This is a genomic window from Serratia sp. A07, from assembly GCF_058725505.1.
This window is the reverse complement of record NZ_JBZXDO010000005.1, coordinates 166,386-223,173: the sequence shown is the minus strand read 5'-3', so window position 1 is coordinate 223,173 and position 56,788 is coordinate 166,386. Positions and strand designations below refer to the sequence as shown.

50 protein-coding genes and 1 riboswitch (1 of these 51 running past the window's edge) are annotated in these 56,788 nt (G+C 61.6%); of the genes, 22 read left to right on the top strand and 28 right to left on the bottom strand.

Annotated features, from left to right (window positions below):
- The first annotated feature begins 83 nt into the window (after positions 1-83).
- Positions 84-743 (top strand): DedA family protein, encoded by a 660-nt coding sequence (locus AC4PR2_RS08150; RefSeq protein ID WP_038879412.1) that lies wholly within the window; start codon positions 84-86, stop codon positions 741-743.
- A 10-nt stretch (positions 744-753) separates the two neighbouring features.
- Here AC4PR2_RS08150 and AC4PR2_RS08145 read toward each other — a convergent pair whose 3' ends face one another.
- Entirely contained in the window at positions 754-1,674 is a 921-nt protein-coding gene (locus AC4PR2_RS08145; RefSeq protein WP_084827526.1) for a LysR family transcriptional regulator, read from the bottom strand.
- A gap of 107 nt (positions 1,675-1,781) precedes the next feature.
- Between AC4PR2_RS08145 and AC4PR2_RS08140 the strand changes: the two genes are divergently transcribed.
- On the top strand, positions 1,782-2,810 hold the full coding sequence (locus AC4PR2_RS08140) for a zinc-dependent alcohol dehydrogenase family protein (RefSeq protein WP_492175005.1): 1,029 nt from the start codon (positions 1,782-1,784) through the stop codon (positions 2,808-2,810).
- A gap of 7 nt (positions 2,811-2,817) precedes the next feature.
- On the opposite strand, the gene AC4PR2_RS08135 is transcribed toward AC4PR2_RS08140, so the two are convergent.
- Positions 2,818-3,705 (bottom strand): AraC family transcriptional regulator, encoded by an 888-nt coding sequence (locus AC4PR2_RS08135; RefSeq protein WP_194243114.1) that lies wholly within the window; start codon positions 3,703-3,705, stop codon positions 2,818-2,820.
- A 226-nt stretch (positions 3,706-3,931) separates the two neighbouring features.
- On the opposite strand from AC4PR2_RS08135, the gene yqhD reads away from it, so the two are divergent.
- The 3 genes from yqhD (at position 3,932) to AC4PR2_RS08120 (ending at position 6,945) form a co-directional block, all read left to right on the top strand.
- On the top strand, positions 3,932-5,095 hold the full coding sequence (gene yqhD, locus AC4PR2_RS08130; RefSeq protein WP_193158410.1) for an alcohol dehydrogenase: 1,164 nt from the start codon (positions 3,932-3,934) through the stop codon (positions 5,093-5,095).
- A gap of 277 nt (positions 5,096-5,372) precedes the next feature.
- Positions 5,373-6,197 (top strand): 2,5-didehydrogluconate reductase DkgA, encoded by an 825-nt coding sequence (gene dkgA / locus AC4PR2_RS08125; protein WP_197803685.1) that lies wholly within the window; start codon positions 5,373-5,375, stop codon positions 6,195-6,197.
- 142 nt (positions 6,198-6,339) lie between these two features.
- Positions 6,340-6,945, top strand: a complete 606-nt coding sequence (locus AC4PR2_RS08120; protein ID WP_060441017.1) for a transglycosylase SLT domain-containing protein — start codon at positions 6,340-6,342, stop codon at positions 6,943-6,945.
- A 63-nt stretch (positions 6,946-7,008) separates the two neighbouring features.
- On the opposite strand, the gene AC4PR2_RS08115 is transcribed toward AC4PR2_RS08120, so the two are convergent.
- Both AC4PR2_RS08115 and AC4PR2_RS08110 read right to left on the bottom strand, forming a co-directional pair.
- Positions 7,009-9,177, bottom strand: a complete 2,169-nt coding sequence (locus AC4PR2_RS08115; protein WP_060424780.1) for a YgiQ family radical SAM protein — start codon at positions 9,175-9,177, stop codon at positions 7,009-7,011.
- 80 nt (positions 9,178-9,257) lie between these two features.
- Positions 9,258-9,992: a GntR family transcriptional regulator gene (locus AC4PR2_RS08110; protein ID WP_060424777.1), complete on the bottom strand. Its 735-nt coding sequence runs from the start codon at positions 9,990-9,992 to the stop codon at positions 9,258-9,260.
- 658 nt (positions 9,993-10,650) lie between these two features.
- Between AC4PR2_RS08110 and AC4PR2_RS08105 the strand changes: the two genes are divergently transcribed.
- A complete protein-coding gene (locus tag AC4PR2_RS08105; RefSeq protein WP_443014506.1) occupies positions 10,651-12,048 on the top strand; it encodes a purine-cytosine permease family protein in 1,398 nt (465 codons plus the stop codon).
- A complete protein-coding gene (locus tag AC4PR2_RS08100) occupies positions 12,045-12,977 on the top strand; it encodes a PfkB family carbohydrate kinase (protein WP_492175002.1) in 933 nt (310 codons plus the stop codon). Before AC4PR2_RS08105 ends, AC4PR2_RS08100 begins: the two co-directional genes overlap by 4 nt.
- Before the next feature lie 34 nt (positions 12,978-13,011).
- On the opposite strand, the gene AC4PR2_RS08095 is transcribed toward AC4PR2_RS08100, so the two are convergent.
- The gene (locus tag AC4PR2_RS08095; protein WP_060441062.1) at positions 13,012-14,262 is read right to left on the bottom strand and encodes a nucleoside permease; all 1,251 of its coding nucleotides are present in this window, start codon (positions 14,260-14,262) and stop codon (positions 13,012-13,014) included.
- An 81-nt stretch (positions 14,263-14,343) separates the two neighbouring features.
- Positions 14,344-15,165, bottom strand: coding sequence for a xanthosine phosphorylase (gene xapA / locus AC4PR2_RS08090; protein WP_070915369.1), 822 nt, complete (start codon positions 15,163-15,165; stop codon positions 14,344-14,346).
- 137 nt (positions 15,166-15,302) lie between these two features.
- On the opposite strand from xapA, the gene AC4PR2_RS08085 reads away from it, so the two are divergent.
- Positions 15,303-16,214: a LysR family transcriptional regulator gene (locus tag AC4PR2_RS08085; RefSeq protein WP_443014504.1), complete on the top strand. Its 912-nt coding sequence runs from the start codon at positions 15,303-15,305 to the stop codon at positions 16,212-16,214.
- A 17-nt stretch (positions 16,215-16,231) separates the two neighbouring features.
- Here the strand turns inward: AC4PR2_RS08085 and ftsP are convergent, their stop codons facing one another.
- From ftsP to parC, 3 genes are all read right to left on the bottom strand, one after another.
- Entirely contained in the window at positions 16,232-17,647 is a 1,416-nt protein-coding gene (ftsP, locus tag AC4PR2_RS08080) for a cell division protein FtsP (RefSeq protein WP_049198460.1), read from the bottom strand.
- 132 nt (positions 17,648-17,779) lie between these two features.
- Positions 17,780-18,514 carry a 1-acylglycerol-3-phosphate O-acyltransferase gene (locus AC4PR2_RS08075; RefSeq protein WP_004937266.1) on the bottom strand — a complete coding sequence of 245 codons (735 nt, stop codon included), beginning with the start codon at positions 18,512-18,514 and terminating at the stop codon, positions 17,780-17,782.
- A 246-nt stretch (positions 18,515-18,760) separates the two neighbouring features.
- The gene (parC, locus tag AC4PR2_RS08070; RefSeq protein WP_025304301.1) at positions 18,761-21,034 is read right to left on the bottom strand and encodes a DNA topoisomerase IV subunit A; all 2,274 of its coding nucleotides are present in this window, start codon (positions 21,032-21,034) and stop codon (positions 18,761-18,763) included.
- Between the two features lie 315 nt (positions 21,035-21,349).
- Between parC and AC4PR2_RS08065 the strand changes: the two genes are divergently transcribed.
- Positions 21,350-21,931, top strand: coding sequence for an NAD(P)H-dependent oxidoreductase (locus AC4PR2_RS08065; RefSeq protein WP_038879461.1), 582 nt, complete (start codon positions 21,350-21,352; stop codon positions 21,929-21,931).
- Between the two features lie 33 nt (positions 21,932-21,964).
- Entirely contained in the window at positions 21,965-22,273 is a 309-nt protein-coding gene (locus AC4PR2_RS08060) for a putative quinol monooxygenase (RefSeq protein ID WP_033638602.1), read from the top strand.
- 5 nt (positions 22,274-22,278) lie between these two features.
- On the opposite strand, the gene AC4PR2_RS08055 is transcribed toward AC4PR2_RS08060, so the two are convergent.
- The 6 genes from AC4PR2_RS08055 to nudF all read right to left on the bottom strand — a co-directional run bounded on the left by AC4PR2_RS08055 (position 22,279) and on the right by nudF (position 27,715).
- The gene (locus AC4PR2_RS08055; RefSeq protein ID WP_060424765.1) at positions 22,279-23,193 is read right to left on the bottom strand and encodes a LysR substrate-binding domain-containing protein; all 915 of its coding nucleotides are present in this window, start codon (positions 23,191-23,193) and stop codon (positions 22,279-22,281) included.
- An 83-nt stretch (positions 23,194-23,276) separates the two neighbouring features.
- Entirely contained in the window at positions 23,277-25,172 is a 1,896-nt protein-coding gene (parE, locus tag AC4PR2_RS08050; RefSeq protein WP_025304305.1) for a DNA topoisomerase IV subunit B, read from the bottom strand.
- 46 nt (positions 25,173-25,218) lie between these two features.
- Complete coding sequence (yqiA, locus tag AC4PR2_RS08045) at positions 25,219-25,803, bottom strand: esterase YqiA (protein ID WP_038879469.1); 585 nt, start codon at positions 25,801-25,803, stop codon at positions 25,219-25,221.
- On the bottom strand, positions 25,803-26,630 hold the full coding sequence (cpdA, locus tag AC4PR2_RS08040; protein ID WP_033636061.1) for a 3',5'-cyclic-AMP phosphodiesterase: 828 nt from the start codon (positions 26,628-26,630) through the stop codon (positions 25,803-25,805). The genes yqiA and cpdA overlap by 1 nt, the downstream gene beginning before the upstream one ends.
- 27 nt (positions 26,631-26,657) lie before the next feature.
- A complete protein-coding gene (locus AC4PR2_RS08035; RefSeq protein WP_004937244.1) occupies positions 26,658-27,083 on the bottom strand; it encodes a DUF1249 family protein in 426 nt (141 codons plus the stop codon).
- A complete protein-coding gene (gene nudF, locus AC4PR2_RS08030) occupies positions 27,083-27,715 on the bottom strand; it encodes an ADP-ribose diphosphatase (protein ID WP_492175001.1) in 633 nt (210 codons plus the stop codon). The genes AC4PR2_RS08035 and nudF overlap by 1 nt, the downstream gene beginning before the upstream one ends.
- 346 nt (positions 27,716-28,061) lie before the next feature.
- Here nudF and tolC point away from each other — a divergent pair, with 346 nt between their 5' ends.
- Positions 28,062-29,576 (top strand): outer membrane channel protein TolC, encoded by a 1,515-nt coding sequence (gene tolC / locus AC4PR2_RS08025; protein ID WP_070915375.1) that lies wholly within the window; start codon positions 28,062-28,064, stop codon positions 29,574-29,576.
- 149 nt (positions 29,577-29,725) lie between these two features.
- Complete coding sequence (dhaR, locus tag AC4PR2_RS08020; RefSeq protein WP_197808388.1) at positions 29,726-31,675, top strand: dihydroxyacetone kinase operon transcriptional regulator DhaR; 1,950 nt, start codon at positions 29,726-29,728, stop codon at positions 31,673-31,675.
- Here dhaR and dhaM read toward each other — a convergent pair.
- From dhaM to AC4PR2_RS07995, 5 genes are all read right to left on the bottom strand, one after another.
- A complete protein-coding gene (dhaM, locus tag AC4PR2_RS08015) occupies positions 31,672-33,102 on the bottom strand; it encodes a dihydroxyacetone kinase phosphoryl donor subunit DhaM (protein ID WP_346420591.1) in 1,431 nt (476 codons plus the stop codon). The two genes, dhaR and dhaM, sit on opposite strands and share 4 nt — an antisense overlap.
- A gap of 17 nt (positions 33,103-33,119) precedes the next feature.
- Positions 33,120-33,752 (bottom strand): dihydroxyacetone kinase subunit DhaL, encoded by a 633-nt coding sequence (gene dhaL / locus AC4PR2_RS08010; protein ID WP_038879477.1) that lies wholly within the window; start codon positions 33,750-33,752, stop codon positions 33,120-33,122.
- Positions 33,753-33,761: 9 nt separating this feature from the next.
- Complete coding sequence (gene dhaK, locus AC4PR2_RS08005) at positions 33,762-34,832, bottom strand: dihydroxyacetone kinase subunit DhaK (protein WP_060424756.1); 1,071 nt, start codon at positions 34,830-34,832, stop codon at positions 33,762-33,764.
- A gap of 51 nt (positions 34,833-34,883) precedes the next feature.
- Positions 34,884-35,984: a glycerol dehydrogenase gene (locus AC4PR2_RS08000; protein WP_060424753.1), complete on the bottom strand. Its 1,101-nt coding sequence runs from the start codon at positions 35,982-35,984 to the stop codon at positions 34,884-34,886.
- A 153-nt stretch (positions 35,985-36,137) separates the two neighbouring features.
- The gene (locus AC4PR2_RS07995; protein WP_255411660.1) at positions 36,138-36,269 is read right to left on the bottom strand and encodes a hypothetical protein; all 132 of its coding nucleotides are present in this window, start codon (positions 36,267-36,269) and stop codon (positions 36,138-36,140) included.
- 68 nt (positions 36,270-36,337) lie between these two features.
- On the opposite strand from AC4PR2_RS07995, the gene AC4PR2_RS07990 reads away from it, so the two are divergent.
- Complete coding sequence (locus AC4PR2_RS07990) at positions 36,338-37,006, top strand: DUF1190 family protein (protein ID WP_033644601.1); 669 nt, start codon at positions 36,338-36,340, stop codon at positions 37,004-37,006.
- Between the two features lie 3 nt (positions 37,007-37,009).
- Positions 37,010-38,170, top strand: coding sequence for a glutathionylspermidine synthase family protein (locus AC4PR2_RS07985; RefSeq protein WP_197803663.1), 1,161 nt, complete (start codon positions 37,010-37,012; stop codon positions 38,168-38,170).
- Positions 38,171-38,218: 48 nt separating this feature from the next.
- Here AC4PR2_RS07985 and ygiD read toward each other — a convergent pair whose 3' ends face one another.
- On the bottom strand, positions 38,219-39,001 hold the full coding sequence (ygiD, locus tag AC4PR2_RS07980) for a 4,5-DOPA-extradiol-dioxygenase (RefSeq protein ID WP_492175000.1): 783 nt from the start codon (positions 38,999-39,001) through the stop codon (positions 38,219-38,221).
- A gap of 322 nt (positions 39,002-39,323) precedes the next feature.
- On the opposite strand from ygiD, the gene AC4PR2_RS07975 reads away from it, so the two are divergent.
- Positions 39,324-40,856, top strand: coding sequence for an alkaline phosphatase (locus AC4PR2_RS07975; RefSeq protein ID WP_197803660.1), 1,533 nt, complete (start codon positions 39,324-39,326; stop codon positions 40,854-40,856).
- 52 nt (positions 40,857-40,908) lie between these two features.
- Here the strand turns inward: AC4PR2_RS07975 and ribB are convergent, their stop codons facing one another.
- Complete coding sequence (gene ribB, locus AC4PR2_RS07970) at positions 40,909-41,562, bottom strand: 3,4-dihydroxy-2-butanone-4-phosphate synthase (protein WP_033636071.1); 654 nt, start codon at positions 41,560-41,562, stop codon at positions 40,909-40,911.
- A 109-nt stretch (positions 41,563-41,671) separates the two neighbouring features.
- A riboswitch (FMN riboswitch) is annotated at positions 41,672-41,832 on the bottom strand.
- 145 nt (positions 41,833-41,977) lie between these two features.
- On the opposite strand from ribB, the gene ubiK reads away from it, so the two are divergent.
- Entirely contained in the window at positions 41,978-42,253 is a 276-nt protein-coding gene (gene ubiK, locus AC4PR2_RS07965) for a ubiquinone biosynthesis accessory factor UbiK (RefSeq protein WP_038879493.1), read from the top strand.
- A 51-nt stretch (positions 42,254-42,304) separates the two neighbouring features.
- Here ubiK and hldE read toward each other — a convergent pair whose 3' ends face one another.
- From hldE to AC4PR2_RS07950, 3 genes are all read right to left on the bottom strand, one after another.
- Positions 42,305-43,735 carry a bifunctional D-glycero-beta-D-manno-heptose-7-phosphate kinase/D-glycero-beta-D-manno-heptose 1-phosphate adenylyltransferase HldE gene (hldE, locus tag AC4PR2_RS07960; protein WP_019453075.1) on the bottom strand — a complete coding sequence of 477 codons (1,431 nt, stop codon included), beginning with the start codon at positions 43,733-43,735 and terminating at the stop codon, positions 42,305-42,307.
- A 77-nt stretch (positions 43,736-43,812) separates the two neighbouring features.
- Positions 43,813-46,650: a bifunctional [glutamate--ammonia ligase]-adenylyl-L-tyrosine phosphorylase/[glutamate--ammonia-ligase] adenylyltransferase gene (glnE, locus tag AC4PR2_RS07955; protein ID WP_197784767.1), complete on the bottom strand. Its 2,838-nt coding sequence runs from the start codon at positions 46,648-46,650 to the stop codon at positions 43,813-43,815.
- A 45-nt stretch (positions 46,651-46,695) separates the two neighbouring features.
- A complete protein-coding gene (locus AC4PR2_RS07950; RefSeq protein ID WP_197803657.1) occupies positions 46,696-48,003 on the bottom strand; it encodes a CYTH domain-containing protein in 1,308 nt (435 codons plus the stop codon).
- Positions 48,004-48,281: 278 nt separating this feature from the next.
- On the opposite strand from AC4PR2_RS07950, the gene AC4PR2_RS07945 reads away from it, so the two are divergent.
- Together AC4PR2_RS07945 and AC4PR2_RS07940 are read left to right on the top strand one after the other, a co-directional pair.
- A complete protein-coding gene (locus tag AC4PR2_RS07945; protein ID WP_019453078.1) occupies positions 48,282-48,902 on the top strand; it encodes a TIGR04211 family SH3 domain-containing protein in 621 nt (206 codons plus the stop codon).
- 122 nt (positions 48,903-49,024) lie between these two features.
- Positions 49,025-50,269: a multifunctional CCA addition/repair protein gene (locus AC4PR2_RS07940; RefSeq protein WP_197803655.1), complete on the top strand. Its 1,245-nt coding sequence runs from the start codon at positions 49,025-49,027 to the stop codon at positions 50,267-50,269.
- 39 nt (positions 50,270-50,308) lie between these two features.
- Here AC4PR2_RS07940 and bacA read toward each other — a convergent pair whose 3' ends face one another.
- Complete coding sequence (bacA, locus tag AC4PR2_RS07935; protein ID WP_025160107.1) at positions 50,309-51,133, bottom strand: undecaprenyl-diphosphate phosphatase; 825 nt, start codon at positions 51,131-51,133, stop codon at positions 50,309-50,311.
- Positions 51,134-51,265: 132 nt separating this feature from the next.
- Positions 51,266-51,625: a bifunctional dihydroneopterin aldolase/7,8-dihydroneopterin epimerase gene (gene folB, locus AC4PR2_RS07930; RefSeq protein ID WP_019453081.1), complete on the bottom strand. Its 360-nt coding sequence runs from the start codon at positions 51,623-51,625 to the stop codon at positions 51,266-51,268.
- Positions 51,626-51,732: 107 nt separating this feature from the next.
- On the opposite strand from folB, the gene plsY reads away from it, so the two are divergent.
- Positions 51,733-52,377, top strand: a complete 645-nt coding sequence (gene plsY / locus AC4PR2_RS07925) for a glycerol-3-phosphate 1-O-acyltransferase PlsY (RefSeq protein WP_049198480.1) — start codon at positions 51,733-51,735, stop codon at positions 52,375-52,377.
- Positions 52,378-52,407: 30 nt separating this feature from the next.
- Here plsY and tsaD read toward each other — a convergent pair whose 3' ends face one another.
- Positions 52,408-53,421 (bottom strand): tRNA (adenosine(37)-N6)-threonylcarbamoyltransferase complex transferase subunit TsaD, encoded by a 1,014-nt coding sequence (tsaD, locus tag AC4PR2_RS07920; RefSeq protein ID WP_049198481.1) that lies wholly within the window; start codon positions 53,419-53,421, stop codon positions 52,408-52,410.
- Positions 53,422-53,746: 325 nt separating this feature from the next.
- Here tsaD and rpsU point away from each other — a divergent pair, with 325 nt between their 5' ends.
- The 3 genes from rpsU to rpoD all read left to right on the top strand — a co-directional run.
- On the top strand, positions 53,747-53,962 hold the full coding sequence (rpsU, locus tag AC4PR2_RS07915; RefSeq protein ID WP_001144069.1) for a 30S ribosomal protein S21: 216 nt from the start codon (positions 53,747-53,749) through the stop codon (positions 53,960-53,962).
- Positions 53,963-54,098: 136 nt separating this feature from the next.
- Positions 54,099-55,847, top strand: coding sequence for a DNA primase (gene dnaG, locus AC4PR2_RS07910; protein WP_025304325.1), 1,749 nt, complete (start codon positions 54,099-54,101; stop codon positions 55,845-55,847).
- 157 nt (positions 55,848-56,004) lie between these two features.
- Positions 56,005-56,788: the start of an RNA polymerase sigma factor RpoD gene (gene rpoD / locus AC4PR2_RS07905; protein ID WP_004937194.1), read on the top strand. It continues 1,058 nt past the right edge of the window; only the first 784 of its 1,842 coding nucleotides appear in the window; it begins with the start codon at positions 56,005-56,007; its stop codon lies beyond the right edge, outside the window.

The window sequence follows — 56,788 nt, the reverse complement described above, 5'->3', positions numbered from 1 at the left end:
ATCCGGGTAACTGTCAGATACGGTAACCGCCGCACCCTGGAGAACGTGACCCCGGGCGCAACCGGCATGCAACAGGACATAAAATGGATGTATTACGAGAGATTATTCATGCGCTTTGGCAGCAGGACTTTATTGCCCTCGCCGATCCAAGCGTAATTTGGGTGGTTTACGCCGTACTTTTCACCACTCTGTTTTTGGAAAACGGACTGCTGCCCGCCTCCTTCCTCCCCGGCGACAGCCTGCTGCTGCTGTCGGGTGCGCTGATCGCCAAAGGCGTGATGGGCTTTGCCCCCACCCTGCTGATTTTGACCGCTGCCGCCGGCCTCGGCTGCTGGCTGAGCTATATCCAGGGCCGCTGGCTGGGCCACACCGGCCTGGTGAAGGGCTGGTTGCTGCAGCTGCCGGCGCAATATCACCAACGCGCGCATAACCTGTTCAACCGCCACGGGCTGACGGCGCTGCTGATCGGCCGCTTCCTCGGCTTCGTGCGCACGCTGCTGCCGACCATGGCCGGCATTTCCGGGCTCAACAGCTCACGCTTCCAGGTGTTCAACTGGCTGAGCGCGGCGATCTGGGTTTGTGCGCTGGTGGGCCTTGGCTACGCTTTCAGCCAAATTCCGCTGGTGAAGCGCTACGAAAGCCAGGTGATGACCGGCCTGATGCTGCTGCCGCTGCTGCTGCTGTTCGTCGGCCTGCTGGGCGCCATGCTGGTCATTTGGCGTAAAAAGCGCGCCTCCTCCTGAGCCCGGCGCGCTACAGCGCCTTCTCGACCAACGCCAGACTGGCGGGCAACTTGCTCACCAGCGTATCCACCGCCAGCCGCACCTTCAGCGGCAGGTGAGGCGTGTGCGGCCACACCGCATGCGCTTCAAAGGCGGCGCCCGGCCGGTCGCGCAGCAAGCGCACCAGCGCCCCGCTCAACAGCTGCTCACGCACCAGCCAGCACGGCAGCCAGGCAATGCCGAACCCCGCCGTCGCCGCATCCGCAATCGCCTGCAGATCATCCATTTGCAGCCGGTTAGTCGGCATCACTTCCTGCGGCTTGCCGTCGCTATCCAATACCAACCAGCTGCGCCGCGCACCGGCGCGCATATAGGTCACCGCCTCATGCTCCGCCAGCTGTTCGATGCTGTGCGGCTCGCCGCACCGCTGCAGATAGGCCGGCGAGGCGCACAGCGTCATGCGATGATCGCCGATGCGGCGCGCCACCAGCCCGCCGCTGTTGGCCAGCGTGCCGTTGCGGATCGCCATGTCGAAGCCGTCCTCAATCAGATCCACCACCCGATCGTTGAACGACAGCTCCAGCTCCAGGCCCGGGTGCTCGCGCGTCAGCTCGGTCAACAGCGGCGCAATGCACATGCGGCCAAACAGCACCGGCATCGATACCCGCAGCCGGCCGCTGACCTGTCGCTTGCCCGACTCCAGCAGCGTTTCCGCACCGCGGATCTCCTCCAGCGCTCGCAGGCAGCGCTCATAGAATAACGCGCCGTCGTCGGTCAGGCTCTGGCTGCGGGTAGTGCGATGAAACAGCCGCACGCCCAGCCGCTGTTCCAGCCGGGCGATGGTTTTCCCCACCGCCGAACGCGACAGGTGCAGCCGGCTGGCCGCCAACGCAAAACTGCCCGCCTCCACGGCGGTGACGAATACCGAAATGCCGCTCAATCGATCGCTCATGATTTGTCGCCCTGAAAGAAACAATCCTCGGAAATCTTATCGCCACTGGCGAACCTTCATCAACGATATTATCGACCAGTCGTTAATCGCTGACTTTGGAGAACATCATGACCGACACGATGCAACGCTGGACGATGGACGCCCTGGGGCGTGAACACCTGCGGTTGACCGCCGACGCGATCCCGCAGCCGGGGCCACACGAAATCAGAGTGAAAGTGAAAGCGGTCGCGCTCAACTACCGCGACAAACTGATGATTGAAAGCGGCATGGGGCTGACGCTGCCGCAGCCGTTCACCCCCGCCTCGGACATGGCCGGCGAGGTCGACGCTATCGGCCCCGGCGTCAGCCGTTTCCAACCCGGCGCCAGGGTCATCTCTACCTTCAGCCCCGGCTGGCTCGACGGCCGGCAAAAACCGTACGGCAATGCGCGCCAGGTGCCTTACCACACCCTCGGCGGTTTATATCAGGGCGTGCTGGCGGAATATGTGATTTTGCATGAGGACTGGCTGGTGGCGGCGCCGGCGTCGCTGGACGACGTGCAGGCCAGCACCCTGCCGTGCGCCGGGCTAACCGCCTGGTTCGCGCTGGTGGAGCAAGGCAAGCTGCATGCCGGCGAGACGGTGCTGGTGCAAGGCACCGGCGGGGTGGCGCTGTTCGCGCTGCAGATCGCCAAAGCGCACGGCGCCGAGGTATATGTGACTTCCGGCAGCGATGAAAAGCTGGCGCGTGCCCAGGCGCTGGGCGCCAGTCACGGCATCAACCGACTGAACGGCGATTGGGTGGAAGCAATTTATGCACTGACGCAGGATCGCGGCATCGACCATGTGATCGACACCGTCGGCGGCCCGAATCTGGGCAACTCGGTACGCGCCGTGGCGGTGGGCGGCCGCATCTCGGTGATCGGCGTGCTGGCGGGCGCCGAGATTTCCGCCCCCGCCGGCCTGCTGCTGCTGAAATCGGCGGAGATCCAGGGCATCGGCGTCGGCCACCGCCGCGCGCTGGAAGATCTGGTGCGCGCCGTGGACGCAGTCAACCTGCAGCCGGTGATCGACCAGGTCTACCGTTTCGATCAACTGCCGCAGGCGTTGGATCACCTCGATCGCGGGCCGTTCGGCAAGATCGTCCTGACCCCGTAAACGCGGTTCAGCCCTCCAGCAGCAGCGGGTTGGCGTCGCGCAGCCGGGCGATTTCATCGCTCGGCGTCATGCCGAACAGGCGCTTGAATTCACGGCTGAACTGCGACGCGCTCTCGTAGCCGACGCGGATCGCCGCCGTGCTGGCCTTCAGGCCGTCATGCACCATCAACAGGCGCGCCTTATGCAGCCGGTACGACTTCACGTATTGCAGCGGCGAGGTGTTGGTCACCGCCTTGAAGTTGTGGTGGAACGCCGAGACGCTCATGTTGACCTCGCTGGCCAACTGTTCGACGTTGAGGTTGTCGGCATATTGATTTTCTATGCGCCGCAGCGCCTTGGCGATCTGGCTGAAGTGGGTATGGCGGTTGACCAGCTCCTGCAGCGACGCGCCGCAGGTGCCGCGCAGCACGTAGTAGAGGATTTCGCGCACGATCTGCGGCCCCAGCACCCGGGCATCGAGCGGCTTGGCCATCACGTCCAGCAGGCGTTCGGTGGCGCACAGCAGCTCTTCCGTCAGCTCGGCCAGGTTCACCCCGTTGCTCTCCGCCCGCGGTTGCATCAGGTAGTCGTCGTCGCCGATGTCGATCAGCAAGTCCTGCAGCATTTGGGTATCGATATTGACCGCCAACCCAACCAGCGGCAGTTCCGGGCTGGCGAAGGTTTCGCACTCGAACGGCAGCGGCACCGTCATCAGCAGGTAGTTGCGCGGATCGTACTGGAACATCTTGTTGCCGCAATAGCCCACCTTATGCCCCTGAAAGACGATCACGATCCCCGGCTCGTACATCACCGGTTGGCGCGGGCTGTGGCGATCGACATACAGGATCTTTACCCGCGGCACCGGTGACGGCGTGTAGCCGTTGCCGGTGGCGATAGCCATCGCCTGGCGCGCCATGCGGCTGCGCTGCGCATCGATTTCAATCACGGAAACACCCTCTTACAGTCAGAACGATTCGGCATAAATAATAATTTAAAACTCGCCATTTCTACAACGACTTGTAGGAATAGGCAAGAACCAAACAGGAATGTGCATTGTGCGTTGCCGCCAGGTTCCTGACAATACGGGCCAGAAACCTTTGCGCCACGTTGGCGCCCGCCTGACAGAAAGAGAGAAATCATCCATGCAAAACTTCATTCTGCATACCCCAACCAAAATCCTGTTCGGCAAGGACCAAATTGCCGAAGTGGCCGGCCAGATCCCGGCGGACGCACGCATCCTGATCACCTACGGTGGCGGCAGCGTGAGGAAGAACGGCGTGCTGGATCAGGTGTACAGCGCGCTGGCCGGCCGCGACGTGCGGGAGTTCTCCGGCATCGAGCCGAACCCGACCTACGAAACGCTGATGAAAGCGGTCGAAGTGGTGAAGGCGGAAAACATCGATTTCCTGCTGGCGGTCGGCGGTGGTTCGGTGGTTGACGGCACCAAGTTCATCGCCGCCGCCGCGCGTTACACCGCCGACGGCGACGCCTGGCATATCCTGCAGACCGTCGGCAGCCACATCGCCGACGCGGTGCCGATGGGCTGCGTGCTGACGCTGCCGGCCACCGGTTCCGAATCCAACAGCGGCGCGGTGATCACCCGTAAAAGCAGCGGCGACAAGCAGCACTTCTTCTCGCCGCTGGTGCAGCCGCGCTTCGCCGTACTGGATCCGGTGGTGACCTACTCGCTGCCGCCGCGCCAGATCGCCAACGGCGTGGTCGACGCCTTCGTGCACACCCTGGAGCAGTATCTGACCTACCCGGTCGACGCCAAGGTGCAGGATCGCTTCGCCGAAGGCCTGCTGCTGACCCTGCTGGAAGACGGCCCGCGCGCGCTGGCCGAACCGGAAAACTATGGGGTGCGCGCCAACGTGATGTGGAGCGCCACCATGGCGCTGAACGGCCTGATCGGCGCCGGGGTGCCGCAGGACTGGGCGACCCACATGCTGGGCCACGAGCTGACCGCCATGCACGATCTCGACCACGCGCAAACGCTGGCCATCGTACTGCCGGCGCTGCTGCACGAGAAGAAAGCGCAGAAGCGCGAAAAACTGCTGCAGTACGCTGACCGCGTCTGGGGCCTGCGCGAAGGCAGCGAAGACAGCCGTATCGACGGCGCCATCGCCGCCACTCGCGCCTTCTTCGAGCAGATGGGCGTACCGACCCGCATGGCGGATTATCAGCTCGACGGCAGCAGCATTCCGGCGCTGCTCGACAAGCTGCATCAGCACGGCATGACCGCCCTGGGCGAGCATCAGGACATCACCCTGGACGTCAGCCGCCGCATTTACGAAGCGGCGCGTTAATCGCAAAACGGCGATTTTTTGCTAGGCTTTAGTCTCCGCCAGCCATTTTTCGCCGCATCTGGCGCCCGGCCGATCACCGGGTGCCGTCGGGCGCCGCCGATCGTTTCGCACCACCCGTCTTACCGCTCATTCGCAGGGAGAGCGGGGAGAAAGTCGCCCTCCCGCCACCGCTGAAATTAGGCTGGCAAACCCGGCAACCGCCCATTTTGCCAACTAGAATTTATCTATAGCCGTTTCGGTGCCGCAGGCGCCGCAATCCGTACACAAGGAGATGCGCATGACAACGCAACAACCCATCATCAAACTCCACGATGGTAATCTGATGCCGCAGTTGGGTCTCGGCGTTTGGCAGGCGAGTATTGAAGAGACCACCCGCGCGGTGAGCAAAGCGCTGGAGATCGGTTACCGCTCCATCGACACCGCCGCGATCTACAAGAACGAGGAAGGCGTCGGCGCCGCACTGCAGTCCAGCTCGCTGCCGCGCAGCGAGCTGTTCATCACCACCAAGCTGTGGAACGACGATCAGGGCGATCCACTGGCGGCGCTGGAAACCAGTTTGGAAAAACTCAGGCTGGACTATGTGGATCTGTACCTGATCCACTGGCCGCGCCCGCAGCAAGATCAATACGTCTCCGCCTGGCGCGAACTGATCAAGCTGCGCGATCAAAGCCTGGTCAAAAGCATCGGCGTATGCAACTTCCATACGCCGCACCTGCAGCGCCTGCTGGATGAAACCAACGTGGCGCCGGTCGTCAACCAGATAGAGCTGCACCCGCTGCTGCAACAGCGCCAGCTGCGCGCCTGGAACGCCACGCACCATATCGCCACCGAATCCTGGAGCCCGCTGGCGCAGGGCGGTGAAGGGGTGTTCGACCAGCCGCTGATCAAGGCGCTGGCCGAGAAATACGAGAAAACCCCGGCGCAGATCGTGGTGCGCTGGCACCTGGACAGCGGCCTTATCGTGATCCCGAAATCGGTCACGCCGTCGCGCATCCGCGAAAACTTCGAGGTGTTTGATTTCAAACTCGATAAGGACGAACTGGGCGAGATCGCCAAGCTGGACGTCGGCAACCGCCTCGGGCCGGATCCGGATACCCTGTAACCCCTCCCCAAGCCCTCTCCCGTCGGAGGGGGCTTTTCCTTCCCGCGCATTGCTCCCTTGCGCCGCCTGACGTTATGATGACGACGCCGGAGGCCTCGCCCGCCGGTTAACGCCGTTAAAAAACAGACAAGCACGGAGCACCATGAAATTCTCTTTCTCACACGGGTTACGGCTGGGCATGCTTTGCGTCATGCTGGTGCTGGCGGGTTGCGCCGGCAAGAAACAGCGCGTCAGCTACGATCGCCACGCTTTCGATAGCGCCATTAAAGACGCCGCCAGCGAATACGGCGTGGACGCCAAGCTGATCACCGCCATGATCCAGGTGGAGTCCGGCTTCAACCCCGCGGCGGTGAGCAAATCCAACGCTATCGGCCTGATGCAGCTGAAAGCCGATACCGCCGGCTGCGATGCCTACCGCTACAAAGGCAAACGCGGTTGCCCGGACGCTGACGACCTGCGGGATCCCGACACCAATATCGATCTCGGCGCCGCCTACCTGGCCACCTTGCAAAAACAGCAGCTTAAAGGGATCACGAACCCTGTTACGCTGCGCTACGCCACCATCATCGCCTACGTCAACGGCACCGGCGCGCTGCTGCGCACCTTCTCCAGCAACCGTCAGCAGGCCATCGCGATGATCAACAACCTGTCGCCGGAAGCCTTTAACTGGCACGTGCGCAAATACCATCCCGCTCCGCAGGCGCCGCGCCATTTGATGAAAGTGGAAGCCGCCTACGATAGTTTGTGATGAGCAAAAGTAAAAAGGAGAACCTGAGGGTTCTCCTTTTTGTTTGCGCACGCGGCGTGGCCGTTACGGCTTGGCTTTGCGAATCGGTTTGCGCGGCGGCCGGTTGGACGGCGTGCGCTGCCGATTGATATCGGTATGCTTGGTCAGCGCCGGCCGGGTATGGCGCTGCAGGCGTTTCGCTTCGCGCTGCTCGTCGATGCTCGGCGCCGGCACCAGACACTCGCGGCGGCTGCCGATCAGGTGCTTCAGCCCCATCTCTTCCAGCGCGGTGCGGATCAGCGCCCAGTTGGCCGGGTCGTGGTAACGCAGCAGCGCCTTATGCAGGCGACGCTGGCGATCGCCGCGCGGCACCACCACGTCTTCGCTCTTGTACCCCACCTTGCTCAGCGGGTTTTTGCCGCTGTAATACATGGTGGTGGAGTTGGCCATCGGCGAGGGATAGAAGTTCTGCACCTGATCGAGGCGGAAACGGTTCTTCTTCAGCCACAGCGCCAGGTTCACCATGTCTTCATCACGAGTGCCCGGGTGCGACGAGATGAAGTACGGGATCAGATACTGTTCTTTGCCCGCCTGCTTCGAATAGTGATCAAACAGCTGCTTGAAGCGATCGTAGCTGCCCATGCCCGGCTTCATCATCTTCGACAGCGGCCCTTCTTCGGTGTGCTCCGGCGCGATCTTCAGGTAGCCGCCGACGTGGTGGGTCGCCAGCTCCTTGATATAACGCGGATCTTCCACCGCCAGATCGTAACGAACCCCGGAAGCGATCAGGATCTTCTTGATGCCCTCCAGCGAACGCGCACGGCGATACAGTTTGATGGTCGGCTCGTGGTTGGTGTCCATGTAGGTGCAAATCTCCGGATACACGCACGAGGCGCGGCGGCAGGTCTGCTCGGCGCGCGGGTTGGTGCAGCGCAGCATATACATGTTGGCGGTCGGGCCGCCGAGATCGGAGATCACGCCGGTAAAGCCCGGCACCTTGTCGCGGATCTCTTCGATTTCGCGAACGATCGAATCTTCCGAACGGCTCTGGATGATGCGCCCTTCGTGCTCGGTGATCGAACAGAACGAGCAGCCGCCGTAGCAACCGCGCATGATGTTCACCGAGAAACGGATCATGTCATAGGCCGGAATGCGATCCTGGCCGTAGGACGGATGCGGTACGCGCTGATAAGGCAGCGCGAAGACGCTGTCCATCTCCGGCGTGGTCAGCGGGATCGCCGGCGGGTTGATCCACACGTAGCGGTCACCGTGTTTCTGCATCAGCGCACGGGCGCAGCCCGGGTTGGTTTCATGGTGCAAAATGCGCGAGGTGTGCGCATACAGCACCTTGTCGCCCTTCACTTTCTCGAAGGACGGCAGCAGCACGTAGGTCTTCTCCCACGGCTTCGGCTTGGCGGCGCGCACGGTGACAGGCTTGGCTTCCGGCTCTTTCGGCTTGGCTCCGTCGGCGCACGGCAGATCGTCGCCGTACGGGTTCGGGATAGCTTCGATGCGGCCCGGCTTGTCGAGACGGGTGGAATCCACGCCGCTCCAGCCCGGCAGCGCTTCTTTGCGCATCACCGCGGTATTGCGAATATCGTGGATGTCGCCGATCTTCTCGCCGGCGGCCAGGCGATGCGCCACTTCCACCAGCGGGCGTTCGCCGTTGCCGTAGATCAGCATGTCGGCTTTGGAATCCACCAGCACCGAGCGGCGCACGGTATCAGACCAGTAATCGTAGTGGGCGATGCGGCGCAGGCTGGCTTCGATGCCGCCCAGCACGATCGGCACGTCTTTGTAGGCTTCTTTACAACGCTGGCTGTAAACCAGGGTAGCGCGATCCGGGCGTTTGCCGCCGACGTTGCCGGCGGTGTAAGCATCGTCGTGGCGCAGTTTGCGATCGGCGGTATAGCGGTTGATCATCGAGTCCATGTTGCCGGCGGTGATGCCGAAGAACAGGTTCGGTTTCCCCAACCGCATGAAATCTTCTTTGTTGCTCCAGTCCGGCTGCGCGATGATGCCGACGCGGAAGCCCTGCGCTTCCAGCATGCGGCCGATGATCGCCATGCCGAAGCTCGGGTGATCGACATAGGCGTCGCCGCTGATGATGATCACGTCGCAGCTGTCCCAGCCCAGTTGATCCATCTCTGCTCGCGACATCGGTAAAAACGGCGCGGTGCCAAAACATTCCGCCCAATAAGGCTTATAGGAAAACAGTTCACGATCGGGTTGGATCAGGCTGGTGGTGCTCATTCTGCTGCTCTTTTTACAGGTTAATTAATCGCCGGGCGGCGATTATACGCACTAGCAGCAAAAAGAGCATGGTTATTTCGCTAACCGTTCACTTCGAATTCATAAACGTCGCTGCGACACAAAATATCGCTGAACTCCAGCGCCTCGCCCTGGGCATTGCGGCTGGTCTGGGTGATGTGCAACAACGGCGCGCCGCACGGCACGTTGAGCAGCTCGGCGACCTCGTCGCTGCAGGACACCGCCTTCAGCAGAAAGTGTTTATCTTCAGGCACGATGCCGCGCGATTGCCATAACGCATACAGCGAATGCTCCAACTGCCCCGGTTCGGGCAGGAAGCGCGGCGGAATATAGGTGGTTTCCAGCGAGACCGGACTGCCGTTCAGCAAGCGCAAACGCCGCAGTTTGATCACCTCATCCCCCTCCGCCAGCCCCAGCGCCGCCGCGGCCTTGGCCGGCGCGCCGACCCGGGTGCGCAGCAACCATCGGTTACTGACGCTGCTGCCGTGGCGCAGCGCCTGAGCGGTGAAACCGCTGTCCTTATCGAGGGAATAGCCGATGCGCATCGCCACGCGGGTGCCAACGCCCTGCTGCCGCGAAATCAGCCCCTTCTCCTCCAGCAGCTTCATCGCCTTGCTGACGGTGACACGCGACAGCCCCAGGCCTTCCGCCATCTGCCGTTCCGGCGGCAAAAACGCCTCCGCCGCCAACACCTGCTGCCTGATTGCGGTTTCTATCGCCGTCGCCAGCTGAATATAACGCGGCGCTACCGCCCCCTGCGCCAGATGGCCACGCAGCCAGGCCATAAAATCCGTCATTCGCCCGCCCTCTTACCTATGCCATTTGTCTGGATTTCGTTTTTTATCCTATCGCCGATCCGGCGATAAGCCCCTCACCTTAACTAAAATATCGCTAATGTTTTCAGAGTGGCATCACAATTTTTGCCTAATGGACTTTCATTGGATCTAGATCGCGCGTAATCTGTGCTTATTGATGTTGATACATCAATTGCACCAACACCAGGGACCCACTTTAAAAACAATAAAAAACCCGCTGCCAGCCCTAAAGGATACCCTTGATGGCCGGTAGCGGGGATATACTGTCAGCACAAACGGCCGAGAATAAGCAACGTAGCTAATGGATAGCTTGCTCACTGCTCATAGCCACATCACAGGATCCCCTTGCGGTGGGCGCAACGGATCGATGTCGGCAAATAGAAACGTTCCCGCTTCGCCAAACCCCGCTGCAGACCCACTCTTTGACTACACTCATTGGCGCCGTGCGGCCGACGTGCCTCACCCGATCAGGCGGATACCGCCCTCATTTTGACAGACCCGGCGGTCTCAGCCGCTACACACTGCGCGGAATCGGCGTCTTCACCGACAACGGAATAGCCGGCGTCAACCGCGCCAACGGAATCGATTTTCAGTCAACTGCGGCGGCCCTCGCGGCCCTGCGCTACAGGGATCATTTGCTATGACCGATATCAATCGCAATGAAGCATGGAAGGTAGAAAGCACCGGTATCGATCGGGTGCCGGACGCGGAACAGACCGGCAAGCCCATCGAGCTGTTTTGGATCTGGTCGGCGGCCAATATCGGCATTCTCGGCGTGGTGTACGGCGCCATTATCGTCGGCTTCGGCTTATCCTTCCTGCAATCGGTACTCGCCGCGCTGCTCGGCGTCGCCAGCTTCGTGCTGGTCGGCCTCACCAGCTTCGCCGGCAAGCGCGGGCGCACCTCTACGCTGACGCTCTCACGGGTGATTTTCGGCCTGAAGGGCAACGTGGCGCCCACCCTGTTCAGTTGGATCAACCTGATGGGCTGGGAAGCGGTCAATGTGATCACCGGCACCCTGACGCTGGCGGCGCTGTTCGAGGCCTTCGGGTTGGGTAGCAGCCACCTGCTGACCGCGCTCAGCCTGCTGCTGTTCGGCGGGCTCACTGTCGTCGTCAGCCTGCTGGGGCAAAATACCGTGGTCTGGATGCAAAGCTGGTTCAGCCGCATCTTCGGCACCATGACGCTGATCGTGGTGCTCTATATCCTGTTCAACACCGAGTGGAGCCAGGTGCTGGCGCTGCCTTCCGGCAGCTGGTTGACCGGCTTCCTGCCGGCGGTATCGGTGATCGCCGCCGGCACCGGCATCAGCTGGGCGATTGCCGGCGCCGATTACAGCCGCTATCAAAGCCCGAGCTCGTCGAGCAAAAGCATTTTCGCCGCGGTAATGGGCGGCGCCTGTTTGCCGCTGATGCTGCTGATGCTGGCCGGCATCCTGCTTTCCGTGCAGCTGCCCGATCTGGCCAGCGCCGCCAACCCCATCGCGCTGATAGGCTCCGTGCTGCCCGCCTGGATGGCGATCCCTTATCTGCTGGCCGCCACCGCCGGCATCGTCACCATCGCGGTGCTCAGCCTGTATTCCGCCAGCCTTAACCTGCTGACCATCGGCGTGCAGGTCAAACAGTGGCTGGCGGTGTCGATCGACGCGGTCGTAGTGCTGGGCATCGCCCTGTATGTGCTGTTCATCTCCGGCGATTTCATGGGGCCGTTCATCTCCTTCCTGGTGTTCTGCGGCGTCTTCCTGGCGGCTTGGGAGGCGATTTTCCTGCTCGATTACCTGTGCCTGCGCCGCCGCCACGGGTATGATGGCAACGCTTTGTACTGCCTGCATGGCCAGAACCGCGGCGTGCGCAAAGCCCCGCTGTTCTGCTGGTTCCTCGGCGCCCTGTGCGGCCTGCTGGTCACCAAAACCGGTTTTATCGACGGCCCGCTGGCCAAAGGCTTGTTCGCCGATTCCAGCCTGGGGCTGTTTGTGTCGTTCGCGGTGAGTCTGATCGCTTACGGTCTGTACCTGACCCAACGCAGAGAACATCAATGAGTGAGTGGGAAGCTGTAACACCTGTCCTGGTTATTGGGGGCGCGGTCGGCGATCTGGTGATGACGCTGCCGCGCCTGCCGACCAGCGGCGAAGATATCGAAGCCCAGCCGCAGGCGCGGCAAATCGGCGGCTGCGCGTTCAACGTGGCGCGCGCGCTGGTGCGCCTGGAAACGCCGGTGATTAACGGCATGCCGGTTGGCAACGGCGAATGGGGCGCGGCTGCCGAAGCCGCCATGGGCGAGCTGGGGCTGAAGGTGCTGTTGCGCCACGGCCAGATGGACAACGGCTGGTGCCTGGCGCTGGTGGAGCCAAACGGTGAACGCACCTTCATCACGGTTTCCGGCTGCGAAAGCCAATGGAATAAAGCGCAGCTGGCGACGCTGCCGCTGACGGAGCACACCCTGATCTACGCCAGCGGCTACGAGCTGGCGGGTGAAAGCGGCGAAGCGCTGCGCGAGTGGCTGACGCGCATGCCGTTTGACCAACCGCGCCTGATCGATCCCGGCCCGCGCATCGCTCAGCTCAGCGAAGATTTCTTCGCCATGCTCAGCGACAGCCACACCCTATTGACGCTCAACCGCGACGAAGTGGCCGCGCTGTGCGGCGCCGGCGACGCCGTGGAGGCCGCGCAGCGCTATGCCGCCGCCCACAACCTGACGCTGATCTGCCGCCTGGATCGCGACGGCGCGTGGATCTGCGACGGCCGCACGCCGCCGCTGCACGTTCCCGCCTATCCGGTAGACGTGGTCGACACCATCGGCGCGGGCGATGCCCACTGCGCCGGTTTACTGGCGGGCCTGTCCGCCGGCTGGCCGCTGCCGCAGGCGGTCGATCTGGCCAACCGGGTCGCGGCCTGCGTGGTGGCCAGCCTCGGGGCCGCCAATCCGCCGGACTGGCAGCAGTTGCAACAGCGCTTCCCGCAGGCCTGACGTTTCAGGGCGCAGCCAGGCTGCGCCCCCAGCCTTACTGCGCCGCCACCGCGCTCTCCTGCGGCGAGTGGCGGTAGTTGAAGCTCAACGCGAACACGATCCCCAGCACCAGCGTATACAGCGCAAACACCAGCCAGATGCTCTGCCAGTCTTTCACGCCGTCATGGCTGAAGAAGTCCACCACCTCGCCGCTGGCGAGCGCCCCGAGATAGGCGCCCAACCCGTTCACCATGGTCATGAACAGCCCCTGCGCGCTGGCGCGGATGCGGTGATCGGCCTCTTTCTCGACGAAGATGGCGCCGGAGATATTAAAGAAGTCGAACGCACAGCCGTAGACGATCATCGACAGCAGCAGCAGAACGAAACCAAAGCCGACCGGCGTGCCGTACGCCAGGAACAGGAAACGCAGCGTCCAGGCCGCCATGCTGATCAGCATCACCTGCTTGATGCCGTAACGGCGCAGGAAGAAGGGAATGGTGAGGATAAAGAACACTTCGGAGATCTGCGACAGCGACAGCAGCACCGCCGGATACCGGACGCTGAGGCTGTCCTGATACAGCGGATTGAGCGACAGATCGTGCAGGAACGGGTTGCCGAAGGTATTGGTTATCTGCAGCGCCGCCCCAAGCAACATGGCGAACAGGAAAAACAGCGCCATGCGCCGCTGGCGGAACAGCACCAGCGCATCCAGCCCCAACACGCTCACCCAGCTCTTTGACTCGGCCGCGCGGTTGGTCGGGCAGCGCGGCAGCGTCAGCGAATAGGCGGACAGCAGCAGCGACGCCGCAGAAGCCAGGTACAGCTGCAGATTGCTGAGCTCAATTTGGCTAAAGCCGACCAGCCACATCGCCAGAATGAACCCCACCGTGCCGTACACCCGCACCGGCGGAAAGTCCTTCACCGTGTCAAAGCCGTGCTTCTCGAGGCAAAAATAGGAAATGGCGTTGGAGAGCGCGATGGTCGGCATATAGACCATGGCGTTGAACAGCATCACCCAGAACATCAGCATCGGTTGCTCGACCTGCGCCGCGCAGTACAGCGCCAGCGCCCCGAGCAGGTGGCAAAGCGCATACAGAGAGTTGGCCTTCATCCACCGATCGGCAATGATGCCCGCCAGCCCCGGCATGATCAGCGCAGCGATGCCTTTGGCGCTGTAAACCATCCCCACCTGCATGCCGCTGAAATGCAGCGTGTTGATCATGTAGGAGCCCAGCGTCACCAGCCAGGCACCCCAGATAAAGAACTGCAGGAAAATCATGACTTTCAATCGTGTTTTTATCGCCATCGCCATCACCTTGTTATTATGCTTTCAACGATGATTGATGCGGCAGGCCCCCTGCAGCCCGCCGCCGGTTTGCTTGCGCTATTACAGCGTTTTGAACAGCTCGCGGATCAGGCGCATGAAATCGTCCGCCGCCAGCGCCGCGCAGCTGAGCGTTTGTTCATGGGAGAGCGGCGTATCCGACAGCCCTTCGGCGTAGTTGGTCATCGCGGATACCACCAGCACCTTGAGGCCGCAGTGGCGCGCCGTCAGGACTTCCGGCACGATCGACATCCCCACCACGTCGCAGCCCAGGGTCTGCATCATGCGGATCTCCGCCGGCGTTTCGAAATTCGGCCCGGTGTAGGCGGCGAATACCCCTTCCGCCAGCGGGATGCCCGCGCTTTCGGCCACCGCCGCCAGCTGGGCGCGCAGATCGCGATCGTAGGCGTTTGCCAGGCTAAAGAAGCGCGGCCCGAAGCGCTCGTCGTTGGCGCCGACCAGCGGCGATTCCGGCATGAAGTTGATGTGATCGGTAATGGCCACCAGGCTGCCCGGCGCCACCGAGCGGCGCAGCGAACCGGCGGCGTTGGTCGCCAGCAGGAATTCGCAGCCCAGCAGTTTGAAGGTGCGCACTGCGGTGGTCATCACCTGCATGCCGCGCCCTTCATAGAAATGACCGCGCCCTTTCATGCACAATACCGGTACGCCCTCCAGCTTGCCGGCGACCAGCTGCCCGGCATGGCCGGCGACGCCGCTCACCGGAAAGCCCGGCAGCTCTGCGTAGTCGATGGTGACGGTTTCGGTCATCACCTCCGCCAGAGCGCCGAGCCCGGAACCGAGAATCAAGGCCGCTTTCGGCTGGAAATCCGGCAGGCGTGCGCGGACGACATCGGCGCAGGTAAAAGCATCTTCTTGATTAAACATCGTATTCTCTCTTTCAGCGGGGGATAATAATCCCCATAGTAGAGAGCGAGGCTCAGCCGAGACCAATACATTCTTGGCGGCCGATTTATTCCATTTACCTATAAGTTGAGCTGCGTCACAAGGAGACGATATCCCGGATGAATCAGCCCCATGCCCTGCCCGATCCCAGCCGGATTAACTTCCGCCTGCTGCACTATTTCCGCGTGGTGGCGGAAGAGATGAACTTCACCCAGGCGGCTCGGCGGCTGAATATGTCACAGCCGCCGCTCAGCAAGCACATCAAGGAGTTGGAGAGCCAGCTCGGCGTGGTGCTGTTCAAACGCACCACCCGCTCCATGACGCTGACGCCGGCCGGCCGCACGCTGCTGCGCAACGTCGAGCGTCTGCTGGATCAGGCCGACAGCGCGCTGCATCAGGTGCAACAGATGGGACGCGGCGAAGGCGGCCACATGGTGGTCGGCATGGTCGGCACCTCGGCCTGGGGCGGCCTGATCGCGGCGCTGCGGCGGTCCAGCGAGCAAAGCGCCGGCGTCACCTGGTCGTTGAACGAGCTGACGCCCAGCCAGCAAATCGCCGCGCTGCAAAAGCGGCATATCGATATCGGGGTCTGGCGAGAGGCGCAGCAGCAGACGCTGCCGGGGTTGACCTGCCAACGGTTGGCGAGCGAAAGCATCGCCGTGGTGCTGCCGCTCGATCATCCGCTGGCGCAGCAGGAAAACATCCCGCTGGCGGCGCTGCAGAACGATAGCTTCATCGTGCTGCCGCCGCATGAGGCCAGCCTGGGGCTGTATCTGCACAATCTGTGTCTGCAGCAGGGATTCCTGCCGGACGTCGCTTATCAGGTCAACGAGCCGCAAACCCTGCTGGCGCTGGTGGCGGAAGGCTGCGGCATTACGCTGCTGCCGGACAGCTACGGCCGCATTCCGTGGCCCGGCGTCCGCTTTTGCTCGCTGCAACAGGCGCCGCCGGCGGATCTGTATGCGGTTTACCGCGCCGACAGCGTCACACCGGTGGTGCAGGCCTTTCTGGAGATGCTGCGGGCGCCGTAAGCGGCCCGCAGCGCAGATTACATCGTCGGCTGCACCATCAGCTGGCCGGCGGTGCCGCGATCGGCCATTTCCAGCGTCTGGCTGTAATACAGGAACGGGAAGTGTTCGGAGGTAGGTTGGTTGAAATACACCAGCAGCTCGACGTCGCCATCGACCCAGACGGTGTCCTTCCAGCCGCGATCTTCCGCCATCGGCTGCGCGCCGTTGACGCGTTTGATCAGGAACTGCACGCCCTGAATATGGAACGACTGCGGCGTATCCGCATGAATGTTCCAGCGTTCCCAGGTGCCTTGCTGCGCCTGCACGTCGATGCGGTTCATATCCCAAATCGCGCCGTTGATGCCAACGCCGCCGTCGCCCAGGCGGAAATCGCGGGTGCGGCTGGCGCTGCCGTCCAACAGCTGATCCGCCAGCAGGCGCATCGGCAGGTTGTCGGTCACCAGCGGCAGCAGGCCGGTCGGGCGCAACGTCAGCACCTGGGTGGACACCAGAATGCTCGACGGCTCGAACAGGCCGCGCAGGCGATCCATGATGCCCGCCGCTTCACCGGCGGTGATGGTCACCTCGTCGCCCTTCGACATGTCGATCAGCACTTCCCGGCGTTCGCCCGGCGCCAGCGACAGCTGCTGCACCGCGACCGGCGCGGGCAGGAAGCCCTGATCGCTGGCGATCACGTTGAATGGGCGCCCGTCGCTGAGCTGCAGGGTATAGCGGCGCGCGTTGGAGGCGTTAAGCAGGCGCAAACGCACCCAGCCGCGCGACACTTCGACATACGGGTTTTGCACGCCGTTGACCAACAGCGTATCGCCGACGAAGCCGCCCTGCGACGGCGCATCGTATTGCGGCGTGCCGAAGTTATCGAAGCGCTTGTCCTGAATGATCAGCGGGAAATCGTCGACGCCGTAGTGGTTGGGCAGCGGCAGCGCTTTGCTGACGGCATCTTCCACCAGCCACAGCCCGGCCAGCCCGTTGTAAACGTGCGGCGCCATGCGGTTCGGCGTGTTGGCGTGGTACCAGCAGGTGGCCGCCGCCTGACGAATAGGCAGCACCGGCGACCAGTCGACGTTCGGTGACATCATGCGCGGCGCGCCACCCATCAGCGTGCCCGGCACCTGCAGCCCGCTGACGGTCATCGCCACCGGCTCCTGCAGGCGGTTGCTGTAGATCAGCTTGACGTCGTCGCCGCTGTAAACCCGCACCGTCGGCCCCAAATACATGCCGTTGACGCCCCACACCGCCGCTTTGCGGTTATCCATAAACGCCCAGTGGGCGCGCTGCAGGGTCAGGAACAGCGGCTGACCGCGGCGAGACTCCAGCAGCGGCGGAATGGGTAATGGGGTCTGCGTTCCGCTCGCCTCTGCCCTCAGCGGCACGGCGCTCGCGCACAGCGCCAGGCCCGATGCCTGTAAAAACTGACGTCGACTGAGTGACATATTTTCTCCATGAAAAGCAATAACTAAACCGTGTGCAAAACCCAAACGCCCGCCAATCAAGATTAGCAGGCGCTCAGGCGTTAACGGCGCTGAACGCCAATTAAAAACGTATTCTTTGAAGCCGGTAGACTCTTATTTTTTGGCGGCGTTGCGCTGGGCGACTTCGGCGTCCAATTCGGCGATCTTCGCCTCCATCAGCTCGCGGCAATGGGCCGCCAGCTCGCGCACGTTTTCTTTGCCGTATTTGCTGGTATCCACCGGCGCCAACATCTCGACGATCACATGACCGTTATTCCAGCGATTAAGATTTATATTACCGCTGGTGGTCGATACGCAGATCGGCACAATCGGCACGCCGGCGGCGATGGCCGCGTGGAACGCGCCGGTTTTAAACGGCATCAGCCCGCGACCGCGGCTGCGGGTCCCTTCCGGGAACATCCAGATCGAAATGTCTTTCTTTTTGAACTGCTCCGCCACCTGGGCGATGGTGCCGTGCGCCTTGGCGCGATTATCACGATCTATCAGCAGATTACCGGTCAGCCAATACAGCGGGCCGAAAAACGGGATCCACACCAGACTTTTTTTACCGACGGTCACGGTGCGCGGCTGCACGATATTCGAGGCCGTCACCATGTCGTAGTTATTTTGGTGGTTGGCGATATAGATGCAGTTGCCGTTGTTGGCCGCATCGGCCGGCACGCGGGTTTCAACCTTGATGCCGAACAGCGTCGACAGGCGGCCGAAAAGGTGGCCGAAGGTCGCCACATGGCGGGGATTACGCGGGCTGAACAAGCAATAAACAGAACCGAAAATACACACCAGAATACAGAAAAGAGTGGCGAGAACGGCACGCAAAATCAATAACATAACAACCTCATTAGCACACTGCCAACGCAGTTTACTTCGCTGCGCAGATTCCTTTACTCATTATTTGCCGGCCAGGCGATAAGCACGCCGATGTCGCCTGCCTTTCTCGCTATTTTCCCGCCAGCCGGCAATACGCACAATAATTTTATGCGCAGAAATGTTAACTATTTGGAAAATAAACGCCAGCAAAAATAAATAAGGCGGCCACAGCATGCTGCGACCGCCCGTTAACGCTAGCGCCAACGCTTACTCTTCGCTATCGCCGCCCGACGCCCGCACCGGCGCATCCACTTCAACGCGATCGATACGCTGCAGGCCGCGCGGCAGCTGGGTGCCCTTGCGACCGCGCTCTGCACGGAACTTCTGCAGATCTTCCGGCCGCAGCGTCAGCTTGCGTTTGCCGACGTGCAGCGTGACGGACGCCTGCGGCGGCAGCACGAACAGCCAGGCCAGCTTGTCTTCACCGGCCGCCGCCTGGGCTGCCGGAATGGAGACGATCTTGTTGCCTTTGCCCTTCGACAGCTGCGGCAGATCGGCAACCGGGAACATCAGCATGCGCCCGGCGGCGGTGATCGACAGCAGCATGTCGTCTGCGCCGTGAATTTCCATCGGCGGCAGCGCTCTGGCGTTGTCCGGCAGCGTGATCATCACCTTGCCGGCGCGGTTGCGCGCCACCAGATCGTTGAAGGTGCAAACGAAGCCGTAACCGGCATCGGACGCCATCAGCAGCTTCTGATCGTCGGCCGCCATCAGCACCTGCTCAATGGTGGCGCCCGGCGGCGGCGTCAGCTTGCCGGTCAGCGGCTCGCCCTGCCCGCGCGCCGAAGGCAGCGTCATCGGATCGAGCGCGTAGCTGCGCCCGGTGGAGTCGATGAACACCACCGGCTGGTTGCTCTTGCCGCGCGCCGCGCCGCGGAAGCTGTCGCCGGCCTTGTAGCTCAGGCCGGCCGGATCGATGTCGTGGCCCTTGGCGCTGCGCACCCAGCCCATTTCAGACAGCACGATGGTTACCGGCTCGGACGGCACGAAGTCGTGCTCGCTCATCGCCTTGGCTTCCGCACGCTCGGTCAGCGGCGAACGGCGATCGTCGCCGTAGGTCTGCGCGTCGGCCTGGATCTCTTTCTTAATCAGCGTGTTCAGCTTGCGCTCGGACGCCAGCAGCGCCTGCAGCTGATCGCGCTCTTTCGCCAGCTCATCCTGCTCGCCGCGGATCTTGACCTCTTCCAGCTTGGCCAGGTGACGCAGTTTCAGCTCGAGGATCGCTTCCGCCTGGGTGTCGGAGATGCCGAAACGCTGCATCAGCACCGGCTTCGGTTCATCCTCGCTGCGGATGATGTGGATCACCTCGTCGATGTTGAGGAACGCCACCAGCAAACCTTCGAGGATATGCAGGCGTTTCAGCACTTTCTCGAGGCGGTAGTTCAGGCGGCGGCGCACCGTGTCGCGACGGTAGGCCAGCCATTCGGTGAGGATCTCCACCAGCCCTTTGACCTGCGGGCGGTTATCCAGACCGATCATGTTCATGTTGATGCGGTAGCTGCGCTCCAGATCGGTGGTGGCGAACAGGTGGTTCATCACCTGTTCCAGATCGATACGGTTGGAGCGCGGCACGATCACCAGACGCGTCGGGTTTTCGTGGTCGGATTCATCGCGCAGATCTTCGACCATCGGCAGCTTCTTGGCGCGCATCTGGCTGGCGATCTGCTCCAGCACCTTGGCGCCGGACACCTGGTGCGGTAAGGCGGTGATCACCGCGCTGCCGTCTTCTTTCTTCCACACGGCGCGCATGCGCACCGAGCCGCGGCCGCTCTGGTAAATTTTGCGGATTTCATCGCGCGGGGTGATGATCTCGGCTTCGGTCGGGAAGTCCGGCCCCTGCACGAATTCGAGCAGGTCATCGAGCGAGGCGCCCGGCTTGTCGAGCAGCGCCACCGCCGCCGCCGCGACTTCGCGCACGTTGTGCGGCGGAATGTCGGTCGCCATGCCGACGGCGATGCCGGTGGTGCCGTTCAGCAGGATATTCGGCAGGCGCGCCGGCAACATCTTCGGCTCTTGCAGCGTACCATCAAAGTTCGGGATCCAGTCGACGGTGCCCTGCCCCAGCTCGGCCAGCAGCACTTCGGCGTATTTGGAGAGGCGCGATTCGGTATAACGCATCGCCGCAAACGACTTGGGATCGTCCGGCGCCCCCCAGTTCCCCTGGCCGTCCACCAGCGGATAGCGGTACGAGAACGGCTGCGCCATCAGCACCATGGCTTCATAACACGCGCTGTCGCCGTGCGGGTGGTATTTACCCAGCACGTCGCCCACGGTACGGGCGGATTTCTTGAATTTGGCGCTGTTGTTCAACCCCAGCTCAGACATGGCGTAGATGATGCGGCGTTGTACCGGTTTCAAGCCGTCGCCAATGTACGGCAACGCCCGATCCATGATGACGTACATGGAATAGTTCAGATAGGCGTTTTCAGTGAATGTGTGCAGCGGTAAACGCTCTACACCGTCATGAGTCAGATCACTCATTACTCAATTATCCTCAGACCGTGGCTTGGCAATCCCTGGACGACAATAAGGCATCGCTTGTCGATTCTGCCCGCGATAGTAACCCATCTGCGGGGTGGCTGTCACAGTTGGCGCAAGGATCGCCGGCCGAAGGCGCTGTCGCCGGAGCGTTTAGGCAAAATTCCACCGTGATTGTTGATTAATAATCAACACTGTTGTGCCTGCCGTCACGTTTTTACTTGCCTGGCCAACGATTACACTCTCGTTCAGCAAGCTGTTTTTGCGCACCGCAGCGGAAAACGGCATCTATCTTAACTCTGACGGGAGCCGCAAAAGATGAGCAATATCCTGATTATCAACGCTAAAAAGCAATTCGGCCATTCCAACGGCGAACTCAACCAAACCCTGAGCGACGTGGCGGAAAGCTTCCTGCGCGATCTGCAGCACGATGTGCAGGTCACGGTGGTCGACGACGGCTATGACATTGAGGCCGAGGTGCAGAAATACCTGTGGGCCGATGCGGTCATCTATCAGATGCCGGGTTGGTGGATGGGCGAGCCGTGGATCCTGAAAAAATACATCGACGAAGTGTTCACCGCCGGCCACGGCAGCCTGTACGCCAGCGATGGCCGCACCCGCTCCGACGCCGGCAAGAAGTACGGTTCCGGCGGCCTGATTCAGGGAAAAAAATACCTGCTGAGCCTGACCTGGAACGCCCCGCTCGAGGCTTTCACCGATCCGAACCAGTTCTTCCACGGCGTCGGCGTCGACGGCGTTTACCTGCACTTCCACAAGGCCAACCAGTTCCTGGGGATGGAAGCCTTGCCAACCTTTATCTGCAATGACGTGATAAAACAACCGGATATCGAAACGGACATCGCACGTTATCGCGAGCATCTGGCGGAAATTTTTGCTTAACTGGCAGCGAAGGGCTTAACCAACGAGGTAATGATGATCACCGTAATCGCAGAAATCAAAGTCAAACCCGGCCACCGCGCCACCGTGTTACAAGCCATTGAAAAACTGGTGCCACTGGTGCTGGCGGAAGAAGGCTGCGGCGAATACACGCCGATGGTAGACAGCCACACCCAGGCCCCCTGGCAGAAACTGTCGCCGGACTCGGTGTTTATGCTGGAAAAATGGCAAAGCCAGGCGCATCTGGAAAAACACCTGCAGATCGACCATATGCTCAAGCACCGCGAGACCATCAAGGACTACGTGCTGGGCACCGAGATCTACGTGCTGGAAAACGCACTGTAATCCCCTCAGAGGCCCTCTGCGGCCTCTGGCGGTTCTCCCTCAAGGCGGGCGCTGACGTAGTCGAGAAAACAGGTGAGGCGCGCCGCCAGCTGGGCGTCGTGGTAATACACCGCGTGGATCGGTTGACGCACGTCCAGCGTCTCCCGCACCAGCAGCGGCACCAGCCTGCCCGCTTCCCGATCGCGTCGCGTCATAAAGTCCGCCAGCTGGACAATGCCCGCCCCACGCAGCGCCAACTCGCGCAGCGTCTCCCCGCTGGAGGCCGAGATCGTCGGTTCGATGGCGAAATGCCGCGCCTGCCGGTGGCGTAGCGGCCACTGGTTCAGCGACTCCGGATAGGTGAATCCCAACAGGCAATGGCGGTGCAGATCCTCCACGCCGCGCGGTTCGCCATGCCGTTGCAGGTAATCCGGGCTGGCGAGAATGCGCAACCGGCTGTTGCCCAGCAGGCGCGCGTGCAGCGTAGAGTCGCGCAGCGCGCCGATGCGGATCGCGATGTCGGCGCGTTTCTCCAGCAGGTCGATATTGCGATCGTCGGTGTCCAGCTCCAGCTCAATCTGCGGATAACGGCGGCGGAACTCCGCCACCATCGGCACCAGCACGTGCGCCATGAAAGGGGCGGCGGCGTTGACCCGCAGCCGACCGGCGGGCAGCCGGCGCCGCAGCGCCATGAGTTCTTCGGCCTGATCTACCGAACGCAGGATTTCTCGCGCAGGCGCCAGGAAGCTCTGCCCTTCTTCGGTCAGGCTCAGGCGACGCGTGGTGCGGCGCAAGAGCGTAGCGTCGAGCTTCGTTTCCAGACGGCTGAGTGCGCGGCTGACGCCGGAGGTGGTTTGGCCGAGCCGATCGGCGGCGGCGGTGACCGAACCGCTGTCGACCACCGCCGTGAACGCCAGCAGCTCTTCAAGGGTGATCTTCACGCGGTTCGCCCCAGGTTGACGGGCGCCGCATGCAACGCCCTGCGGGAAAGCAGGCCCAGCGTTTCACCGGGCCAGGGTCAGGCTCAGACCGCCAGTTCGGCCATGTCGCCCTTGTCTTGCAGCCAGTTGCGGCGATCTTCCGAACGCTTCTTGGCCAACAGCATGTCCATCACCGCCAGCGTCTGATCGACGTCATCCTCTGCCACCGTCAGTTGCACCAGACGGCGAGTGTTCGGATCGAGGGTGGTTTCGCGCAGCTGCAGCGGGTTCATCTCACCCAGCCCTTTAAAGCGCTGTACGTTCGGCTTGCCCTTCTTGCGCTTCAGCTGTTCCAGCACGCCGGCTTTCTCTTCTTCATCCAGCGCGTAGAACACCTCTTTACCGAGATCGATACGGTACAGCGGCGGCATGGCGACATAGACATGGCCGCCTTTCACCAGCGAACGGAAGTGGCGCACGAACAGCGCGCACAGCAGCGTGGCGATGTGCAGGCCGTCGGAGTCCGCATCCGCCAGGATGCAGATTTTACCGTAGCGCAGCTGGCTGAGATCTTCGCTGTCCGGATCGATGCCGATCGCCACGGAAATGTCGTGCACTTCCTGCGAGGCCAGTACTTCGTCCGAGGAGACTTCCCAGGTATTCAGGATCTTGCCCTTGAGCGGCATGATCGCCTGATATTCACGATCGCGCGCCTGCTTGGCCGATCCGCCCGCCGAGTCCCCTTCCACCAGGAACAGTTCGGTCATGGCCAGATCCTGCGAGGTGCAGTCCGCCAGCTTGCCCGGCAGCGCCGGCCCGCTGGTCAGCTTCTTGCGCACCACTTTCTTGGCGGCGCGCAGACGGCGCTGGGCGCTGGAAATCGCCAGCTCGGCCAGCTGTTCCGCCGCCTGAACGTTCTGGTTCAGCCACAGGCTGAAGGCGTCTTTCACCACGCCGGAAACGAAGGCCGCGCACTGGCGCGAGGAGAGACGCTCTTTGGTCTGCCCGGCGAACTGCGGATCCTGCATCTTCACCGACAGCACGTAGGCGCAGCGATCCCAGATATCCTCCGCCGACAGCTTCACGCCGCGCGGCAGGATGTTGCGGAATTCGCAGAACTCGCGCATCGCGTCCAGCAGCCCCTGACGCAGGCCGTTGACGTGGGTACCGCCCTGCATGGTCGGGATCAGGTTGACGTAGCTTTCGGTCAGCAGCTCGCCGCCTTCCGGCAGCCACAGCAGCGCCCAGTCCACCGCTTCGGTATCACCGGCGAAATTGCCGACGAACGGCGCTTCCGGCAGGGTAATCAGGCCGTTGACCGCTTCCATCAGGTAGTCGGTCAGACCGTCCTGGTAGCACCAGCGCTGTTCGGTGTTGTTCACCTTGTCGATGAAATAGATCTCGACGCCGGGGCACAGCACCGCCTTGGCTTTCAGCAGGTGAGTCAGGCGCGATACCGAGAAACGCGGGCTGTCGAAGAACTGTTCGTCCGGCCAGAAGTGCACGCTGGTGCCGGTGTTGCGTTTGCCGCAGGTGCCGGTCACCGTCAGATCCTGCACCTTGTCGCCGTTTTCGAAGGCGATGCCGTAGACGTTGCCGTCGCGGCGCACGTTGACTTCCACCCGTTTCGACAGGGCGTTGACCACCGAGATGCCAACGCCGTGCAGGCCGCCGGAGAACTGGTAGTTTTTATTCGAGAATTTACCGCCGGCGTGCAGCCGGCACAGGATCAACTCAACCGCCGGCACGCCCTCTTCCGGGTGGATGTCCACCGGCATGCCGCGGCCGTCGTCGATCACTTCCAGCGACTGATCGGCGTGCAGAATCACGTCGATACGCTTGGCGTGACCAGCCAACGCTTCGTCGACGCTGTTATCGATCACCTCTTGGCCGAGGTGGTTTGGGCGCGTCGTGTCGGTATACATGCCGGGACGACGGCGCACTGGTTCTAGACCGCTGAGTACTTCAATGGCATCAGCGTTATAGCTGGATTGAGTCATCGTTGATTATTTTTTCGTGGTTAAAGGGAGGTGCCGGAACGGTCCGTCAGACCGCGTTTAGCCCTAAAAAATCCACAATCTGGGGGAAGTAGTGCTCGAAACCGACGAAGGCGTGGTTTCCACCCGACTCCACCGTTTGCCGACACGCGGTGTAATACGCCACTGCCTGGCCGTAATCGAGAATTTCATCGCCCGTTTGCTGCAGCAGCCAGATTAAATCCGGCGACTCCAAAGGATCGATCTGCATCACTTTCAGATCGTAAACGTGACGAGACTCTAACACATATTGCTGGCCGGTGTAGGGGTTCTCGTTGGCGCCGAGATAGTCGACCAGCAGCTCAAACGGCTTGACCGCCGGGTTGACCACCACCGCCGGCAGCGAAAAACACTGCGACAGCCAGGTGGCGTAATAGCCGCCCAGCGAGGACCCCACCAATCCGAGCGTTTGTCCGGCGCGCTCCAGCACCAGATTCTCCAGCATCTCGGCGGCCTCCGCCGGAAAAGCCGGCAGCTGCGGCACCAGCATCTGGATATCGGGATGGTGCTCAGCCAGCCAGGCCTTGAAGGCCACCGCCTTGGCCGACTGCGGCGAGCTGTTGAAACCGTGCAGGTAGAGCAGTGTCGAAGGCATCAGTATCCATCCGAGTCCATATCGGGGCGGAAATCGTCGTTTTCCAGGCGGAACACCTGCGTCTCGACGCGGCCATCCGGCAACAGATCGAGGTAGCGCCAGCCGGGGGAGACGTCGTCGATGGTGAAGTTCGTGCAGTGCGGCTTGAATTGCACGCAGGTCGAGGGCGTCGCCAACAGGCGCCGGCCCTGCCATTCCAGATCCAGATCCTGGTGAATGTGCCCGCACACTACGGTATTCACTTTCGGATAACGCAGCAGGATCGCACCCAGCATATGCGGGTTGCGCAGGCTGTGCTGATCAAGCCAGGTACAGCCGGAAGGCAGCGGATGATGGTGCAGCAGCAACAGCGTATAGCGCTCGGGGTGAGCCTGCAGGCAGCGCTCCATCCACTCGAGCTGGTATTCGCTCAATTCGCCGTGCGGTACGCCGAACACCTGGCTATCCAACATCAGCACTTGCCAGCTGTCGCCCAACAGCACCTGTTTGGAAGGCGCGATACCGGCGGCGGCCAACGCGTCGACCATCGCCGGTTGAAAATCGTGGTTACCCGGCAGCCACACGCAGGGGGCCGGCAGTTGCGCGATGCCGGCGGCGAAGTGACGGTACGCCTCCTGCGAATGATCCTGCGCCAAATCTCCCGTGGCGACGATCAAGTCGACATCGCGGCGCTGCGCCTGGATGGCGTCCAGCACCGCGTGATAGCTGCGATAGGTATTGATGCCGAGCAACGTCTCGTGTTCGCCGGCAAAAAGGTGGGTATCTGTTATTTGTAGAATCCTGACCGCGGCCCCACTCGCCACGGGCAGTTTAAACAGGCTTTCCAAATGGTGTCCTTTGTTATTTCAGTCTGTCTAACAAACCGGAACCGCCATCGCTCCATGCGCCAAACAGTAGCGCAGCCAATCAGCAAGAAACTGGTTAATTTGATGCTTTTCGTCGCGTTGATGCAACTTTTTATTAGGATAATCATAACGCGCTTTAAAGCGGTAGATCTGCTGACTGGAACACACTTCCGCAACCATGGCGTCATGGTACAGCCGCACCGTCATCGCGGGCAGGCTCCAGTAGCTGACCGCCGGAAAGATCTGCTCGATCTCCACCAGCGACGTGTAACGCGTGGACTCAACGATGGTCAAACGATAGCCGGCGCCGTTCACCTGATAAGTCACCGTTTCGCCCGCTTCGTCGTTGCGCGGCAACAAGCGGCGCAATTGCGCGAAGTTGGTTTCGCACAATCTCATCATTTCGGGGAAATCAGGGGTATAGCGCTGTTTCATTAGTTGGCCCACTCTTTTCTCAACGATTCATGGTGCAACGTCAGCCATTGCAATGCAATCACTGATGCGGCGTTATCGATCGCGCCCTCCTCCACCCAGCGGTAAGCCTGCTCGCGGCTGACCACGTGGACGCGGATATCCTCATGTTCTTCCGCCAGGCCATGGATGCCTTCGGCGGTGCCGGCGTCTACCTCGCCGACCATGATCGACAGACGTTCGCTGGTGCCCCCCGGGCTGGCCAGATAGCTCAGCACCGGCTTGCAGCGCCCGACCACCACGCCGGCCTCTTCCTGCGCTTCGCGGCGGCACACGTCTTCGACGCTTTCGCCGGTTTCGATCATACCCGCCACCATTTCCAGCAGCCAGGGCGAATTAATGGTATCGACCGCGGCGATGCGCAGTTGTTCAATCAGTACCACTTCGTCGCGCACCGGATCGTAGGGCAGCAGCACCGCCGCATGGCCGCGCTCGAAAATTTCACGCGTGATTTCAGGACTCATTTCACCATTGAACAAGCGATGGCGAAACCGGTATAAATTGAGTGAAAAAAAACCACGATACAGCGTCTCGCGTGCAATAATTTCTACATCTTTTTTATCGAAAGTGACGGGTGACGGCTGCGAACGGTTCATGTGCGAATTCTCCTGCGTAGTATGCCGATAAAATAAACGGTTTTGATGACAGAAACAGTGGGACTCTCCGCCGCGGCTTTATGTTAGGCTGTTTTTCGCCGCCGGATGCGGCACGTTTGTGCGCTCGCATGTAATAGTGGGAAACAATCCGGATTGTCAGCCATAATATCAGCTGCAGCCGACCCGGGCAGTTTGCCAAGGTAAATGGGCGGTCTGAAAGGTAAAAGTTACGCGAGATGGCACATTCAGCCACCTGATGCGTACCGCAGACTCTGCTAGAATCGGCAACTATTTCGTCTATCGTCAGAGCTAACATAGCAATATTGCTGCACAACAAGGAATGCAAATGAAGAAACTGCTCCCCCTTCTTATCGGACTGAGCCTGGGCGGCTTCAGTGCAATGAGCCAGGCAGAGAACCTGCTGCAGGTCTACAAACAGGCCAGGGAAAGTAACCCGGATCTGCGCAAAAGTGCTGCTGACCGCGACGCCGCATTCGAAAAGATCAATGAAGCGCGCAGCCCGCTGCTGCCGCAGCTCGGCCTGAGCGCCGGTTACAACTACAACAACGGCTATCGCGACAGCAACGGCGTCAACAGCAATGTCACCAGCGCTTCGCTCGGCCTGACGCAAACCATCTTCGACATGTCGAAATGGCGTGCGCTGACGCTGCAGGAAAAGACCGCCGGCATCTCCGACGTGACCTTCCAGACCGCGGAACAGCAGCTGATCCTCAACACCGCCACCGCCTATTTCAACGTGCTGAGCGCCATTGACACGCTCTCTTATACCCAGGCGAACAAACAAGCGGTTTACCGCACGCTGGATCAAACCACCCAACGCTTCAACGTAGGCCTGGTGGCGATCACCGACGTGCAGAACGCCCGTTCCGCCTACGATACCGTGCTGGCGGCCGAAGTCACTGCCCGCAACAACCTGGACAACGCGCTGGAATCGCTGCGCCAGATCACCGGCACCTTCTATCCTGAGCTGGCCTCGCTGAATACCGATCGCTTCAATACCCAGCGCCCGGAAGCGGTGAACAACCTGCTGAAAGAAGCGGAAGCGCGCAACCTGAGCCTGCTGTCTGCCCGTCTGAGCCAGGACCTGGCGCGCGAGCAGATCCGCTCTGCGCAGACCGGTTACATGCCGACGGTCAACCTGAATGCGTCGACCGGGATCACCAATACCCGTTACAACGGTTCCGCCACTCACGACACGCTGAGCTCCAGCCGTTATAGCAATTCTGACGCCGGTCAGAACCAGGTTGGCGTTTCGATCAGCCTGCCGCTGTACAGCGGCGGCGCAACCAACTCGCAGGTGGAACAGGCGCAGTACGGCTTCGTCGGCGCCAGCGAGCAGCTGGAAAGCGCCCACCGCGGCGTAGTGCAGACCGTGCGTTCGTCGTTCAACAACGTCAACGCCTCGATCAGCAGCATCAACGCCTACAAACAGGCAGTGATCTCCGCGCAGAGCTCGTTGGATGCGATGGAAGCCGGTTATCAGGTCGGTACCCGCACCATCGTCGACGTACTGAACGCCACCAGTACCCTGTATAACGCCAAGCAGCAGCTTTCCAGCGCGCGTTATACCTACCTGATCAACCAGCTGAACATCAAGTCGGCGCTCGGCACGCTGAACCAGAACGATCTGCTGACGCTGAACGGCGCACTGGGCAAACCGGTGTCGACCGCGCCTGACGCCGTCGCGCCGCAGAACCGCTCTCAGGACGCCTACGCGGACGGCTACCAGGACAACGCGCCGATGCAACAGGTCGCCGCGCCGGCACCAAGCGCCACACGCGCTGCGGCACCGGCCGTCAGCCAACCGGCACGCAACAGCGGCAACCCATTCCGCAACTGATGCGCGCGCGTTGATAAACACGGGGTCCGGCCTGCGCCGCACCCCGTTTTTTTTGCCCCGATTTCCCCACTTCTGCCCGCCGCCTCACAGCCGTCGCTGCCCCAGGTGGTATCATCGTCACTCTCGTTTTCGCAGTCTGGTGAGGTTCGATGGACAACGATTCACGCTGGCAGCGCTTGATTAACGACGGCGAACTGCCGCCGCCGCTGCGCCCGGCACAGGCGATTTACGCCTCCTGGCTGCGCTGCCGCAGCCTGATGCAGCCCGACGTTTGGCAGGCACCGCACCGCGCTCAGGGCGCCACCTTCGAATCGATTTGCCGCCGCAAGAACGACCTGCTGACGCTCGGCCAGGCGGCGCTGGAAGACGCCTGCGAATACATGGAGCCGCGTCGTTGCCTGTTGATGATCCTCGACGAGAGCGGCTGCATGCTGTGGCGCTGCGGCGACGCCAAAACCTGGGAGCTGTTGCAGCCATTGGGGTTCGCCCCCGGCGCTTACTGGGCCGAGGGGCAGATCGGCACCAACGCCCCGGCGCTGGCGGCGGCGGAAGGCCACCCGGTGCGGGTGAGCGGCGAAGAGCACGTGCGCCGGGCGCTGCACGGCTGGTCGTTCTGCGCCACACCGGTCTACGACAACAGCGGCCGCCAACGCGGCTCGATCGCGCTAGGCTGCCTGCTGGCCGACTGCGCCGCCGGCGATCTGTCGCTGACGCTGGCCATCGCCCGCGAAATCGGCAATTCGCTGAACGCCGACGGCCTGCTGGCGGAATCCAACCGCCATCTGAATCAGCTTTACGGCCTGCTGGACGGCGTGGACGACGGCGTTATGGCCTGGGATCACCGTGGCTACCTGCAATACATTAACCAACGCGCCGCCGGCTTGCTGAAGCTGGACGAGCAGCAGAGCCAGGGCAAACCGCTGGCGCAGCTGCTGACGCTGCCCGCCCTGCTCAAGCGCGCCATCGCCGACCGGCAGCCGCTGCAACACGTCGAAGTCACCTTCGAAAGCCAGCGGCAGTTTATCGCCGCCTTGCTGACGCTCAAGCCGATTTTCGACGGCGAACGCTGCAGTTTCATCGCCCTGCTGCACCCGCTCGAGCGGCTGCGCCAGTACGTCAGCAGCCAGCTGGGGCGAGTCAGCCACAGCTTCGAGCAGATGCCCTCCGCCTCGCTGGAGATGCGGCGGCTGATCCGTTACGGGCAGCAGGCGGCCAAGGGCCAGCATCCAATCCTGCTGCGCGGAGAGGAAGGGGTCGGCAAAGAGCGGCTCAGCCAGGCTATCCACAACGCCGGCGAACGCGCCGCCGGGCCGTATATCGCCCTCAACTGCCAGCTGTTGCCGCAGGCGCAGGGGTTACGTGAGCTGCTGGGCAGCGACGCCAGCGAAGAAGAGGCGGGCCAGCTGAGCAAATTCGAATTGGCCAACGGCGGCACGCTGTATCTCGAACAGATCGAATACCTGCCGGCGGAGATGCAGTCGGCGTTGCTGCAGGTGCTGAAAACCGGCGTGGTGATCCGCCTCAATTCCAGCCGGGTGATCCCGGTCGATGTGCGGGTGATCGCCGGCAGCGCCGCAGATCTGCCGCTGCTAGTGCAGCAAAACCGCTTCCGCCGCCAGCTGTTTTACAGCCTGCAAGCCTTCGAGATCCAGATCCCGCCGCTGCGCCAGCGGCTGAGCGATATTCCGCTGCTGGTCAAACACCATCTGCGCGCGCTGGAGCAACATTTTCAGTGTCGCTTTCGGGTGGATGACGAAGTGATGGCCCAGTTGGCGCTCTACCTGTGGCCGGGCAACGATTTGGAACTGAAAGGGGTGGTGGAGCGCGCGGCGATGATCTGCCACGGCCACCACATCCAGTTGGCGGATTTGCCGGCGCACCTGCTCGGCCAGCCGTCGCTGCTGGAGAGCGATCCGCAGCCCGGCGCGCCGCTGTTGACGCTGACGGACATGGAGCGCCAGGCTATCCTCCGCGCGGCGACCGTCAGCCGAGGTCAGCTGACGGAGATGGCGCAGCTGCTGGGCATCGGCCGCACCACCCTGTGGCGGAAGATCAAACAGCACGGGATCGATATCCGCCAGTTCAAGCTGCGCGCCTAGTGGCTGAGCTGCAACACCCCGCGCGCGGCGTCCAGCATCGCCTTCTGCCCGCTGCGGGTTTTGCTCAGGCAATCCTGCATGCCGACCACCATCGGAATGCCCATCGCCTTCGCCAGAATGGCGCTGTGCGACAGGGCATTGCCACCGCTGAGGCAGATGCCGAGCACCAGCCGCCTGTCGAGCATCACCACTTCTGAAGGCATCAGCTCGTCCATCACCAGTATCGACGGCTCTGCCAGCGCGATGGCCGGCAGCGGCAGCCCCTGCAGATGGCACAGCGTGCGGCGCAGCATGTCGCGCACGTCCAGTTCACGCGCCCGCATGTAGTCGTCATCCAGTTCGCGGTACTCTTCGGCGATCGCCTCCAGCACCTGCCGCCAGGCCTGTTCGGCGCAGCACAGCTGTTGCGCGATGCGGGTGTAAGCCGCCTGCTGCAGATCCGGATCGTCCAACAGCATGCTGTGGGCGCCGAAGATCGCCGCCTGCGGCTTGCCGATCAGCGTACCGGTACGTTCCGCCAGCCGGTTCAGATCGCTCAGGGTGTGCTGCAGCGCCTCCCGCAGGCGTTGCTGTTCACCCAACACCTCGTCCGCGCCGATCCGTCGATCGACGGTTGGCGGCCGGAAGCTGTGGGCCTGGAACACCGGCCCGCTGGTGACGCTTTCCGCCACCGGGATACCGTGCAGCGAAGGCTGCTGCCGCTCGGAAACCGTCTCGCCGAAATGTTGCTCCGCCAGCGCTTTGAACGCCGCCAGCGCTTCGTCCGCCTGCGCGCCGTCGGCGATCAGGCGAATGGTGTCGCCGTGGCGCACCTGCAGCAGTGCCAGCTGATTGAGGCTGCGCGGATCGACGCACTGCCCCTGCTTTTCCAGCACCAGCTCGGCCTTGAACGGCGCCAGCGCCTCTACCAGCCGCGCCGCCGGGCGCGCATGCAGCCCGTGCGGGTTTTGCACCGTCCAGGTTGCGCTTTTGCCCTGCGCCAGCGGCAAGGCCGCGCTTTTCGCCGCAGATGTGGCCTCGCCCAGCTGCGCCTGTTTAGCCTGCAGCGCACCCTGTGCCTCCGCCACTACCTGCTCCAGCGAGGCGCCGGAGTTGGCGGCGACCACCGCCGCCAGCGTGCCTTCGACCAGCGGCGCCGCACACAGCCGCACTTTGGCGGCCAGGTCTGGATCCAGCAGATCGAGCGCGGTTTCCGCGCTGAGCAGCGCGCTGCCCAAATCCATCAGCACCAGAACGCCGTCGCCGTCGGCAACCGCTTCGATCGCCTCCATCACTTTGACCGCGTCGGTGCCGATCGGGTGCTGCTCGTCATCCACGCCCGCCGCCAGCGCCAGCTTGCAGCCATCACCGCGCATCATCTGCCGCGCCAACTGCTCAACGCCGCGCGCCAGCAACGCGCTGTGCGAAACCACCACGATATTAATCATCTCGCCTCCTGCTACGGCTAACTACCGGCGACCTCGGCCAGCGTTTTCATCATCAGCATCACCGAAGTGGCGCCGGGATCCTGGTGGCCGATGCTGCGCTCGCCCAGGTAACTGGCCCGCCCCTTGCGCGCCTGCATGGTAATGGTGCTCTCCACCGCCCGCTCGGCGCTGTCGGCGGCGCGCTGCAGCGCCTCCGCCACGCTCAGGTTCTGCTGCGCGGACTGGCCGAGGCTTTCCACCACCGGCCACCAGGCGTCGCACATGGTTTTGTCGCCCGGCTCCGCCTTACCGCGCATCACCACGCCTTCCACCCCCTCCTGCATCATCTGCTGCAGCTCCGCCAGATCCAGGCTTTGCTTGGCGTTCGCCGCCTGCGCTGCGCGGATGAAGAAGGTGCCGAACAGCGGGCCGCTGGCGCCGCCCACGCTCGACAGTAGCGTCATGCCGGTATTTTTCAGAATGAAGCCGATATCTTTGTCCGCCACCGACGGCAGTTTTTCTACCACCTTGTTAAAACCGCGATTCATGTTCAAACCGTGGTCGGCATCGCCGATCTCGGTATCCAACCGGGTCAGAAAATCGCGCTCCCGGCTGAACACCTCGCCGCAACGCATCAGCCAATCGACAACCTGTTGTTTGGTCAACGCCATGATTCCTCCTCAGCAACCCCAACGCAGCGCAGGCGTTTTCACCGGCGCATCCCACAAGGACAACAGCTCGTCGTCCACGTTCAACAGCGTGATGGACACGCCCTGCATATCGAGCGAGGTGCAATAAGAGCCCACCAGGTTGCGTTCGATAATGATGCCCGCCTCGGCGCAGCGTTCCGCCAATCGATGGTACACGCCATACAGCTCGGACAGCGGCGTGGCGCCCAGGTTGTTGACCAGCGCGATCGCCCGATCGCCGCGCGTCAGCGGCTGCTTGGTTTGCATCTCGTCGCGCCACTCGCCCTGCTGACGATCCCAGACGCGGATCGTGCGCTGATAGTGGCCGTGGTCGATCAGCGTATGGAACATGTCGTCCACCGCCGCGTTGAGCGTGGTGAACGGGCGGCGCGCAATGCCCGGCTCGCCGTGAATGCCGACGCCGAACTCCATTTCGTTCTCCGCCAGGGTGAACGACGGCTTGCCGGCGGCCGGCACGGTGCAAGCCCCCAGCGCGATGCCGATCGAATGCCCGTGGTTATTGATGCGATGCCCCAGCGTCACCACGCTGTCCAGATCGTCGCCGCGCGCCGCGGCGGCGCCCAGCAACTTCTCCATCAGCACGGTGTTGGCCACCCCACGCCGCCCGGCGGTAAACAGACTGTCTTTGACCGCCACGTCGTCATCCACCAGCACCGTCGCCACCGCGACGCCGCTGTCGTGCAGCAGCTCGGTGGCGGTTTCGAAGTTGAGCACGTCGCCGGTGTAGTTCTTGATCAGCAGCAACACCCCGGCGCCGCCGTCGATCGCCTGGCCGCACTCGTACATTTTATCCGGCGTCGGCGAGGTAAAAATCTCGCCCGGACAGGCGCCGTCGAGCATCCCTTCGCCGACGAAACCGCAGTGCATCGGCTCATGGCCGCTGCCGCCGCCGGACAGGATCGCCACCTTGCCCGCCACCGGCGCGTCGGCGCGGGTCACGAACACCGGATCCGCGTGCACCAACAGCTCGGGATGGGCCTCCGCCAGCCCCTGCAACTGCTCTTCCAACACCGACTCGACCTGATTAATCAGTTTTTTCACGATGGTTTCCTCTGTAAGAACAGGGGCGCGGCGCACCGCGCCCCAAGGGTATCAATGACGCTGCAGCCAGGCGGCGCCCAGCCTATCCGCCGTCAGGATCGCCGCCTGCACGCCCGCTGGGGTGACCTTGAACGGCATGTTGTGAATGGTTTCGCCGGCGGCGCAGCTGGCCTCGGCCACCGCCATGATCTTCGCCGTCGCATCGCCGGTGACGCCCATCTGCGCCAGCGTGATCGGCAGGCCGATGCCATGGCAAAACGCCAGCACGGTTTCAATCTGCGCCATGGGGCTGTTCTGCAGCACCAGCTGTGCCAGGGTGCCGAACGCCACTTTCTCGCCGTGATACAGGTGGTGGCACTCCTCGAGCACGGTAAAACCGTTGTGAATGGCATGCGCCGCCGCTAGCCCGCTGCTCTCGAAGCCGATGCCGCTCAGATAGGTATTGGCCTCAATGATGCGCTCCACCGCTTCCGTCACCACGCCGGCCTCGACCGCCAGTTTGGCTTTTACCCCTTCCGCCAGCAGCGTGTCATAACACAGCCGCGCCAGGCTGAGCGCCGCCAGCGTCGATTTGCCGCCGGCCATGCTGGTGGCCTGGGCGTCGAAACAGGCCTGGGCTTCGAAATAGGTGGAGAGCGCGTCGCCCATGCCGGCCACCAGCAGGCGCACCGGCGCTTTGGCGATGATGGCGCTGTCCATCACCACCATGTCCGGGTTGCGCGGATAAATCAGGTATTCGGCAAATTCGCCCTGTTCAGTGTAGAGAACCGACAGCGCGCTGGTCGGCGCATCGGTGGAGGCGATGGTGGGAATAAGCACCACCGGCAGCTGTTGGTAGTGCGCCACGGCCTTGGCGGTGTCGAGCGTCTTGCCGCCGCCGACGCCGATCACGCCGCGGCAGCCGTGAGCCTGCAGCTCATGGCCGAGCCGGTCTATCTCTTTGCGGCAGCATTCGCCGTTGAAGCGGGCCGCGTGATGTTTCACGCCGTGCTGCTGCAGGCTGCCCATCAGGGTGTCGCCCGCCAGCTGCATCACGAAGTCGTCTGCGATCACCAGGTAGTGATCGGCGAGGGATTTGGCGTATTCGCCGACGGCGGCCAGCGCATTGGCGCCCTGAATATATTTACCTGGTGACTGGATGATTCTCAACATAACCGGATCCTTGTAGGGAGTTGGCGATGGTAACGTTCAGATATCAGGTGATGACGCGCCGACTTCGCCGCCGGCTTGTTGTTGTGCTTCGACTATGAGCGCCCGCCGCCCGCCTGGCGAGCTTCGCGATTTTTGTTCCATTATGGAACATCATCATAGCGACAACGTTTCATGATGAAACGCCAACGCGCGTTTTTTCGCCGCGAAAGCGAACTGGCGCACACCCCAACGTATAACTGCGTAAAGAGTCGATTCTGCGGGCGTTTCAGCTTTAATTTTGACCATGTTTCCCCTATCCTTAGCGCCACTACTGGGAAAGGGCGAAAACAGCCCGCATGATGGGATTGATAACGATGAAACGGACAAAAAACATCAACCAAGAGACGTTCCGCAAATCCTGGCGCAGCTACCGTGTCGCGCCCGTGGCTTTGGCGATCAGCGCTGTCTTTATGCTGGCCGGCTGCGAGAAGAGCGATGAAACGGTCTCCCTGTATCAGAATGCCGATGACTGTTCGCGCGCCAATCCTTCGATGAGCGAGCAGTGCACCACCGCCTACAACAACGCCTTGAAAGAAGCGGCGAAAACCGCGCCGAAATACGCTACCCGCGAAGACTGCGTCGCCGAGTTCGGCGAAGCGCAGTGCACCCAGGCGCCGGCTCCGGCGCAGGCCGGCATGGCGGCGGAATCGCAAAGCAGCGGCAGCTTCTGGATGCCGCTGATGGCGGGCTACATGATGGGTCGCCTGATGGGCGGCTCCGGTTTCGCGCAGCAGCCACTGTTCACCTCCAAGAACGCCGCCAGCCCGGCGAACGGCAAGTTTGTCGACGCCAGCGGCAAGAGCTACGGCCCGGCCACCGCCGGCGGCCGCACCATGACGGTGCCGAAAACCGCCATGGCGCCGAAGCCTGCGGTCACCAACACCGTGACCCGCGGCGGCTTCGGCGAGACCGTGGCCAAGCAGACCAGCATGCAGCGCAGCAGCGCCACCTCCAACTCCGGCTCTCGCAGCATGGGCGGTTGATGCATGAAACGTATTGCTATTACCGAGCGCCCGGACTGGCGTGAAAAAGCGACCGAGTTCGGGTTCCGTTTCCACACCATGTACGGCGAGCCCTACTGGTGTGAAGACGCCTATTACCAGTTCACGCTGGCGCAGATTGAAGAGATCGAAAGCGCCACCGCGGAGCTGCACCAGATGTGCCTGCAGGTGGTAGAAAAAGTGGTCGGCAGCGACGAGCTGATGGCCAAGTTCTGCATCCCGAAACACACCTGGGAGTTCGTGCGCAGCTCCTGGCGCACCCACCAGCCGTCGCTGTACTCGCGTCTCGATCTGGCCTACGACGGCGTCAACCCGCCGAAGCTGCTGGAAAACAACGCCGATACGCCAACCTCGCTGTATGAGGCGGCCTTCTTCCAGTGGCTGTGGCTGGAAGACCAGATCAACGCCGGCAAGCTGGATCCGGAGTCGGATCAGTACAACAGCCTGCAGGAGAAGCTGATCGAGCGTTTCGCCGAGCTGAAAGCACATCACGGCTTCGGCCTGTTGCACCTGGCCTGCTGCCAGGACAGCGAAGAAGATCGCGGCACGGTGCAATATCTGCAGGACTGCGCGCAGGAAGCCGGTCTGCCGACCGAGTTCCTGTTCATGGAAGAGATTGGCCTCGGCGAGAAAGGCCAGTTTACCGATCTGCAGGATCAGGTGATCGGCAACCTGTTCAAGCTCTACCCGTGGGAATTCATGCTGCGCGAGATGTTCTCCACCAAGCTCGAAGACGCCGGCGTGCGTTGGCTGGAGCCGGCCTGGAAGAGCATCATCTCCAACAAAGCGCTGCTGCCGCTGCTGTGGGAAATGTTCCCGAACCACCCTAACCTGCTGCCGGCTTATTTCACGCAAGACGATCATCCGACGATGGATCATTACGTCACCAAACCGCTGTTCTCGCGGGAAGGCGCCAATATCCAGATCGTCGAAAACGGTCAGGAAGTGGCGCGCGTCGATGGGCCGTACGGTGAAGAAGGCATGATCGTGCAGCAGTTCCATCCGCTGCCGAAGTTCGAAGACAGCTACACGCTGATCGGCAGCTGGCTGGTGAACGATCAACCCTGCGGCATCGGCCTGCGCGAAGATCGCGAACTGATCACGCAGGATCTGTCGCGCTTCTATCCGCACACTATTCTCGGCTGATCGCCCCGCTGAAAGCAAAAACGCCAGTCTCTGACTGGCGTTCTTTCTTTACCCCACCTGTACCGACAGCATGCTCAGCGCCCCCATTTCGATACCGTCGATCGGCACGCTGATGGCCTCTTTTCCATCCCAACCGCCAAGCACATACAGCAACGGCAGATAGTGTTCCGGCGTCGGATTCGACAACGCCGCGCCCTCATGGCGCATGAAATCCACCAGCGGGTGATTATCGCCCCGATAACGCAGGTTATCCCGGACAAAGTTATTGAACGATTCCGCCCATGGGTAGGCGCTGGTGTCGCCCTGCCATTTCACCATGCGCAGGTTGTGCACCACGTTGCCGCTGGCGACGATCATCACGCCCTCATCCCGCAGCGCCGCGAGTTTGCGGCCCAGCTCATAGTGGTAAGCCGCCGGCTGCGTGCCGTCGACGCTGAGCTGCACCACCGGGATATCGGCATTGGGATACATCTTGATCAATACGCCCCAGGTGCCGTGATCCAACCCCCACTCGCCGAGATCCGCCGTTACCGGCACTGGCGCCAGAATGCGCTGCAGCTGCGCGGCCAGCGCGGGAGAGCCTGGCGCCGGATAACGGGTATCAAACAGCGCCTGCGGGAACCCGCCAAAGTCGTGAATGGTTTTGGGTTTTTCCATCGCGGTGACCGCAGTGCCGCGGGTATACCAATGCGCGGAAACCGCTACGATCGCCTTCGGGCGCGGCAATGAATCACCCAACGCACGCCATGCCCGGGTGTAACGGTTGTCTTCCAGCACGTTCATCGGGCTACCGTGGCCAAGAAACAGTGCCGGCATACGAGAGGTGTTCATAGAGGGATCCTTAGTTCAAATTGTGCTATGCCGCTACATTACGCGCTTTGCCGCAGCAACACAGCCGGATAACCGTGATGAAGATATTCAATAAATTTGAATTAAAAGTAGAGAAATACGCCGGTCAACAGAAAGATAAAAAAATCATATATTTCAATAAAATAATAAGATCAGTGAATACCATGACATTACTGCCACACAGATCCAATTTGTGAACAATTTATGTATTTTTTGTTAACAAAATCTATACACTCCTCCTCTGCCGACGGGAGCAGGCAACGCCGTCGCGCGATGGGAATTACGTCTCACCAAGGAGGAATTCATGTTCAGACTCACACTGGCAACCCGCCTGGCGCTTTCCATGTTCTTACTCGCCGGCTGGACGGCAACCACCGGCGCGGCGGACAACGCGCAGCTGACGCAGCGCGAAGATCCTTACTTCCTTCAGGCGCAAACTCAGCTGCAACAGCGGCTGAAACAGACGCCAAACACCAACCGCGCCAAAAACGTCATTCTGGTCGTCGGTGACGGCATGGGGTTTTCCACCGTGACCGCCGCCCGCATTTTTGAAGGGCAGCAGCGCGGCGTGGACGGCGAATCCAACGTGTTGGCCTGGGAGGCCTTCCCCTATCTGGCGGCGGCCAAAACCTACTCCGCCGACGCCCAAATCACCGACTCTGCGCCCAGCGCGGTGGCGATGACCACCGGCGTCAAAACCATCAACGATCTGATGGGTCTCGATCATACGGCTACCCTCAACAACTGCGAGGATCAGCAAACCAAGGCCGTCACCACGCTGTGGGAGATGGCCGCAACGCTCGGCATGTCCACCGGCGCCGTGACGACCGCCACCATTACCCACGCCACGCCGGGCGCCACCTATGCCCATATCGCCAATCGCGACTGGGAGTCTGACGCCAAAATGCCGGCAAATGCCCTGGCCGCAGGCTGCCGCGACATCGCGCGCCAGTTGGTGGAAATGAAGTACGGCAACGGCCTGAACGTAGCGATGGGCGGCGGGCGCGCCAACTTCCTGCCCGACAGCGTGAGCGATCCGGAATACCCCGGCAAGAAAGGTGCCAGAAAGGACGGCCGCGACCTGACGCAGGCCTGGCTGCAACGCTACGGCGAGCGCGGGCAATACGTCTGGAATCAGGCGCAGTTCAACAAAATCGAACCGGGCAACGTCGACCATCTGCTGGCTCTGTTCGAGCCGTCGCACATGAACTTCGAGCACGACCGGCGACAAGACGCGGCGGGAGAACCCTCACTGGCGGAAATGGCCGGCAAGGCCATCGATATTCTGTCCAGGAATCCTGAGGGTTATCTGCTGTTGGTGGAGGGGGGGCGCGTCGATCACGGCAGCCATAGCGGTAACGCCTACCGCACGCTGAGCGACGCGGTCGCCCTGAACGAAGCGGTGAAAACCATCGTCAATAAAGTCGATCTGAACGACACGCTGGTGGTGGTGACCGGCGATCACAGCCACACACTCACCATCGCCGGCTATGCCAAGCGGGGTAATCCTATCCTCGGTATTTCCGTGGGGGTCAACGGCAAACCGCTGCTGGGCAGCGACGGCAAGCCTTACACCACCGTCGGCTTCGCCAATGGCCCCGGCGGCACGATCCCACTGGCCGAACGCCCGGCATTGACCATGGAGCAGGCCACCGCGCCCGACTTTATTCAGCCGGCGCTGGTCCCGCTGAAAAGCGAGACCCACGGCGGGGAAGATCTCGGCATCTACGCCATCGGCCCCTGGGCCCATCTGTTCCAGGGCACGGTGGAGGAGAACTACACCTTCCACGTGATGAATTACGCCAGCCGCATCGGCGAACGCCTGTCAGAACGGTAGATACAAAAAAGCCGCGTTACGCGGCTTTTTTATCGTTGAAAGCGGCCGGCTATCAGCTGGCTTTTTTCTCGTGCGCCTGGCGGTAGGCCACCAGATCTTCGATGGTCAGCACCACCATGTCGTGCTGTTTGGCGAAGGCGATCACTTCCGGCGCGTGCGCCATGCTGCCATCGTCATTGGTCAGTTCACACAGCACGCCGGCAGGTTTGAAACCGGCCATGGAAACCAGATCGATGGTCGCTTCGGTGTGGCCGCGACGGCTCAGCACGCCGCCCGGCTGCGCGCGCAGCGGGAACACGTGGCCCGGACGGTTCAGGTCGCTCGGCTTGGCGCTGTCTGCCACCGCCGCACGGATGGTGGTCAGGCGATCGGAAGCGGAAACCCCGGTGGTCACGCCCTGCGCCGCTTCAATGGTCACGGTGAAGGCGGTCTGGAATTGGCTGGAGTTGTTGGTCACCATCATCGGCAGCTCAAGCTGCTGACGGCGTTCTTCGGTGATGCACAGGCACACGATACCGCTGCCGTGGCGAATGGTCAGCGCCATCTGCTCAACGGTCATGGTTTCCGCGGCGAAGATCATGTCACCTTCGTTTTCACGGTTTTCATCATCGAGCACCATTACGCCGCGCCCGTTGCGCAGTGCGTCAATCGCGCGTTCAACGCGTTCTGTCGGCGTGCCGAAGTCTGAAAGTAGCGTCTGATTCATGGTAAAAAACCTCATTAAAAATTATGGATTACCAGAACCAGGGCGATCTTGAGGAGTAGCTAGCAATAGCTAAAAAAATAACGCAAGCGGGCGCAAGCCCGGCAGATACCGTTACTCTCTCCCATCCGGACTATAACCGTCGGCCCCGGAATTACACCGGATCTGCTGACCTCTAACCGGCCCTGACAGGCTGGCTGAGCGCTCGCGGGCTTTCACCGTAGAAGGTGATTTACCGCCGGTGGGGACTTTCACCCCGCCCTGAGAATAAGCAGGATGACTATAACGCTAATAGGTAGACAGGGCAATTGGCAAAAGCACAATTCGGCCACGCACGGCGAATGCGCTTAATGGTTTATCCGGCGGGCAACTCGCATTACACTAAGCGGCAGCTATTAAACTCTGAAAGGGATACGCCATGATTGACCCGAAAAAAATCGAACAAATCGCACGCCAGGTTCATGAGTCCATGCCTAAAGGCGTTCGTGAATTCGGGGAAGACGTTGAGAAAAAAATCCGTCAGGTCCTGCAGTCGCAGCTGACCCGCCTGGATTTGGTTAACCGCGAAGAGTTCGACGTACAGACTCAGGTGCTGTTGCGCACCCGCGAGAAGCTGGCGCTGTTGGAACAGCGCATGGCCGAGCTGGAAAGCAAACTGAGCGCGACACCGGCCGCCAAACAGGAAGACGAATAATTCCCGCCAAGGGCGCGCACTGCGCGCCCTTGTTCTTTAGGTCGCCCGGCGTTAGCCGCGCCCGTCTTTGATCGCTTTGATGATGTTGGTGGTCGACAGTCCGTCTTCAAAGTTCAGCACTTTGACATCGCCGCCGTTGGCCCACACTTCCGCACTGCCGGCAATCTCTTCCGGTTTGTAATCACCGCCTTTCACCAGCAGATCCGGCAGAATGTCGGCGATCAAGCGCTGCGGCGTATCCTCTTCGAACGGCACTACCCAATCCACCGCTTCCAGCGCGCCCAGCACGATCATGCGGTTCTCCAGCGCGTTGACCGGGCGTGTTTCCCCTTTCAGGCGCTTGGTCGAGGCGTCGCTGTTCACCGCCACGATCAGGCGATCGCCCAGCTTGCGGGCGTTGGCCAGATAAGAGACGTGGCCGGCATGCAGAATGTCAAAGATGCCGTTGGTCATCACCACTTTCTCGCCGCGCTGGCGCGCCTGCGCCACGGCGTGTTTCAACTGCGCTTCGGTCATCACGCCAAAGCCGGTTTCGGCCCGGCCGCGCACCGCGTTTTCCAGCTCGATGGGCGACACGGTGGAAGTACCGAGCTTGCCCACCACCACGCCGGCGGCGGCGTTGGCCAGGAAACAGGACTCTTCCAGCGAATTGCCGGCGGCCAGCGAGGCGGCCAGCACGCCGATCACGGTGTCGCCGGCGCCGGTCACATCAAACACTTCCTGCGCCTGGGTCGGCAGGTGCAGCGGCTCAACGCCCGGCTGCAGCAGCGTCATGCCGTGTTCGGAACGGGTGACCAACAGCGCCGACAGCTCGAAATCCGCCACCAGCTTCATGCCGCGTTCCACCAGTTCCGCCTCATCCTTGCAGTGGCCCACCACCGCTTCGAACTCGGACAGGTTCGGCGTCAGCAGCGTCGCGCCGCGATAGCGCTCGAAGTCAGAGCCTTTCGGATCGATCAGCACCGGCACCTTGGCGGCGCGCGCCAGTTGGATCATCCCCTGCACTTGGCTGAGCGCGCCCTTGGCGTAATCGGACAGCACCAGCGCGCCAATCTGCGGCAGCGCCTGCTGAATGCGCTCCAGCATCGGCTGCGGATCGACGTTGGAGAAGCCTTCTTCGAAGTCGAGACGGATCAGCTGCTGGTTGCGCGACAGCACGCGCAGCTTGGTGATGGTTGGATGGGTCGGCACCGAGACGAAGTCGCAGCGCACGTTGACTTCATTCAGCTTGGCGCTCAGCGCCCGCGCCGCATCGTCGATGCCGGTCAAGCCCACCAGACGGGAAGTGGCACCCAGCGAAGCGATGTTCATCGCCACGTTAGCCGCGCCGCCGGGACGCTCTTCGATGGTATCGACCTTGACCACCGGCACCGGGGCTTCCGGTGAAATGCGGCTGGTCGGCCCGTACCAATAGCGATCCAACATGACGTCACCGACCACCAGCACACCGGCGCGGCGAAAATCAGGCAGCGTAACTTTCATCCGATAACTCCAAAAAAGTACAAAATTTTAGTGGCGCAGATATTACCACAGACCGCCGGAATACCCGCAAAAAGGTATTAATCCAGCCATTTGGCCCAGCTGGCGCGCACCTGCTCGCGCTCGGCGGCGAACAGCCCGCTGCCGACCTTGCCGGAATGCTCCTGCAGCGCCAGATGGTGGATCTCGTCGCGCATGGTGACATAGGCCTGGGTCAGCGCGCGCGCCTCCTCTTCCGGCATGATGTCGTAATTGGCCATCAGCTCGAAGATGCGCACGTTGTCCGACCAACGCGTCAGCCGCGGTTCACCCGGCGCATAGCGTAAGACCAGATATTGGGCGATAAATTCGATGTCGGTAATGCCGCCCTCATCGGTTTTGATATCAAACAGATCGCGCTGCTTGTTGCCGAGATGGTTGCGCATCTTTTCACGCATCTCGCGCACTTCGCGCTTCAGGATCTCCGCATCGCGCGTTTTGCACAGGATCTCGCGCCGGATCGCATCGAACTGCTGATGCAGCGCCGGGTCGCCATGCACGATGCGCGCGCGCACCAGGGCCTGATGTTCCCAGGTCCAGGCTTCGTTTTGCTGGTAATCGGCGAACGCCTCGACGGTGCTGACCAGCATCCCCGCAGCGCCGGAAGGCCGCAGGCGCGCGTCCACCTCATACAGAATGCCGGATGAGGTGCGGGTGCTGAACAGATGCATCACCCGCTGCGCCAGCCGCAGGTAGAACTGACGGCCGTCGATGCAGCGATCGCCGTCGGTCATCACCTCCGGCGGGCAATCCAGCAGGAATACCAGATCGAGATCGGAACTGTAACCCAGCTCCCAGCCGCCCAGCTTGCCGTAGCCGATCACCGCAAAGCCGCGCCCTTCGCGCTCCTGCAGATGGGTCGGTTGGCCGTAGCGCGCCACCATGTCGCTCCAGGCCTGCTGCACCACCGCGTCGATGATCGCCTCCGCCAGATAAGTCAGGTGGTCGCTCACTTTCATCACCGGCAGCGCGCCGGCGATATCCGCCGCGGCGATGCGCAGCTGCTGCGCCTGCTTGAACTGGCGCAGCGCCTCCAGCTTTTGCTCTTCGTCGTCTTCCGGCACCCGCAGCAGGTACTGGCGCAGCTCGCTGCGGTAGGCGTCCAGCGCCACCGGCTGATACAGCGTGGCCGGATCCAGCAGTTCGTCCAGCAACAGCGGGTAGCGCGACAGCTGGTTGGCAACCATCGGCGACGCGGCGCACAGGCGGATCAGATGGCTGAGCGCCGCGTGATACTCCACCAGCAGCTCGAGGTAGGTGGTGCGGGTGACGATGCTGAGCAGCAGCTGCGCCAGCCGCACCAGCGCGGTCGGCGCATCCTGGCGCGGGCACACCTCAGCCAGCAGGCGCGGCATCAGTTGATCGAGCACGTCGCGGCCGCGCGGGCCGATGGTGCGTTTGTCGACGTCGTGGCGGAAATCGGCGATGGTGCGCAGCATCTGTCGGCGCCCCTCTTCGTCCAGGTGCGGCGTCAGCGGCGCCAGCTCGTTTTCCTCCAGCGCGTCCTGCCACAGGCTGTGGTAGTGCTGATAGTCGGGATCTTCGCCGACATCCGGGCTATCGTCGCCGATCAGGTCATCGAACACCGCCCGCACCGCCTGCATGTGCAACTCCAGCGTCGCCATCAGCGCCGGCCAATCCGCCAGCCCCATGCCGTAGGCCAGCCGCGCCTGATCGAGCGCATCCTGCGGCAGCGTCTGGGTTTGCTGATCGCCGATCGCCTGCAGCAGATTCTCCAGCCGCCGCAGGAACAGGTAGGCGGCGCTCAGCGCCCGCACCTGCTCGGCCTCCAGCAGCCCCAGTTCACCCACCGCCTGCAGCGTCGGCAGCAGCGAACGCCCCTGCAGCGCCGGCTCGCGGCCGCCGCGGATCAACTGGAATACCTGGGTGATGAATTCGATTTCGCGAATGCCGCCGGCACCCAGCTTGATGTTGTCCTTCAGGCCGCGACGCCGCACTTCACGGGCGATCATGCCCTTCATGTTGCGCAGCGACTGGATGACGCTGAAATCGATATAGCGGCGGAACACGAACGGCCGCAGCGTTTTGCGCAGCTCCTGGCTGTAGGCGTCTTCCGCGCCGCCCATCAGGCGCGCCTTCACCATCGCATAGCGCTCCCAGTCGCGCCCCTGCTCCTGATAGTAATCTTCCAGCGCCGCAAAGCTCATCACCAATGGGCCGCTGTCGCCGAACGGCCGTAACCGCATGTCGACGCGATAGACGAAGCCGTCAATGGTCTGCTGATCCAGCGCCTTGATCAGCCGCTGGCCAAGGCGGGTGAAGAACTGGGCATTGTCCAGCTCGCGCCGCCCGCCCTGAGTCTGGCCGTTTTCCGGGTAGGCGAAGATCAGATCGATATCCGACGAGAAATTCAGCTCGCCGCCGCCCAGCTTGCCCATGCCGAGGATCAGCAGCGGCTGCGGTTCACCGGCGGCGTTGCACGGCGTGCCCCACTCGCGGCAACAGGTTTGGTACAGCCAGTCGCGCGCGCTGACGATCAGCGTTTCCGCCAATCCGCTCAGCTGCAGTAACGTTTCTTCGGTCGAACACAGCCCCTGAGCCTGCGCCCAGGCGATGCGCACCAGCGTTTCACGGCGAAACAGACGCAGCGTGCGCATCAGCTGCGTCTCATCGCGCACCTCTTCCAGCTCGTCCTGCAGCCAGGCGGCATAGTGTTGCCACTCGCCGGGCGCCGGTGGTTGTTCGCGCAGCGTCGCCAGCCAGGCCGGCTGGGCAAGCAGCGCGTCGCTGACGAAGTCGCTCGACGCCAGCACCCACTGCTCCTGTTCGCTAAAGGCGCTGTCCGCGCCGTGAACTTCCTGAAAACGCTGCACAACCTGCTGTGCCTGAGCCTGTAACGCGGCTGAAAGTGGCGACATAGTGTATGACCCGTTCTGCGGCCCACGGCTGGCGGGCCGGCTTGATTAACGAAGCGCGCCGTTTAACCAGAATGGCGCATGCGATAAGGCCTGTTTGCGGCTGGCTTCATACCAGCCCTGACGGCGCTCGCTCAGCGCCGCCTGCAGTTCGCGCCAGGCCTCGATATAAGGGCCGGTCTGCTCGTCGGGGTAGGCACCCGACAGCAGGACCAGCGCCGAAATCTGACGCGTCAGGCGCGGCAATTGTTCCTGATATTCATCTTCGTTCAGCGTACGGCTGAAGGCTTCTTTCAGCTCCGCACCGCTGCGCCCCAGCATGATGTCGCTGAAGCGTTTGAAAGAACCGTCCAGCTTGGCCTGCGCTTTGGCATCGATAAACGGCCGCCAGGCGCCGCTCACCAACCATGATGTGAGCGCCAACTTACATTGCAGGTAGGTGGCGCTGTAGCACAGGGCATCTGGTTGCGCGGCTTTGTCCGCCAACAGCGGCTCGAGCTCGGTCAGACGGGCGCGCAGATCGGCGCTGGCCTTGCGCGGCACCAAACCGCCGAAGATCACCAGCGCCTGGCGAATCGTTCCGACCGCCTCAATCACCGAAGCGCGCGCCTGCGCGTCGCCGCGCAGCCACAGCTCTTCGTGGTACTGCCAGTGGCCCAGCGCCAGCTCGAAGGCGGCGATCATCCCCTGCTCCACGGTCGCCTTCGCCGCCGGCTTCAGCACCCGCAGCGGGCGCACCTCGCGCGGCGGATTGCCCTGCGCCAGGTGGTAACCACGCGCCGCCTTGCTCAGGCTGCCCTGACGCAGCCCGCCGTGCGCCGCCAGCTCACCGGCCAACGCCAGCAGATCGGCGGTATTGCCGTTCAGCAGCTCCAGCTCTACCTCGCTCAGGGCTTCGCTGAGGTCACCGGCGCGCACCTCGCCCTGGTCCAGACCAATCTCGATCTCGCTTTGGCCGTAAGTAACCACCCACTTCTCTCGCACGAAATCGGTACGGAACAGAGGCTGCAACGCCTGCTGCAGCGCCGTGATATCGCAATCCTGCGGCCAGATGTCAGCAGGGAACTGCGCCAACGCCAGCTGCGGCTCAGCGATAGCGACATTGTATTCCGGGCGCTGGTGCAGGCCGCCCACCACTTTACCGGCGGTTTTGATGGTCATCTCATAGCGATCGTCGAAACCGCGAATGCGCAGCCCCATGTCGTGACGGCGCAGGACGTTGTCGGCCGTTTCGAAGTAAATGTTGGTCAGCTTTTGCGGCGCGGAATGCTGATGCGGCCAGGCGGCGAGCCATTGTGGCAGAGCGGCCACCGCTTGCGGCGCGGCGATGAATTTCAGTTCAATTTCAACGGTCATAATTCTTTAACACCAATAAGTTACGCATTCGCGTCAGTTTCAGCGCGGCGCGTTCGGCCCGCCGTATGCTGCCCAATGACGCACAGTTGCCATTATCTTACCGCGATTCCCGGCGCCTTAACCCTGCTAACTGTAGAAAAAACCTGTTACGTTATAAAACGCTGCGCAACTCACAGAATCAGCCACAGTAAGATAGTTCTCATTCCGGTTTTGGCGTTGCGTCGTCAGACTGAACGCTCTACTATCGTTCCATAAATTCACCCAGAAACGATGAACTAATGCAGAAATTACGCCTGATTTGCCTTGCCGCGCTGAGCTTCAGCATCACTTGGGCCGCACATGCCGAAGATAAACGCTATATCTCCGATGAGTTAAGCACTTACGTCCATAGCGGCCCAGGTAATCAGTACCGTATTGTCGGCACTCTGAACGCCGGTGAAGAAGTCACCCTGCTGAGCGTCAACGACAGCACCAACTACGGCCAGATCCGCGATCCGAAAGGCCGCACCACCTGGATCCCGCTCGACCAGCTCAGCCAGACGCCAAGCCTGCGCACTCGCGTGCCCGAGCTGGAACAGCAGGTGAAAACCCTGACCGACAAGCTGGCCAACATCGACAACACCTGGAACCAGCGCACCTCGGAAATGCAGGAGAAAGTCGCGGGCAGCGACAGCACCATCAGCAGCCTGCAGAAGGAAAACCAGGATCTGAAAAACCAGCTGGTGGTCGCGCAGAAGAAGGTCAACGCCGTTAACCTGCAGCTCGACGACAAACAGCGCACCATTATCCTGCAGTGGTTCATGTACGGCGGCGGCGTCGCCGGCGTCGGTTTGCTGCTGGGCCTGCTGTTGCCGCACCTGATCCCGCGCCGCAAGAACAACAACCGCTGGATGAACTGATCTCAGTATCGTTCAGTTTGAGTATGGGCGCCTGCGGGCGCCCTTTTCATTGGTGCCGACATCCCGCGGCCAATTCATGTAATCTGATAGACAGAGCCTTACACGATATTCAGGAGTCAACAGTGCAGATTTATCTGGTCGGCGGCGCCGTTCGCGACAGCCTGCTCGACATTCCGGTGGTCGATCATGATTGGGTGGTGGTGGGCGCCACGCCGGCGGAGCTGCTGGCATTGGGCTATCAGCAGGTCGGCAAAGATTTCCCGGTGTTCCTCAATCCCGATTCTCATGAGGAGTACGCGCTGGCACGCACCGAGCGCAAATTCGGCCAGGGGTACACCGGTTTTACCTGCTATGCCGCGCCGGACGTGACGCTGGAAGAAGATCTGCTGCGGCGCGATCTGACCATCAACGCCATCGCCCGCTCCGCCGAAGGGGAACTGATTGATCCTTACGGCGGCGTGGCCGATCTGCAGGCGCGCGTGCTGCGCCACGTTTCCGACGCGTTCGGCGAAGATCCGCTGCGCGTGCTGCGCGTGGCCCGCTTCGCCGCTCGCTTCGCCCATCTGGGTTTTCACATCGCCGACGAAACGCTCGCGCTGATGCGCCAAATGGCGCACGGCGGTGAACTGGCTGCGCTGACCGCCGAACGCGTCTGGAAGGAAACCGAAAAGGCGCTGCAAAGCCAGAGCCCGCAAGTCTATTTTCAGGTGTTGCGCGACTGCGATGCGCTGGCGGTGCTGTTCCCGGAAATCGACGCGCTGTTCGGCGTACCGGCCCCCGCCAAGTGGCACCCGGAGATCGACACCGGCGTGCACACGCTGATGGCGCTGGCGATTGCCGCCCGCCTCACGCCGGAGGTGGACGTGCGCTTCGCCACCCTGTGCCATGACCTCGGCAAAGGATTGACGCCGAAAGAATTCTGGCCGCATCACCACGGCCACGGCCCGGCGGGCGTGCGGCTGGTCGAAGCGCTGTGCCAGCGGCTGCGGGTGCCCAACCCGGTGCGCGATCTGAGCAAGCTGGTGGCCGAGTACCATGATCTGATCCACACCGTGAACAAGCTGCGGCCGGACACCCTGCTGAAGCTGTTCGACGCCATTGACGTCTGGCGCAAACCCCAAAGGCTGGAGCAGATGATCCTGACTAGCGAAGCGGACGCGCGCGGCCGCACCGGCTTTGAGGAGAACCCTTATCCACAGGGCGACTATCTGCGCCAGGCGTATCAGGTGGCGAACGCGGTATCTATCAAAGAAGTGGTGGCCAGCGGGCTGCAGGGCACCGCGATCCGCGACGAGCTCAAACGCCGCCGCCAGCAGGCGCTGGCCGACTGGAAACTCAGCCAAACGATTATCAACGCTCAGGCATAAAAAAACCCCGCAGAGCGGGGTTTTTTCTTGGCGTCGGGCTTACAGGAATACCATGTAAACCACGGCTGCCACGATAAAGCGGTAGATGGCGAACGGCACGAACGAGATGCGTTTGATCAGCGACAGGAAGGTCTTGATCGCAATCAGCGCCACCACGAAGGCCGTAATGAAACCGACGGCAAACATCGGCAGATCGCCCCAGGTCAGGAAGTGCAGGCTCTTGTACAGATCCAGGCCGCTGGCGCCAATCATCATCGGCACCGCCAGGATGAAGGAGAACTCGGACGCCGCATAGCGGTTCACGCCCACCAGCATACCGCCGGCGATAGTGGAACCCGAACGGGAGAAGCCCGGCCACAGCGCCAGGCACTGGAAGCAGCCGATCATGAACGCCTGGCGGTAGGTGATGTCATCCAGCCCTTCCGCGCTCGGTTTCTTCGGCTTCAGCCATTCCGCCGCCAACAGCAGCAGGCCGCCGACCACCAACGCGTACATCACGTTTTTCGGCGCGAACAGCGACTTGATGAAATCATGGAAGGCCAGGCCCAGCACCACCGCCGGGATCATCGCCAACAGGATGTGCCCCAGCTTCAGCTGGCCGCTGGTTTTACCCTCGTGCTCCACCGGCTTGCCACCGAAATGGATGCCGATCAGGCCGAACAGCCGGCGCCAGAACATCACGACTACGGCCAGGATCGACCCCAGCTGGATAATGACTTCAAAAGTTTTGGCTTTGTCGCCGGTAAAGCCCAGCCACTCGCCGACGATGATCATATGCCCGGTGGAAGAAACCGGCAGAAATTCGGTTAATCCCTCGACAACCCCAAGAACAAACGCAATAAACAGTGAATGCATGTCTGCCATGTGCTTCGCTCACCCCATAAAATAACGGCTATCACATAAAAAAGCGGCAATGCTTAAAGACAATGCCGCTAAAACAATTCTCAGGATTAAGACCAGCTTAACGGTCTTTCGTTGCAAGCAGATGACATAAAATCATGCGGGACGAGTGCCGCGCTCAATGATCACGCCGACCCGACTGGCATGTGCTACAGCGCCCGGTTTGCTGACCTTAATACGGACCCAGGGGGAATTGAAGCGCTGAAGCAAAATTTCAGATATTTCCTCTGCCACTCGCTCCACCAGCGCAAAACGGTTCGACTCCACGTGCTGGATCACGGCGTCGCTGACGTCGGCATAGCTCAGACAGTCAGTTACGTCGTCGCTGGCGGCGGCCGGCCGGTTATCCCAGCCCATTTCGATATCGAACACCAGCTTCTGACGAATGCCCTGTTCCCACTCATAAACGCCAATGGTGGTAATTACGGTAAGCTCTTCAATAAATACGATATCCATCACGTCATTCTCTGTTTTTGGCCTTGCCGGATACCACTTCCAGCGGAATGTGCGTATTATCCATAGATGTTGCGAGTAAAACGACCATTATTAAACGGAACCGCGTTATGAGTGCTACCGCGCTTGGCATGATTATCTTCGCGTATCTGTGCGGCTCGATTTCCAGCGCGATCCTGGTTTGCCGGATCGCCAGGCTGCCGGATCCGCGTGAACATGGCTCAGGAAATCCCGGGGCGACCAACGTCCTGCGCATCGGCGGCCGGCTGGCGGCAGCGGCGGTGCTGGTATTCGATATTCTGAAAGGGATGTTGCCGGTCTGGCTGGCCTACAAACTCGATGTGCCGCCGCTGTACCTCGGCCTGACGGCGATCGCCGCCTGCCTGGGGCACATCTATCCGGTGTTCTTCCACTTCCGCGGCGGTAAGGGCGTAGCGACGGCGTTTGGCGCCATCGCGCCTATCGGTTGGGATCTGACCGGCCTGATGACCGGCACCTGGCTGCTGACGGTGCTGCTCAGCGGCTACTCTTCGCTCGGCGCCATCGTCAGCGCGCTGATCGCCCCGTTCTACGTCTGGTGGTTCAAACCGCAGTTCACCTTCCCGGTGGCGATGCTCTCCTGCCTGATCCTGATGCGGCATCACGACAATATTCAGCGCCTGTGGCGCGGCCAGGAAGGCAAGATCTGGGGCAAGTTCCGCAAGAAGAAAAACCAGGCAGATGCGGATAACGGCGATCGGCCGAAAGACGAATAACAGAAGGGCCGGATTATCCGGCCCTTTGCTTTATACCGCAGGCAGTTCCGCCAGCGGCCAGCGCGGCCGCACCGAAACGCTCAGTTCCGGGCTGGCGCCGCTCTTCAGGCGCACCATGCCGGCATAGGCGATCATCGCGCCGTTGTCGGTGCAAAATTCCGGGCGGGCATAGAATACTTCCCCACCGCGCTTGTGCATCATCTCCGCCAGCTTGGCGCGCAACGTGCGGTTGGCGCTCACGCCGCCGGCCATCACCAGGCGTTTGAAACCGGTCTGCTCCAGCGCGCGTTTGCACTTGATTGCCAGCGTGTCCACCACCGCATCCTCGAAGGCGCGGGCGATGTCGGCACGCGTCTGATCGTCGTTGCCGTTGGAGCGAATGGTGTTGGCGGCGAAGGTTTTCAGCCCGGAGAAGCTGAAGTCCAGGCCCGGACGATCGGTCATCGGCCGCGGGAAAGTGAAACGCCCCGCCGTGCCCTGCTGCGCCATCTTCGACAGCATCGGCCCGCCGGGGTAATCCAGGCCGAGCAGCTTGGCGGTTTTGTCGAACGCTTCGCCGGCGGCATCGTCGATCGATTCGCCCAGCAGTTCATACTCACCGATGCCGGTGACGCTGATCAGCTGAGTATGGCCGCCGGAGACCAGCAGCGCGACGAACGGGAACGCCGGCGGGTTATCTTCCAGCATCGGCGCCAGCAGGTGGCCTTCCATATGGTGCACCGGCACCGCCGGCACGTTCCAGGCGAACGCCAGCGCGCGCCCCACGGTAGCGCCGACCAGCAGCGCCCCCACCAGGCCCGGCCCGGCGGTGTAGGCCACGCCGTCGATGTCGGCCGGAGTCAGGTTGGCCTCTTTCAGCGCCGCCTGAATCAGCGGCACGGTTTTGCGCACGTGATCGCGCGAGGCCAGTTCCGGCACCACGCCGCCGTAGTCGGCGTGCAGCTTCACCTGGCTGTATAATTGGTTGGCCAACAAACCGGTTTGATCGTCATACACTGCAATTCCGGTTTCATCGCAGGACGTTTCTATACCCAGTACTCGCATTACATTTCCCATCATTCACGTGCGGCCGCCAGTCTACCACATTCCGCCGCATTTACCGCCAGCGCGGCGCATCTTGTCACTGGCTCGCACCTATGTCGATGATTCATCCAGAAAATGCCCAGGCGATTAAACACGAGCATTTTTTTCTGATTAGTCTATAATCAGCGCCCGGTGCAAAATTGCGCACGTTGCGGCAGAGCGACGCGGGTTTCAATTTGCGGTGATGCTTTACAAAGCAGCATCCATTGGAGTAAAATTCCGCACCATTTTGAAAAGGCTGGCGCTTGGCCAGCAACAAACCGAATTTTATTGAGGTGAGAGGCACATGCCGGTAATTAAAGTACGTGAAAACGAGCCATTTGACGTTGCTCTGCGTCGTTTCAAACGCTCTTGCGAAAAAGCAGGTGTTTTAGCTGAAGTTCGTCGTCGTGAGTTTTATGAAAAACCAACTACCGAACGTAAACGCGCTAAAGCTTCTGCTGTGAAACGTCACGCGAAGAAACTGGCTCGCGAAAACGCACGCCGCACTCGTCTGTATTAATTCTTCGGGGGCAACCCCACCGCGTGAATTTCTGATTTTCAAAATCGCGCAGACCGAGTAGTTGCATACGAAGGCCGTGCTTTCCGAAAGGAATGCGCGGCTTGTTCTCGTTTATAGGCTAATGAAGTAAGGGCTTATGGCTGGACGAATTCCGCGCGTATTTATCAATGACTTGCTGGCTCGCACCGACATCGTCGACTTGATCGACGCTCGCGTGAAGCTCAAGAAGCAAGGCAAGAACTACCACGCGTGCTGTCCGTTCCACCACGAAAAGACGCCTTCCTTTACCGTTAATGGCGAAAAGCAGTTTTATCACTGTTTTGGGTGTGGTGCGCACGGCAACGCCGTCGATTTTTTGATGAATTACGACCGACTCGAGTTTGTCGAAACCATCGAAGAGCTGGCGACCATGCACGGGCTGGAAGTGCCTTATGAAGCGGGCACCGGGCCAACCCAGATCGAACGCCATCAGCGCCAGAGCCTGTACCAACTGATGGAGCAGCTCAGCGCGTTCTATCAACAGTCACTGCAGCAGTCCTCCGGGGCACCGGCGCGCAGCTATTTGCAGCAGCGCGGATTAAGTGACGACGTTATTCGCCATTTCGCCATCGGCTTCGCGCCGGCGGGATGGGACAACGCCCTGAAGCGTTTCGGCCGCGACGCCGACTCGCGCCGCGCATTGAACGATGCCGGCATGCTGGTGACTAACGATCAGGGGCGTTCGTACGACCGTTTCCGCGAACGGGTGATGTTCCCCATCCGCGACAAGCGCGGGCGCGTGATCGCCTTCGGCGGCCGCGTATTGGGTGACGGTATGCCGAAGTACCTGAACTCGCCGGAAACCGAAGTTTTCCATAAGGGCCGCCAGCTGTACGGCCTGTATGAAGCACAGCAGAACCACCCTACCCTCCAGCGGCTGCTGGTGGTGGAAGGGTATATGGACGTGGTGGCGTTGGCGCAATTCGGCATCGATTATGCCGTCGCCTCGCTCGGAACCTCGACGACGGCTGAACACATTCAGCTGCTGTTCCGCGCCACCGACAACGTCGTCTGCTGTTACGACGGCGACCGCGCCGGCCGCGAGGCGGCATGGCGGGCGCTGGAAACCGCGCTGCCGTACCTGAACGACGGGCGCCAGCTGCGGTTCATGTTTTTGCCCGACGGCGAAGATCCGGACACCCTGGTGCGCAAGGAAGGCAAAGAAGCCTTCGAACAGCGAATGGAGCAGGCGCAGCCGCTGTCCACGTTCCTGTTCGAAAGCCTGCTGCCGCAGGTGGATCTGAGCAGCCCGGACGGGCGCGCCAAGCTGAGCACGCTGGCGCTGCCGCTGATTACTCAGGTGCCGGGCGAAACGTTGCGCTTGTACCTGCGCCAGGAGCTTGGCAACAAGCTGGGGCTGCTGGACGACAGCCAGCTCGACAAGCTGATGCCCAAGCAGGCGGAAAATGCGAATCCTTATCAGGCGCCCCAGCTAAAACGCACAACCATGCGTATACTGATAGGGTTACTGGTGCAAAATCCGCAGTTGGCTACACTTATCCCTTCGCTTGAAGGGCTGGAGCAGACCAAACAGGCGGGATTGCCGCTGTTCGTCGAACTGGTGCAGACCTGTTTGGCGCAGCCGGGCCTGACGACCGGGCAATTGCTGGAGCTGTATCGCGACAACAAATTCAGCCAGCAGCTTGAAACCTTGGCGACATGGAACCATATGATCGTTGAGGACATGGTCGAACAGACCTTTTTGGATACGTTGGCCAGCCTGTACGACTCGGTGCTCGAGCAACGGCTGGAAACGCTGATCGCCCAGGCCAGAACGCGCGGCCTGAGCCCGGAGGAACGTGAAGAAGTCCGTTCTCTCAACCAGGTTTTAGCGAAGAAAAACTGAATACCAAACGGCTTAAGTGCCGATAATTGCGAGGGCAGAGCCCTGCACAGTGCCGCCATAGTGGGCCGCGGCGATAACGAAAACGCCCCAAATGCTATTGTTGGCGGTTTCGCCGACCGACACCAACCTAAATACTCTGAAGTGTGGATACCGTCTTATGGAGCAAAACCCGCAGTCACAGCTGAAGCTACTTGTCACCCGTGGTAAGGAGCAAGGCTATCTGACCTATGCTGAGGTCAATGACCATCTGCCGGAAGATATCGTCGACTCCGATCAGATCGAAGACATCATCCAGATGATTAACGACATGGGCATCCAGGTGATGGAAGAAGCACCGGACGCCGATGACCTGCTGCTCGCCGAAAACTCGAACAGCACGGACGAAGATGCAGAAGAAGCCGCCGCACAGGTTCTGTCCAGCGTGGAATCCGAAATCGGCCGCACCACCGACCCGGTGCGCATGTACATGCGCGAAATGGGTACCGTCGAACTGCTGACGCGCGAAGGCGAAATCGACATCGCCAAACGCATCGAAGACGGCATCAACCAGGTGCAGTGCTCGGTTGCCGAATACCCGGAAGCCATTACCTACCTGCTTGAGCAGTACGATCGCGTCGAAGCGGGCGAAGCGCGCCTGTCCGATCTGATCACCGGCTTCGTCGATCCTAACGCGGAAGAGGACATCGCCCCAACCGCCACCCACATCGGTTCTGAACTGTCGAGCGAAGAGCAAGACGACGACGAAGAAGATGAAGACGACGAAGACGACGATACCGAAGACGACAACAGCATCGATCCTGAGCTGGCGCGTCAGAAGTTCGCCGAGCTGCGCGATCAGTATGAAGCGACGCGTCTGGTGATCAAGAAGAACGGCCGCAGCCACGCCAGCGCCGCGGACGAGATCCTGAAGCTGTCTGAAGTGTTCAAGCAGTTCCGCCTGG

Bases quoted from the DNA above. Each gene is read 5' to 3' on its own strand.
- plsY (WP_049198480.1), top strand. From the start codon at position 51,733: ATGAGTGCTACCGCGCTTGGCATGATTATCTTCGCGTATCTGTGCGGC.
- bacA (WP_025160107.1), bottom strand. From the start codon at position 51,133: ATGGCAGACATGCATTCACTGTTTATTGCGTTTGTTCTTGGGGTTGTC.
- AC4PR2_RS08085 (WP_443014504.1), top strand. From the start codon at position 15,303: ATGAATCAGCCCCATGCCCTGCCCGATCCCAGCCGGATTAACTTCCGC.
- xapA (WP_070915369.1), bottom strand. From the start codon at position 15,165: ATGTTTAATCAAGAAGATGCTTTTACCTGCGCCGATGTCGTCCGCGCA.
- AC4PR2_RS07995 (WP_255411660.1), bottom strand. From the start codon at position 36,269: ATGGTCAAAATTAAAGCTGAAACGCCCGCAGAATCGACTCTTTACGCA.
- AC4PR2_RS08000 (WP_060424753.1), bottom strand. From the start codon at position 35,984: ATGTTGAGAATCATCCAGTCACCAGGTAAATATATTCAGGGCGCCAAT.
- nudF (WP_492175001.1), bottom strand. From the start codon at position 27,715: ATGAACCGTTCGCAGCCGTCACCCGTCACTTTCGATAAAAAAGATGTA.
- ribB (WP_033636071.1), bottom strand. From the start codon at position 41,562: ATGAATCAGACGCTACTTTCAGACTTCGGCACGCCGACAGAACGCGTT.
- dhaR (WP_197808388.1), top strand. From the start codon at position 29,726: ATGGACAACGATTCACGCTGGCAGCGCTTGATTAACGACGGCGAACTG.
- AC4PR2_RS08150 (WP_038879412.1), top strand. From the start codon at position 84: ATGGATGTATTACGAGAGATTATTCATGCGCTTTGGCAGCAGGACTTT.
- AC4PR2_RS07990 (WP_033644601.1), top strand. From the start codon at position 36,338: ATGAAACGGACAAAAAACATCAACCAAGAGACGTTCCGCAAATCCTGG.
- ygiD (WP_492175000.1), bottom strand. From the start codon at position 39,001: ATGAACACCTCTCGTATGCCGGCACTGTTTCTTGGCCACGGTAGCCCG.
- glnE (WP_197784767.1), bottom strand. From the start codon at position 46,650: ATGTCGCCACTTTCAGCCGCGTTACAGGCTCAGGCACAGCAGGTTGTG.
- yqiA (WP_038879469.1), bottom strand. From the start codon at position 25,803: ATGCCTTCGACACTGCTCTACCTGCACGGTTTCAACAGCTCGCCGCAG.
- ubiK (WP_038879493.1), top strand. From the start codon at position 41,978: ATGATTGACCCGAAAAAAATCGAACAAATCGCACGCCAGGTTCATGAG.
- parC (WP_025304301.1), bottom strand. From the start codon at position 21,034: ATGAGTGATCTGACTCATGACGGTGTAGAGCGTTTACCGCTGCACACA.
- rpsU (WP_001144069.1), top strand. From the start codon at position 53,747: ATGCCGGTAATTAAAGTACGTGAAAACGAGCCATTTGACGTTGCTCTG.
- AC4PR2_RS08035 (WP_004937244.1), bottom strand. From the start codon at position 27,083: ATGAAACAGCGCTATACCCCTGATTTCCCCGAAATGATGAGATTGTGC.
- parE (WP_025304305.1), bottom strand. From the start codon at position 25,172: ATGACTCAATCCAGCTATAACGCTGATGCCATTGAAGTACTCAGCGGT.
- dhaM (WP_346420591.1), bottom strand. From the start codon at position 33,102: ATGATTAATATCGTGGTGGTTTCGCACAGCGCGTTGCTGGCGCGCGGC.
- ftsP (WP_049198460.1), bottom strand. From the start codon at position 17,647: ATGTCACTCAGTCGACGTCAGTTTTTACAGGCATCGGGCCTGGCGCTG.
- AC4PR2_RS08100 (WP_492175002.1), top strand. From the start codon at position 12,045: ATGAGTGAGTGGGAAGCTGTAACACCTGTCCTGGTTATTGGGGGCGCG.
- AC4PR2_RS08060 (WP_033638602.1), top strand. From the start codon at position 21,965: ATGATCACCGTAATCGCAGAAATCAAAGTCAAACCCGGCCACCGCGCC.
- hldE (WP_019453075.1), bottom strand. From the start codon at position 43,735: ATGAAAGTTACGCTGCCTGATTTTCGCCGCGCCGGTGTGCTGGTGGTC.
- dhaL (WP_038879477.1), bottom strand. From the start codon at position 33,752: ATGGCGTTGACCAAACAACAGGTTGTCGATTGGCTGATGCGTTGCGGC.
- AC4PR2_RS07985 (WP_197803663.1), top strand. From the start codon at position 37,010: ATGAAACGTATTGCTATTACCGAGCGCCCGGACTGGCGTGAAAAAGCG.
- AC4PR2_RS08140 (WP_492175005.1), top strand. From the start codon at position 1,782: ATGACCGACACGATGCAACGCTGGACGATGGACGCCCTGGGGCGTGAA.
- AC4PR2_RS08115 (WP_060424780.1), bottom strand. From the start codon at position 9,177: ATGAGCACCACCAGCCTGATCCAACCCGATCGTGAACTGTTTTCCTAT.
- AC4PR2_RS07945 (WP_019453078.1), top strand. From the start codon at position 48,282: ATGCAGAAATTACGCCTGATTTGCCTTGCCGCGCTGAGCTTCAGCATC.
- yqhD (WP_193158410.1), top strand. From the start codon at position 3,932: ATGCAAAACTTCATTCTGCATACCCCAACCAAAATCCTGTTCGGCAAG.
- AC4PR2_RS08065 (WP_038879461.1), top strand. From the start codon at position 21,350: ATGAGCAATATCCTGATTATCAACGCTAAAAAGCAATTCGGCCATTCC.
- tolC (WP_070915375.1), top strand. From the start codon at position 28,062: ATGAAGAAACTGCTCCCCCTTCTTATCGGACTGAGCCTGGGCGGCTTC.
- AC4PR2_RS08145 (WP_084827526.1), bottom strand. From the start codon at position 1,674: ATGAGCGATCGATTGAGCGGCATTTCGGTATTCGTCACCGCCGTGGAG.
- tsaD (WP_049198481.1), bottom strand. From the start codon at position 53,421: ATGCGAGTACTGGGTATAGAAACGTCCTGCGATGAAACCGGAATTGCA.
- AC4PR2_RS08135 (WP_194243114.1), bottom strand. From the start codon at position 3,705: ATGGCGCGCCAGGCGATGGCTATCGCCACCGGCAACGGCTACACGCCG.
- dkgA (WP_197803685.1), top strand. From the start codon at position 5,373: ATGACAACGCAACAACCCATCATCAAACTCCACGATGGTAATCTGATG.
- dnaG (WP_025304325.1), top strand. From the start codon at position 54,099: ATGGCTGGACGAATTCCGCGCGTATTTATCAATGACTTGCTGGCTCGC.
- AC4PR2_RS08095 (WP_060441062.1), bottom strand. From the start codon at position 14,262: ATGGCGATAAAAACACGATTGAAAGTCATGATTTTCCTGCAGTTCTTT.
- folB (WP_019453081.1), bottom strand. From the start codon at position 51,625: ATGGATATCGTATTTATTGAAGAGCTTACCGTAATTACCACCATTGGC.
- AC4PR2_RS07975 (WP_197803660.1), top strand. From the start codon at position 39,324: ATGTTCAGACTCACACTGGCAACCCGCCTGGCGCTTTCCATGTTCTTA.
- AC4PR2_RS08075 (WP_004937266.1), bottom strand. From the start codon at position 18,514: ATGTTATTGATTTTGCGTGCCGTTCTCGCCACTCTTTTCTGTATTCTG.
- AC4PR2_RS07950 (WP_197803657.1), bottom strand. From the start codon at position 48,003: ATGACCGTTGAAATTGAACTGAAATTCATCGCCGCGCCGCAAGCGGTG.
- AC4PR2_RS08105 (WP_443014506.1), top strand. From the start codon at position 10,651: ATGACCGATATCAATCGCAATGAAGCATGGAAGGTAGAAAGCACCGGT.
- AC4PR2_RS08120 (WP_060441017.1), top strand. From the start codon at position 6,340: ATGAAATTCTCTTTCTCACACGGGTTACGGCTGGGCATGCTTTGCGTC.
- AC4PR2_RS08110 (WP_060424777.1), bottom strand. From the start codon at position 9,992: ATGACGGATTTTATGGCCTGGCTGCGTGGCCATCTGGCGCAGGGGGCG.